A 42,813-nucleotide genomic window follows, 5' to 3' on the forward strand; every position below is an offset into this window, starting at 1 on the left:
CGGCCAGCCGGCGCGCGACAAACCGCAGTCGTTCGTCCATCACCGAACACTCCTTCCAGGGCATCGCTCCCCCCCTTTCAGAGGGAGGAGGTGTTACCCATGTGTCCGGTACAACCTGTTACCTATGTCTCGGGTCGGTCAGGGCTGGCGAAGGTGTCAGAAAAGCAGGCCCCCAGTTACCCCCCAACCTGCGACGGAGATCACGTCCTTGGCTGTTAACCGGAGGGTTGCAGGTTCGAGTCATGCCCGAGGAGCCAAGCAATGCTCCCAGCGTGTTGCGTCTAGCCTGCTACTCCCCTGCTACCAATGGCCAGAGAAAGCCCATATCAGATCGAACTGTCCGTCGAGACCCGCAAGACGCTGGAGGCCATTGCGGGGAAGTATTCGTCATCGTATCGTAATGTCGTGCGGGCAAAGGTCGTGCTCTACGCCGCACCGTTCCTTCGGCCGGAAATCTTAGCTTCAAGCGCAAGGCATCCTTCGTGCGCCGCGTCGTCCGAGACTACGTTGCCGCGCCCATCGACCGCCGTTTCCCTACCGCGCGGGCGGGATTCGAGTGTCACCCTGGGGCCGCTGCTCCCAGGCGCGGAGCCGGTCCTCCGCAACACCTGTCGCGGTAAGAACCGGCTGAATCGCCTCCTCAGTGAAACGGTCATTCCCGAACACGACAACAGCGCGGTAGTGGACCGCCGAGATCCCGATCCGTTGCGCGGCCTGCTCGACGCTCACACGTGAGCGGAGTTGCCGGTATTGAACAGGGTTTTGTGTTCGAGGGGAAGCCATGCATTGCGCTTCATTCTGTTCGGGGAAAAGCATCCTGCCGAACGAACAAAAACGAAAGGGAGGATACCGAAGCACCCTCCCCGACAATCGCGCAAATCAAAAAAAGAGTCTTCATGGCACTCAGTTCTTTCATGCCTTCCTCCATCGTTAGGAACGGCAATACTCTGACGCTGTTCCACTAGGCTAGTCCGCTTTCGGAAATGAATTGATCCACGGCTTCAGCCTTGGCCGCCTCCACGACAACGACACTAATATGCTCACGGCTCACAAACGGCCCCGCAACAAGATTGACGCCAAGCCGCTTCGCCAGCGCCGGGATTTCCGGTGCCCGCTTGAGCAACAGGTCTCGCGTTTTCGCGTTCGAGGTGGGGCATATCTCCGCGCCATGGGAGGCGAGCAAAACGAAATGCATTGAAACGACCTCTTCGCTCGACTTTGGTGCCACCCTCCATCCCACCCGACGCCTGATGTGACCTGCCGAAATGCAGTAGCCGTTTTTCGGTCGGTTGCCCGTGCCGCCACCATTACCACTGCTACCACCGTGATACTGAGCCTGGACATGAACGACAGGGCCGGTCGGGGACCGCACCGTGGGGGGCCGCATCCAGCGTTACAATCTGAGCGCCGAGCAGCGGCAGCGCGAGCCGCGCACCCCCGACGTCGGGGTGGTCAAGAAGGCGATGGACGCCATCGGGATCGACTACGCCAACCTCTTCCCGACCGCGCTCCTCAACATGGGAATCCTGCCCGAGGTGGATGTCCAGGTGGCCGTCAGCCGCGCCTACGCTCGGTGGATCACCGAGCGCGTGCTCCCCGAGGAGCCGCGGTTGCGCACGATGATTTCCCTGCCGTTCAACGACCCCGATGCCAGCGGGGAGATGGTCGAGGAGTTCGCCGATCGCCGCGGCGTCATTGGCTTCGTCGTCGGCAGCACCTTCCACCGGCCGGTCCATCACCGCAGTTACATGAAGGTCTATGCGGCGATCGAGGAGCGAGGCATGCCCCTTGCCTTCCACTCGACGTACAACTGGCAGGATCGCCTGACCGAGCAGTTCAACAAATTCCTCTCCGCGCACGGCGTCGGCCGCACACTCTACAACATCGTGCACCTCACCAACTTGGTGGTGAATGGCATTCCCGAGCGCTTCCCGCGCCTGAAGCTTGTCTGGATGGAGAGCGGCGTCGCCTGGATCCCATTCCTCATGCAGCGCCTGGACAATGAGTACATGATGCGTTCTTCAGAGGCTCCTCTCTTGAAGAAGCGGCCCAGCGAGTACATGTGCGAGTTCTATTACACCGTCCAGCCGATGGAGCGCTCCAATCTTGATCTGCTCGAGGCGACGTTCGCGGCCATCCACGCGGACACACAGGTCCTCTACGCATCAGACTATCCGCACTGGGACTTCGACCTGCCGAGCAGCATCTACGACCTTCCGTTTCTTTCGGAGGACGCCAAGCGCCGCATCCTCGGGGGGAACGCCATCAACCTGTACGGTCTGCCCTCGGCCACCACGAAAGTCGCGGTGGCAAGCTGACCCAACGGAGGGAGACGCCGCGCCTAGGGCTTCGTGCCGCCCACTTGGTTCTTGAGCACCTCTTGCGCGTGCTCTGACGCGGCGCCGGCGGCTCGCTGGGCCGCGCCGACGGCGGTTCCAGACGACGGTCCCTTCGCCAGCTGCGTCGCCTGCTTCAGGCTCAGCGAGACAACCAGCGCGAGCGCGATGAGGAGACCCAAAGCCCCGACGTAGCGCATCTGTATGCTCCCGGGTCGGAACGACCCCAACATGCGGTGGCCTTGTGCCCGGTCCCGCGTGGGATGTATGCCCCGGTCGGCGCGCGGCCAGACGGTTGGAGCGGCCTCTGCGGCCTCGTGCGCGCAGAGACCACGCTATACCGGTCCGCCGGCCTTCGGCGGCGATTCTTGGCCCGAGGAGCGGCTCGTGGAATCGCTTTGCGCGACCGGGGAAACGGTCACGCGGCGGTGGCCGGTGGACTCCTCGTGCATCCGCTTGGCGGCGTCGGCGTGCTCGCGATGCACCGCGTGCATGTTCCACTGACACTCCGGGCAGGTGGCCTGCCACCCTCGCAAGGTCATCGTGGTCCTCCCGTTTACGGGCGATTCCCGCTGCGCCAGCCCGGGTGGTGCCGGAAGAACCCCGTCGTGCCGATTCGATAAACCTGCTCTTCCTGGTACGCGGGGCACTGCTCCGCCTCCGCCGCCGAGATGCGCAGCGAAACCGCCCGTTCCGTGATGCGGGCGACCATGGCGGCGGACGCCATCCGGTGCGTGGTCCACAGGTGGTGCCGGAAGCCGACGCCGTCGAAGATATCACGATCGGGATCTCCCAGAACGTGCGTCACATGACCGATGGGCGTGCCGTCCGAAGCGAGCACCGCCATGCCAGACTCGATGAGGCGCCACGAAACCTCTTCCGTGCCGTTGTCGCGCTGCGAAGCGCCCTCCTGCGAATCTCGCACGGTCCGTCACCGCCCAACAGAGTGATTTCTGAGCTCCGCTGTACTCTTCGACTGCGCCCGGCGAATCCCCGGCGCCTCCTTCCGGCGGCCGGTTCCGCCGTCAGGCGGGCATTCTGCGCTCGATCGTCGAAAGGGACGTCGGCGACGATCCGCGGGAAGACGGTCGTGGAGATGCAGCCGTGCCGAAGCTCGCGGCCAATCTGACCATGATGTTTCAGGAAGTGAGTTTTCTCGACCGCTTCGCCGCGGCCGCGGAGGCGGGCTTCACCGGCGTCGAGTATCTCTTCCCCTACGATTTCCCGCCGTCCGAGATCGCCGGGCACCTCGCGCGGTACGGCCTGACGCCGGCGCTCTTCAACCTGCCGCCGGGCGACTGGGCCAAGGGCGAGCGCGGTACGGCGGCCTTGCCGGGCCGAGAGGATGAGTTCATGGCCGGGATGGAGCGTGCGCTCGAGCACGCGCTCGCGGCCGGGTGCACGCGGCTTCATGCCATGGCCGGGATCTGGCCCGCGGGGCGGGACCGGCGCGAAGGGACCGCGGTCTTCGTCGCGAACCTCCGGCGTGCCGCCGACCGCGCCGCGGCGCACGGCGTCAGCGTGCTGATCGAGCCGATCAACAGGCGCGACATGCCCGGCTACTTCCTCACCACGACCCGCGAGGCCGCGGCGATCCTGCGCGAGGTGGGCCGCGACAACGTGAAGCTGCAGCTCGACCTGTACCACTGCCAGATCATGGAGGGCGATCTCGCCGCGCACGTTCGCGATCTGGCCGGCGAGTACGCCCACGTGCAGATCGCCGGCGTTCCCGAGCGTCACGAGCCGGACCGTGGCGAGGTCAATTACTCCTATCTGCTCGAGCTGCTGGACGAGCTCGGCTACGACGGGTGGGTCGGCTGCGAATACCGGCCCGCCGGCGATACCCGCGCCGGCTTGGGATGGGCGCGACGCTGGGGTGTCGCGGCCTGACGCCGCGGACGGCGGCCCCGCGCGCGGACCATGGCGATGCTGCTCGGGGCGATTGCGGACGACCTCACGGGCGCGACGGACCTGGCGAACACGCTGACTCGGCGCGGCATGCGCACCGTTCAGCTGATCGGCCCGCCGGGTCACGCCGCGCCCGAGGCGGTCGATGCGGTGGTGATCGCCCTCAAGAGCCGCACGATCCCGGCGCCGGAGGCGGTCGCGCAGTCGCTCGCCGCGCTGGCGTGGCTGCGGGGCGGCGGCGCGGGACAGATCGTGTTCAAGTACTGCTCGACCTTCGATTCGACCGACCGCGGCAACATCGGTCCGGTGGCCGATGCGCTACTCGACGCGCTGGGCGCCGATTTTACCGTGTTCTGTCCCGCCTTTCCCGAAAACGGCCGGACGGTCTACCGCGGATACCTCTTCGTCGGAGACGTGCTGTTGTCCGAATCCGGGATGCGGGATCATCCGCTGACGCCGATGCGCGACGGGAACCTGGTGCGCGTGCTCGGCCGGCAGACGCCTCACAAGGTTGGGCTGGTACCCCTCGCCGCGGTGCGCCGCGGCGTGGACGCGGTGCGCGGCGAATTCGCGCGGCTGCGCCGTGACGGCCGCCGGCACGCCATCCTCGACGCGGTCGACGACGCCGATCTCCTGACCATCGGCGCGTCGGTGTCCGGTCTCGCTCTCGTGACCGGCGGGTCGGGCATCGCGCTCGGCCTGCCGGAGAACTTTCGCCGCGCCGGGCGGCTCGAGTCCGTGCAGCCGGCGGACCGGCTGCCCCGCGTGCGCGGAGCGGCGGCCGTGATCTCCGGCTCGTGCTCGACGGCGACGCTGGCGCAGGTGGCGGTTATGCGTGCGACGCATCCCGTCTTCGACGTGGACCCGATGGCGCTGGCCGCCGGCGAGCCGGTCGTCGCGCGTGCGCTTGACTGGGCGGGGCCGCGTCTCGGCGCGAAACCGCTGCTGGTCTCGGCGAGCGCCCCGCCCGACCGCGTGCGCGTCATTCAAGACTCTTTGGGCCGCGAGCGTGCGGGGCGCCTTGTCGAGGACGCGTTGGCCGGCATTGCCCGCGGGCTCGTCGAGCGCGGCGTTCGCCGCCTGGTCGTCGCCGGCGGCGAGACCTCCGGCGCCGTCGTGCAGGCGCTCGGCGTGACCGGGCTGCGGATCGGCTCGCAGATCGATCCCGGCGTGCCCTGGACGGCGAGTCTCGGCGAGCCGGCGATCGCGCTGGCGCTCAAGTCCGGCAATTTCGGCGGGGAGGATTTCTTCGTGAGGGCATTCGCATGTCTCGACTGAGCGAAGCGGCGGTGCGCGAGGAGATCTGCCGGCTCGGGGCGTCCCTGTTTGCGCGCGGTCTGAGCGTCGGGAGCGCCGGCAACATCAGCGTGCGGCTCGAGGACGGCTGGCTCATGACGCCGACGAACGTCTCGCTCGGGCGGCTCGATCCGGCGAGGCTCGCGAAGCTCGATGCGACCGGCACGCTCGTCGCCGGCGACCCGCCGACCAAGGAGAGCGTCCTTCATCGCGTCATGTACGAGGAGCGGCCGCAGGCCGGGGCGGTGGTGCATCTGCACTCGACCTACTCGGTCGCCGTCTCCGCGCTGGCGGACGTCGACCACGCAAACGTGCTGCCGCCGATCACCGCCTACTACGTGATGCGCGTCGGCCGGCTGCCGCTCGTGCCCTACTATCCGCCGGGGGACCGCGGTCTCGCCGAGGCCGTGCGGGGGCTGGCCGGCCGGCACCACGCGGTTCTCCTCGCCAATCACGGTCCGGTGGTGGCCGGCACCTCGCTGGACGCCGCCGCCAGCGCCATCGAGGAGCTCGAGGAGACGGCCAAGCTCTTTCTGATCCTGCGGGGCTCCAAGGTCCGTCTGCTCACCGAGGAGCAGGTGGCTGCCCTGAAGCCGATCTGACATCCGGACTCGCCGCGATGGACGATGACGAGATTCACGTCGCCACGGGAGCGTTCGGCTTCAGCGGGCGCGCCATCACCCGCCGGCTTCTCGCCACCGGCCGGCGCGTGCTCACGCTCACCGGCCATCCGGCCCGGCCGAACCCGTTCGGCGACCGGGTCCGGGTGGCGCCGTACCGGTTTGACGATCCGAACGAACTGGCCCGGACGCTGCGCGGAGCGGCCGTCCTGTACAATACCTACTGGGTCCGGTTTCCGCACCGGGGCACGACGTTCGACACGGCGGTCGAGAGCACCAGGGTGCTCGTTCAGGCCTGCCGGGCCGCGGACGTCCGCCGGATCGTCCACTTGAGCGTGACGAACGCCGCCGAAGACTCACCGCTCCCGTATTTTCGCGGCAAGGCCGTGGTGGAGCGGATCATCCGGGAGTCCGGCCTGTCCTACGCCATCCTTCGGCCGGCGCTCGTGTACGGCTCCGGCGACATCCTGGTCAACAACATCGCGTGGTTCCTGCGGCGCAGCCCGGTGTTCCCGGTCATGGGCAACGGCGGCTACCGGTTGCAGTGCGTGGACGTCGACGACCTGGCGGAGATCGCGGTCGAGGCCGGCGCGGGTTCGGAGAACGCCGTCGCCGACGTCGTGGGGCCCGAGACGCATACCTTCGACGGCGTGGTGCGGCTCATCGCCCGGGCGGTCGGGAGCCGCGCGCGTCTCCTCCACACCCCTCCCGGCGTCGTGCGGGCGCTGCTCGCGGCGGCCGGCGCCGTCGTCCGCGACGTCGTGCTCACCCGTGGTGAGATCGCGGGGTTGATGGCCGAATTGCTCGTCTCGGTCTGTCCGCCGATCGCGCGCGGGCGTTTCAGCGATTGGGTGGCGCGACACGGCGAAACGCTCGGCCGGACGTACGCCTCGGAGCTGGCCCGGCATTTTCGCTGACGTCTGGACGGCTCGTACCCACCACACTCGGCCCGGCGGCTACGGCGGCGGGCAGATGTAGCCGGGCCCGTTTTGGTTGGGAAAGCACCCGACCGACTGTGGAAGGATCAGGCGCGGCAGCCACAACACCACGTTCGGGAACAGAATGATCAACGTGATGACGAGAAAGAAGACGGCGTACAAGGGGACCGATTGGCGGAGGGCGCGGCTGAACGGAACGCCGGCCAGGGTCGAGGCCAGCAACAGGATCAGCCCGTAGGGCGGGGTGATCAGGCCGAACGCGAGGCTCACGATCACGAGCACGCCCATATGCACCGGGTTGATGTGCCCCAGCTGCGTCAGCGAGAGGATGATGGGCATGAAGATCGCGATCGCCGGCGCCCCGTCGAGGAAATCGCCGGCGATGGTGAGGACGAGCACCATCGCGTACATGATGACGATCCGGTTGCCGCCCGCGAGCGCTTCAATCCAGCCCCTGACGATCGTCGGACCGCCGAGATACGCAAGCAGCCATCCCACGGCCGAGGCGCTCGCGACCGCCGCCATCGGGAGGGAGTAGAGGACGGCCGCCTCCATGAAATCGCGAGGCAGGTGGCGGATGTGCCCCCGGTTCAGCAGCGGCAGGAGCACGACGAGGATGTACGTGACCGCGATCATGCCGGCCTCGGCGGGCGTGATGATGCCGAAGCCGACGCCGCCGACGATGATGATCGGGATCATCAGCGGCAGCAGCGCCGCGCGCGTTGCGCCGGCCATCTGGCCGAGCGTCGCCCGCTGCTTGCGGATGCCGGGCGGGCCGAAGACGTAACTGTAGACCATCAACCCGACCCCGACCATGAGCCCGGGGGTGGCTCCGCCGAGAAACAGGCCCGCGATCGACACGCTTCCGACCGCCCCGTAGATAATGGCCATGATGCTCGGCGGCACCATCGCCGCGATGGTCGAGGCGGCGGCGACCAGCGCGGCGGAGAAGGCGGGATTGTATCCCTCTCGTTCCATGTAGGGCATGACGACCGTGCTGATGGCGGCGACGTCGGCCGTCATCGAGCCCGAAATGCCGGCAAAGAGCATGCTCGAAACGCTGACCACATGCGCGAGGCCGCTGCGGAAGTGGCCGACGAGCGCCTGCGCGAAGCTGATCAGCCGCCAGGTGATGTTCGCGGACGTCATCATGTCGCCGGTCAGCAGAAAGAACGGAATCGCCAGGAACTCGAGCTGGTTGATGCCGTTGAACATCTGCCCGACGATCGAGGCGAGCGTGATCTTGGTGAACAGCGTCGTGGTCACCAGCGCCCCCGCGATGAGGGCGAACGCCACCGGCACCCCCTGGTAGCCGAGATAGATGAACGTCACGATCATCACGATCAGGGCGACGGCGTTGGTATCCATCCGGGGCGGCTTTTACGTCACCGGCAATCCGTGGGTCCCGGGCGACGTGTCGGCCGGCGACTCGTAGCCGCGGCGCCAGCCGTTGACCAGCTCCTCGATCGTGAAGAGCGCGGCCAGGGCGCCTCCCACCGGAATCGCGGCGTACAGCACGGCGATGGGCGTGACCGACGGCATCAGGAAACTTCCGAACCCGTTGAGATAGTTGCGATAGCCGAACACGATCATGCACACGGCGGTGCCGAGAATCACCAGCCGGTTGAGCGTCTCGACCAGCAGGCGTTTGCGGCCGCGCAGGGACTGTCCGAGCGCGGTCAGTCGGAAGTGCTGGTCCCGGCGGACCGCCACGCCCATGCCCAGGAACACGCCCCAGACGAAGAAGCCGATTTCGAACTCCCCCGCGTCGAGCCATGGGCGGTCGATCGTGCGGAAGCTGACGTCGGCCAGCTCGCAGAGGGTGAAGCCGAGCAGCAGCAGGGCGCAGACGACCATGAGGAATCGCTCCAGGACGTCGAGCGCCGGCCACTTGAGATGCCGGGACGCGCGGACGGTGATCCGCTGCTTGGGCGCCAGGACGACGCCCGCGGCGAGGGCCCCTTCCTCACCCGGGCTCCCGGCGTCAGCCGGGGCGTTCCCGCGCGCGGGGACGCCGGCCCGCCTCGGCACGTTACGTCACATTGCGCACGAGCTTCAGGAGCTGGACCGCGTACGGGCCCAGCTCCTGAGCCTGCGGATCCTGCAGCGGAGCCGCGAGCGTCACGAAGCTCTGCTTGTCGACCTTCTGGTTGAATTTCACCCCGAGCCCCTGCAGCGTCTTGACCGCGGCGGCGTCGTTCACGAGCGCCTGCCGCGCCGCCCGCGGCAGGGCATAGCCGGCCGCCGCCTCCACCCATTGCTGCTGCTGGGCGGAGAGACTGTCCCACGTCTTCTGGCTCATCCAGAGTTGGTTGTTGTTGGCCTCGTGCTGCGTCTTCGAGAGCACCGGGGCCGCTTCGTAGTGCTTGTTCTTGAGGTAGATGTCGTTCCCGTTTTCGGCGATCTGCACGAGTCCGGTCTGCAGCGACGTGTACACCTGTCCGAACGGCATGTGCACCGGCACCGCGCGGTAGGCGCTGAAGAACGCGTCTTCGGTCTTCGTCGCCTGCACCCGCACCTTCTTCCCCACCAGGTCGTGCGCGCCCGTGACGGCGAACTTGGCATACATGTTCCGGAAGCCCAGCGTCATCAGGCCGAGCGACCGCGCGCCCGTCGTATTGTCGAGAATCATCTTCTTGAAGTACGCGTTGATGCCGGGGTTCGTCACCGAATCGAGGAGATGTTTCTCGTCGCGAAAGATGAAATGAAGCGAAAACACGCCGGCCTGCGGCACGACGGTCGCGGTATTCGCGGTGGCGTTGATCGCGAAGTCGATGTCGCCCGTGCGGACTTTCTGCGCCATCTCCGGTTCCTGCCCGAGCGCCGCGTTGGGGAACTGCCGGATGGCGAGCGTGCCGCCGCTCAACTGCTGCAGATGTTCCTGGAACCGGTCGGCCATGAAGCCGTAGGCGGTTTCGTGAGGTTGATCGTAGCCAAAGGTGAACGTCCGCGCGGCGCCCGCGGCCTGGACCCGCCTCACGCCCCACGCCGCTCCGGCCAGGGCGATTGTTCCACGCACGAACGAGCGTCTCGTCAGCATGCGCGACCTCCGGTCGTGGCGTCTTGGCCTGACCGAACGCGGTGCTGGTCCCGCCAAGGGTCCCACTGTTTTGCACATGGGGGCCGGGTCTCCTTCCTACCCTGGAAGAACCGGGCGTCCGGCCGCCGGCACCCGCCCCAGGCTGCGCAGATAGAAGTAGTCGCCCCAGATGAGCGCGGAGTCGACGCCCTCCCGGTGCGGGCGCGAGTAGCAGCCGTGGAGCAGCACCCCGTCGATCTCCTCGGGGGCGCGGTTCTGGCAGTGCGCCGCCAGCGCCTCGAGAAGCGACGCGGCCTCGTCGCGGTAGCGCCGCGCGCGGGCGGGCGAGGGATGCACCGCCGAGAGTTCGAGCAGGCCGTCCGCCGCGATCGCCGCCGCCGAGCTGTCGCGCGGGGCGTCGGGGATCGCGGGATCGTCGAAGTCCCAATATGGAACGCGGTCGGCCGGCAGCCGCCGGGTGAAATAGTGGGCCGCCGCGTCCGCGGCGGCAAGGAATTGCCCGGCCCCGGTCTCACGATAAGCGATCGCGAATCCCGCGATGGCCCAGGCCTGACCCCGCGCCCAGGCGGACTCCGGCGCATGCCCCTGGAACGTCGTTTTCCGGGACACGGCGCCGGGCGTACGGCCGTAGACGACGAGGTGGTACGTGGACCCGTCCGGCCGGAAGAAGTGCCGCCGTGTAGTGGCCGCGTGCGCCGCCGCCGCCGCGGCATACCGGCCGTCACCGGTCTTCCGGGACGCCCACCACAGCAGCGGGAGGTTCATCATCGTGTCGATGGTGCTGGTCCCCACCCATTCGGGATCGCCCCGGGGTCCCCAGGCCTGAAGGTAGCCGCCGGTCTCTACGAATCTGCTGAGCAGGGTGCGGGCCGCCACGAGCGCCCGGGCGCTCAGGGCGCCGTCGTGGCCGAGCAGATCCCCGACCGCGTGGCTCGGATAGAACAGAAAGCCCAGGTCGTGGGTTCGATCGTCATGCTCGCGGCCGGCCAGACGCTCCGCCCACAGGCGGGCGGCGTCGGCGTACCGGGCATCTCCGCTCCATTGCGACGCGAGCCACAGGCATCCCACCCAGAAGCCCGCGGTCCAATTGCCGTGCCGCCATGTCGTGCCCGTCCATCGCGGCCCGTCGCTCCCGGCGAGGGTCTTCCAGCGTCCCTCCTCGGTGACGTGCGGGAACGAATCGCCGAGGCGCCGTGCGGTGTGATCGATGGCGCGCAGCGTGAGGGCGAGGCGCGCGTCGAGGCCCGGCGGCCCGCCGGCCGGCGTCATCGCGCGGCGGATGAGCCGCGGGTGGGCGGGCGCCGCGGCGCGGACGCGCCGGCGCCGATGAGCTTCAGGATGTGCGTGCCGGCGCAGACGAGGTCGTTCCGCTGGTTCTTGATCGTCACGTCGGCGAACATCCTGCCTTCCGTCTCGTCGACCCGTACCACCGTGTAGTCGACCGTGATGGTGTCCCCGATGCGCACGGGTTTGATAAACCGGATCCGATCGTAGCCGTAGGAGACGACGACCTGCGGGACCGCGGCCTGAACGCGCTGCGTCATGAGCGTCGAGGTCGTGGACATGAAGCCCACCAGCAGCGCGCCGTGGGCGATCCGGCCCGCGTACGGCGTCCCCCTCATATAGACTTCGTCCACATGGTTGGGATGCAGATCGCCGGTGATCCCGGCAAACAGGTACACGTCCGATTCGGCGATTGTCTTGCGGAACTGGACGCGTTGGCCGAGCATGCCGGTGAGGGGCTTCCGGGCCGGCGCCGTGCGGGGAGCGGCTCGCCGTGTCATCGGCGCGCAGGATTCTCCGCCGGCGCGGGCAATCCTGGGGCATGTTCCTCGCCGGCGTGAAGGTCATCAGCCTGACGCATTTTCTCCAGGGGCCGTCCGGCGTCCAGTTCCTGGCGGACCTCGGGGCGGACGTCGTGAAGGTGGAGCAGCCCGGCCGCGGCGCCTGGGAGCGCACCTGGTCGGGAGCCGGCGCGTACCTGAACGGCGAGAGCGTCTTCTACCTGCTCGCGCACCGGAACCAGCGCAGCCTGACGCTCGACCTCAAGTCGGACGCCGGCAAAGAGATCCTGTGGCGGCTGATCCGCGTCTCCGACGTGCTCGTGCAAAATTTCCGGCCCGGCGTGCTCGACCGGCACGGGTTCGGATACGACGAGCTCGCGCGCGCCAATCCACGGCTCGTCTACTGCGCCTGTTCCGGCTACGGTCCCGACGGCCCCTACCGCGAGCATCCCGGGCAGGATCTGCTGGTTCAAGGGGTCTCCGGCCTCGCGGCGATCACCGGCGCCGCCGACGATCCGCCCACCCCGGTGGGGACGGCGGTCGTCGACCAGCACGCGGCGGCGCTGCTGGCGCTGGGCGTGCTCGCGGCGCTGCACGGCCGCGCGCAGACGGGGAAGGGATGCCGCGTCGACGTCAACCTGCTATCGGCGGCGCTCGATCTGCAGATCGAACCGCTCACCTACTATCTCAACGGCGGCCGCCTGCAGCCGCGGAGCCGCGCCGGACTGTCCACGACCTTCCACGAGGCGCCGTACGGCGTCTACCGGACCCGCGACGGCTGGATCGTGGTCTCGCTCGCGCCGGTCAGCCGGCTGGCCGAGGTCACGGGCAGTGAGGCGCTGTCCGGGTTCCGGGACGACGAGCGCTTCGAGCGGCGCGAAGAAGTCTCCGCCGCACTCGGCCGGGTGCTCGCCGAGCGTCCGACCGACGAGTGGCTCGGCCTCTTCCGGCCGGCCGGCATCTGGGCCGCCCCGGTCGCGGATTACGAACAGGTCGTGAGCGATCCGCAGGTGCGCTGGAACGAATCGTTTCTCGAGTTCGACCATCCACGAGCCGGCCGCGTCCGCGTGCTCGCACATCCCATCCACTACGACGGCCGTCCGCTGCCTCTGCGGCGGCGGCCGCCGCTGCTCGGCGAGGACACCGACGAGATTCTGCGCGGCCTCGACTACACGCCCGCGGAGATCGCGCGGTTTCGAAGCGACAAGGTCGTGTGAGCGGTGCCGCGCGACGCGCTTTTGAAAGCGAGGTGATCGGGCCCGATGCTGGTCGGCCTCTCTCGCCCCGGCGACGGGGTTGCCGTGGTCGAACTGAACAACCCGCCGCTGAACCTCGTGACCCTCGATCTCACGCGGCAACTCGGCGAGGTCTTGGACGCCGTGGCCTCGGACGGCTCCGTCCGGGCCGTCATCGTCGCGGGCGCCGGCGGGCGGGCGTTCTGCGCCGGGTCGGACGTGCGAGAGTTCGCCCCGGTCAGGGACCGGGTGGTCGAGGCGAAACTCCGACGCGAGAACGCGGTCTGGACGCAACTGGAGGATCTGCCGCAGCCGACGATCGCCGCGATCGAGGGATGGGCGCTCGGCGGAGGACTGGAGCTTGCCCTGTGCTGCGATCTGCGGGTCATCGCGGAGGACGCGCGGGTGGGACTGCCCGAAGTCCATCTGGGCGTTTTCCCCGGAACCGGCGGTCCGCTCCGCCTGGCCCGGCTGATCGGCGAAAGCCGGGCAAAGAGTCTGCTCTACCTCGGCGACACGCTGGCCGCCGCGGACGCGCTCGCGCTCGGGATCGCCTATCAAACGGTCCCACGCGGGGAAGCGCGGACCGCAGCACTGGCCCTCGCCCGGCGGCTCGCGGACGCGCCGGCGCAGGCCGTCCAGGCCTGCAAGCGCGCCGTTCGCGCGGCGGGTGACATGGAGCGGGACGCGGCGCTCGAGTATGCGCTCGAGCTGAGCGGCCGCGTCTTCCGGTGCGAGGATGTGCTCGAAGGCGCTTCCGCCTTTCTCGAAAAGCGGCCGCCTCGGTTCCGGCACCGCTGAGGGAGCAGACTCATGGTCGAATCCCTGCCCGTCGTCCTCATCCCGGGCCTCCTGTGCTCGCCGCGCCTCTACGCCGAGCAGCTTCCCGCATTGTGGCGATTCGGTCCGGTGATGATCGCGGACCACACGCGCGATGACAGCGTGGCGGGGATCGCGCGCCGCGTTCTGGCGGCGGCGCCGCCTCGATTCGCCCTCGTCGGGCTGTCGATGGGCGGGTATACGGCCTTTGAAGTCATGCGCGCGTCGCCCGGCCGGGTTGCCCGGCTGGCCCTCCTCGACACGTCGGCGCGGGCGGACACGCCGGAACAAAGCGACCGCCGCCGCGCCCAGATCGCACTCGCCCAACGTGGAAGGTTTGGAGAGGTGCTCGATCCGCTGTTTCTCTCCTGGGCGCACCGTTCCCGGCGGAACGATCCCGCCCTGCGGCGCGTCGTGCAACTCATGGCGGAGGAGACGGGCCCCGAGGCGTTCGTCCGCCAGCAGACCGCCATCATGACCCGGCCCGACTCGCGGCCGGACCTCGCCGCGATTCGTTGCCCCACCCTGGTCCTCGTCGGCGACGGCGACGAGGCCACCCCGCCGGATCGGGCGGCTGAGATCGCCGACGGCATCGCGTCGGCGCGCTTGGTCTCCGTGCCCGAGTGTGGTCATCTGTCCGCGCTCGAACGGCCGTCGCACGTCACGCGGGCGCTCGTCGAGTGGCTGGAACGGTGACCCGGGCCATCCAGCGGATCCGCCTCGAGGGCGTGCTGCCCCCGCCGGTCAGCCACTACTGCGACGCGGTGCGGGCCGGGGACTTTCTGTCCATCTCGGGAATGGTCGCGATGGATCAGCACGGCCGGGTGGTCGGACCCGGCGATGCGGCCCGGCAGGCGGAGCAAATCTTCGAGCATATTTCTCGCGTGCTGGCGCACGCCGGCGCCGACTTCTCCCGCGTGACGAGCGTTCTCATCCACCTCGTCAACATGGACGACAGGGTCCGAATCAACCCGGTCCGGATGCGGTACTTCGGGGAGCACCGGCCGGCCAGCACGCTCGTACAAGTGACATCACTTATTCATCCCGACCTGCTCGTGGAGGTCACCTGCACCGCGTACATCGGGTCCTGAAAAGACGTAACTCAGCCCGGCTCTTGCGCCTGCGACAGAGGATTTCAGTTGAATCCTGCATAATGCATGTAATATGCAATCTCCATTGCGCGAAACTATCGACTTCAAGACGCGCGAGCAGGCGGCCTACGAGACCATCCGACGGGACATCATCCAAGGCCGGTGGGGTCCGGACGAGTCCCTGGTCATCAGCACGATTGCGGGGGAGCTCGGGGTCAGCCGGATCACCGTTTCGAACGCCATCAAGAGGCTCGCCGGCGAGGGGTTTGTCGGCATTGCCCCGCACAAGGAAGCCGTGGTGGCGCGCCTCGATCCCGAGGGCGTCCGCGAGATCTACCTCATGCGGGCGGAGCTCGAGGCGCTGGCCGGCAGGGAGGCCGCCCGTCGCATCACGCCGGAGGCGCTCGCGGGGGCGCACCGGCTGAACGCGGTCGTGCGCGAGCGGCGCGCCGGCCTCCCCGATGCGATCCAGGCGCTGCGCGCGGCGGATCGCGCGTTCCACCGATACGTTCGTAGTACCGCGGCCATGCCGCGTCTCGATGAGCTCCTGGAAAATCTCGCCGATCAGTGCGAATACTACCGGTCGCGACTGCTCGACCCGACCCGGCTGGCGGCGCCTGATCCGCAGGCCCACGAGGTGCTGCTGGACGCGTTGGCCGCGCACGACGGCGAGGCCGCGGCGCGTGTCATGCGGGATCACATTACGGCCGGCATGCGCACGGTGCTGGCCGCGCTGGAATACCGGCGGTGAGCCGGTCCGCGGTCGCGGCCGCCCTTGCACGGCTGCCTCGAAAAGCGCTCGTGCGGCTGCCGACCCCGTTGGAACGCGCCCCAAACCTCTCCCGCACCCTGGGGATCGACCTCTGGATCAAACGGGACGACCTGACCGGCCTGGCCCTCGGAGGCAACAAGGCGCGCAAACTCGAGTACCTGGTGGGTGACGCGCTCGCCGATGGGGCGACCTCGCTCATGACAACGGCGGCCGCGCAGTCGAACTTCTGCCGGGCAACGGCGGCGGCGGCGGCGCGCGCGGGGCTGCGGGCCCAGCTGCTGCTCAGGGGCACGGGGGCGGAACCCATTCAGGGCAATCTGCTGCTCGACCGCCTCCTCGGCGCCGACATCCGGTTCACGAGCGACATGGATCCGTACTCCGACGCGACGCGGCGCCGGCTCAGCGCCTGGGCCGATGAGGAGCGGGCGCGCGGACGCCGGCCGTATCCGATGTATTTGCACGGCGGCTCGCGCGCCGGCGCGCTGGGCACGGCCGCGTACGTGCGGGCGGCGATCGAGCTGGACGATCAGTTCGCCGCGGGCGGGATTCACCCCGCGCACGTCTACGTCGCGGCGGGGTCCGGCAGCACGCTGGCGGGACTGCTCGTCGGTGCCCGCCGGGCCGCCGAACGGCTCGCGCAGGCCCGGCTCGTGGGAGTGTGTGTCGGGGCGCTCTCGCCCGTGATCGGGCCGAAGATCCGCGAGTTTGCCCGCGCCGCCGCGGCGCTGCTCGACGCCACACCGCTCGGCGACGGCGTCGCGGCCGACGATGGCGTCACCCTCGACGACGGCCAACGCGGCGAGGCGTACGGCGTTCCCACGCCCGCGGCGCTCGACGCCATTCGCACCGCGGCGGCGGCCGACGCGGTGATCTTCAATCCGGTTTACACCGGCAAGGCGTTTGCCGCGCTGCTCGCCGACGTCGCCCGCGGCGCGGTCACGGCCGGCAGTACCGTCGTGTTCATCAACACCGGCGGCGATCCACTCGTGTTTACCCACGCGGACCGTCTGGCCGCGCATCCCACTCCCCGACCGATCCAGGAGGTGACGTGATGAGTGATGAGACCCTGGACGCCCGCGCGCGGCGGCTGACGCGGCGCCGGCTCCTCGGGACGGCGGCCACCGCGGCGGGAGGCGCCTGGGTGGGCGCCCGCGCCGGGGCGATCCCGGCGGCCTCGGCCGAGACGCGGCCCCCGGCCGGCGAGCTGCGTGTGTCGCTCCCCGCGCGCATCGTCGCGCTCGATCCGCTCGGCCCGCAGGCGGCGGAAGAATCCGTCCGCATCGTCGCCGCGCACATCTTCGACACCCTGGTCGTCGCGGACCCCCGGACGCGCGGGGTGCGGCCCGGGCTCGCGCTCAAATGGGAGACCCCCGACCCCCGCACGTGGGTGTTCACGCTGCGTCCCGGCGTCAAGTTTCACGACGGCGCGCCGCTCGGCGCGCGGGACGTCAAGGCCTCGCTGGAACGCCTGCTCCGGCTCAAGGGTCCGTACGGTCCGCTGTGGGCCGCGGTCGACACCGTCGACGCGGCGGGCGATCTGGCCGTCCGCATCCGGACGAAGACGCCGCTGGGCACGATGCTCGCCAACGCGTCCCTCCTGTCGATTCTGCCGGCGGGCAAGATGGACGCCGCCGGGTTCTTCAACCGTCCGGTCGGGTCCGGGCCGTTTGCGGTGACCGCGTACCGTCCCGACAGCGAGCTCGTGCTGGAAGCGAACCCGGGGTACTGGGGCGGCGCCCCCGGCGTTCGGACGCTGCGCTTCAAGGATATCCCGGAAATCGCCGCGCGCGTGACGGCCCTGATTACCGGGGAGATCGACCTCACGTACGGGCTGCCGCCGGACCAACTGGCGGCGCTGCGCGGCCACAACGATCTGCGCATCGTGGCCGAGCCCTCGTACCGGTACTACTTCATCTGGATGAACCTCAAGCGCGAACCGTTCACCGACGTGCGCGTCCGGCAGGCCATGATCTACGCGCTCGACATCGACACGATTCTCAACACGCTGCTGAAGGGGATCGCGCGGCGCATGACGGCGCCGATTCCCTCGACCGTGTTCGGATACGCGCCGCAGCGGCCGTACGCGTACGATCCGCAAAAGGCGAAGCAGCTGCTCGCCGCGGCCGGCCGCCCGAACGGGTTCGAGACTGCGATGATCTGGAACCCCGGCTCCGGGCCGCAGGACCGGGAGGTCGCCCAGGCGCTCTTCTCCTACTGGAGCGCGATCGGCATCCGGGTCAAAGACGCGCAGTCGGAGCGCGCGCAGTGGCTCGACCGCCTGCTCAAGCTCGACTGGGACCTCGACATGCAGACGAACGGCGTCAATACCGGCGACGCGGACTTCGTGTTGCGGCGGCTCTACACGTCGAGCGCGAACCGCATGGGGTACGCCAATCCGCAGGCCGACCGGGTGCTGCAGCTCGCGGCCGAGACGGTGGACCAGAACAAACGCAAGGTCTACTACGCGCAGGCGTGCGCGATGATCTGGGACGACGCGGTCGGCATCTACCCGTTCGAACTCATCCAGACGTACGTCGCGCGCGCGCGGGTAGTGGGCTTCACCCCGACGCCGAACTTCCCGACGTTCACGACGGTGACGGTCCGGTAGCCGCGCGTGGGCCCGTACATCCTGCGCCGGCTGGCGCTCTCGGCGTTCGTGCTCTGGGGCGCGCTCACGATCGTCTTCGTGGCCGTGCGCGTGGTGCCCGGCGATCCCGCCCAGATGATGGTGGGCGCGCAGGGGACCCGCGAGGACGTCGACGCGCTGCGGCACCGCCTGGGGTTGGACCGGCCGCTGGCGGCGCAGTATGCGCGCTACCTGGGTCAGGCCGCGCGCTTCAAGTTCGGCGACTCGCTCCGGCTCGAGGTGCCGGCCGCGGCGGCCGTCGGGCAGCGGCTCGGCGCGACGGCGCTGCTTGCGGGGTGCGCGATGCTCCTGGCCGGGGCGGTCAGCCTGCCGCTCGGGATCCTGGCGGCGATCCGGCGCCGGTCGGTGACCGATGCGCTCGTCTCGCTGGCCTCCCTGCTCGGGCAATCCGTGCCGAACTTCTGGCTCGGGATCATGTTCATTCTCGTGTTCGCGCGTGTGCTCCGGTGGCTGCCGAGCGCGGGGGTGGGGGGTCCGGCGCACCTCGTGCTGCCGGTCGTGACGCTGTCGCTGCTGCTCATTGGGGTGTTGACGCGCCTCGTCCGCAGCGGGCTGCTCGACGTGGTGCGCGAGGACTACATTCGGTCGGCGTACGCGAAGGGGCTCGGCACGCCGTTGGTGCTCGCGCGCCACGCGCTCCCGAACGCCCTGATTCCGGTCGTCACGGTCGCCGGACTCCAACTCGGCCAGCTCCTCGCCGGTGCCGTCATCGTGGAGACGGTCTTTGCCTGGCCCGGGGTCGGCCGGCTGCTGGTCGATGCCATCAGCAACCGGGATTACCCGGTCGTCCAGGTGGCCGTGCTGGTCATCACGGCCAGCTTCATCGTCGTGAACCTGCTGGTGGATCTAAGCTACGCGTACCTCGACCCGCGGGTGCGGTATCGATGACGGCGGGCACGCCGGCGGCGCCGAACGTGGCTGCGGCCCGGGGCCGGGAGTCCGCGCCGCCGTCCCAGACCCGCCGGGGCGCGCGGGCCCGCGCACATCTCGCCGGGTGGAGCGTGCCGCTGGTCGTCTTCGCCCTGATCGCCTCGACCGGTCCGTTGCTGCGCCCGTACGACCCGGTCACGGTGCGGTTGGGCGACCGGCTTCGCCCGCCCGGCGCGGTGCTGGGGGACGGGTCGCGCGCGTGGCTCGGCACCGACCAGGTGGGCAAGGATCTGCTCGCCCAGGTCCTGCAGGGGGCGCGCATCTCGATGCTCGTGGGAGCGGTCACCGTGCTGACCGCCGCGGCCGTCGGGCTCGCGGCCGGGGTCGCCGCCGGTGTGTCCGGCGGCGCGCTCGACGCCGCGCTGATGCGTCTTGCGGACCTGCAGCTCGCCTTCCCGTCCATCCTGCTGGCGATCCTGATCGCGGCCGTCCTCGGCCGCAGCGTCGCGAATGTGATCATCACGCTGGCGATCACCCGATGGGTCACGTTCGCCCGTGTGGCCCGGGCGTCGGCGCTGGTGACCAAAGAACGCGAGTTCGTCACCGCGGCCCGTGCCGTCGGCGCCGGCTCCGCCCGGCTCGTCACGAGGCACATCCTGCCGTTCGCGGTGACGCCCCTCGTCGTCGTGGCGACCGTCGAGTTGGGCCTCGTGATCCTGGCGGAGGCGTCGCTCAGTTTCCTCGGGCTCGGCACGCCGCCCGAGCACCCGTCGTGGGGTCTCGTGATCGCCAACGGACGGGACTATCTCAGCACGGCGTGGTGGATCTCCACGATTCCCGGACTGGCGCTGAGCCTCGTCGTGATTGCGATCGGCCAGTTTGGGGACCGGCTGCGCGACCACCTCGATCCCCGGCTGGCATTGGAATGAAGGCGCACTACGCGGGAGGAGGACGGCGATGACGGAATCGATCACCTACACCAAGACGGTGCCGGTGGCGGCCGCGACCGAGGTGCTCGTGGTGGGCAGCGGGCCGGCCGGACTCGGGGCGGCGATCGCGAGCGCTCGTACCGGCGCGCGGACGCTGCTCGTGGAACGGTATGGGTTCCTCGGGGGCAACCTGACCGCGGGGCTCGTCGGCCCGTGCATGACCTCGTACAGCCTCGACGGCAAGACGCAGCTCATCAAGGGGATTTTCGAGGAGATGGTGCTCCGGATGGAGCGGATCGGCGGCGCGATTCACCCGTCGAAGGTCGCGGCGGCGACGGAGTACTGCGGGTTCATCGAGTACGGGCACGACAAGGTGACGCCCTTTGATCCCGAAGCGGTGAAGCTGGTGGCGATGGAGATGTGCCTGGAGGCCGGCGTCGAGCTGCTGCTCCACACGTTCGTGGTCGACGCGGTCGTGAACGGGGGGGCCCTCTCCGGCGTCGTCGCGGCCAGCAAGTCGGGTCTCGAGGTCCTCCGCGCCGCGGTCACGGTGGACTGCTCCGCCGATGCCGACGTCGCCGCCCGCGCCGGCGTGCCGTTCGAAGTCGGCCGCGCCGAGGACGGGCTCACGCAGCCGATGACGCTGTTCTTCCGCGTCGCGAACGTGGACGACGCGCGCGTGAAGGCGTACGTCCGGGCGCACCCGGACGACTACCGGCCCTTTGCCTCGCTGGTGCAGCAGGCCCGGGACCGGGGTGAGTTCCCGATTCCCCGCCGCGGCGTCGGCTTGTACAAGACGCTCGAGCCGGGTGTCTGGCGGATCAACACCACGCGGGTCCAGCGGCTCGTCGGGACCGACGCGCGGGATCTCACCCGCGCGGAGGTCGAGGGGCGCCGCCAGGTGAAGGCGTTGATGGCGTTTTTCCGGAAGTGGCTGCCCGGTTTCGAGCGGTGCGAGCTTCTGGACACCGCGACGCACATCGGCGTGCGCGAAACCCGCCGGATCCTGGGAGATTACACGCTGACGCTGGATGATCTGGCGCGGGGGCGTGAATTCGACGATGTCATCGCGCGGGCCGGCTATCCCGTCGACATTCATAGTCCGACGGGGGACGGCGGCGGCGTGACGGGCGAGCTTGCGACCGCGAACATCTACCAGATCCCCTTCCGCTCGCTTCTGCCGCGCGGGATCGAGCAGCTGTTGGTGGCCGGGCGGTCGTTGTCGGCGACGCATGAGGCGCTGGCCGCCGTGCGGGTCATGCCCCCGGCGATGGCGATGGGGCAGGCGGCCGGCACCGCCGCGGCGATGGCGGTGAGAAGCGGGACGCCCCCGCGGCGGATCCCGGTGCGCGATCTGCAGGCGCGGCTGGTGCGGGACGGCGTGTACCTGGGCGACCGCGTCGCCGCCGTGATCGACGCGCGGGCCTGAGAGAAAACGAAAAAATCTTCCCCCGGCGGCAGGAAGTGCTCCAGGATCGTCGAACCGCCGCACCCTAGTGCGGAGACAGTGAAGCAGCCGCCGGCGGCCGTCGGGCCGCCGGCCACACACCAGTGGGGGGAGAGCCGCACACGCTCCAGCTCGTGCGTCGCCGCCATCCTCGTCGCGTTCAATGGTTCGGCTGGCTGGCCGTCGGCGTGCTCGTGCCGATGCTGGCCGTGCCCGGCTTGGCGGGTGCCCCGCCTCTCTGGCCGGCCGTCCGCGCCTCGCAAGGCGCGTCGGTTCCGGTCGCCCCCGGTGTGGTCTACAGCCATTATGTGCTTCGGACCGCGGCCGGGCCGCTCAGCATCCATCATCTCCGTCTCGACCTCGGCACCCCGTCGGTGCGCCTCGGCACGGCGCTGGCCAACAATCAGCTCATCAGCGGCGACGAAACCGTCTCGTCCATGATGACGCACTGGAGCGGGGTCGTCGCCGGGGTCAACGGGGATTTCTTCGATATCGGCGACTCGGGGATGCCGCTCAACGTCATGGTCAAGGATGGGCGGCTGCTTCGGAGTCCGTCCGGATGGACGGCGCTGGCGATCGGCAAGGACGGACGCGCCCGCATCGCGCACTTCCGGTGGTCGGCGTCGATCCTCCTTCCGGAGACGCGGCAGTCCTATTGGGTCGCCGGGTTCAACACCGGGATCATCCGGAACGGGCTGACCGTGCTGTCCAACGTGCGCGGGTACGGCGCGCCGCCCCCGAGCCCGTGGACGCACCAGACCGTGGTCGAGCTCGCCCCCGAGGACGACTCCCAGGACGCGTCGTCGTTCCCCCTGCAATCCGCACCCTCACCGGACGGCGCGTCGGCCCGGTATGCCGTGAAGCAGGTGTGGCCCCAGCAGGCCTACTACGCGCCCTTCCCCAAAGGTGAGATCCTCCTGGTCGGTCACGGCGGCGCGGCGGACTGGCTCCTGCGCAGCGTTCGGGCCGGCATGACGATCGACGTCAATCTCGGGACCGCGCCCGATTGGCGCGACCTCGCCACGGTGGTCGGGGGCGGGCCGCTCCTGGTCGACCAGGGCTACCCCGTCGACGATCCCTACAACCCGGTCCCCCACGAGCGGGACAAGCGCAATCCGGTGTCCGCGGTCGGGATCACGCGGGACGGCAGAACGATGCTGCTGGTGGCCGTCGACGGCCGCCAGCCCCGCGTGAGCATCGGCCTCACGCAGCCGCAGCTCGCCGCCTACATGCGGTGGTTGGGCGCGTACGAGGCGATGGAGTTCGACAGCGGCGGTTCGGTCACGATGGCCGTGCAATTCCCGGGCCGCCGCGGGCCGGTCGTCGTCAACTCCCCGTCGGACGGGCACGAGCGTCCGGTCGCCAACGCGCTCCTGGTCTTCAGCCTGCGCGTCGCGAGGCGGCGCTGACCCGGCGCTACGCCTTGCGCCATTTCATCGTCATTCGGCCACCTCCGCGGCAGCGCCCGGTCGTCGACCCCTCCACTATCTCTATAATGGAGGTATCCAAGTACAAGGGGGGGTCGCCGACAATGCCCGCGGTTCGACGCGCCGACGTAACGTGGACGGGAGACCTGCTCTCGGGATCCGGTGTGGTGACGGCCGGCTCGAGCGGAGCGTTCAAGGAGCTGGCCGTAAGTTGGGCGTCCCGCACCGAGGCACCCGGAGGCCGGACGAGTCCGGAGGAGCTGCTCGCGGCCGCTCACGCCAGCTGCTTTGCGATGGCCCTCTCGTTCGGCCTGGCCAATGCAAAGACACCGCCCAGCCGGCTGCAGGTCAGCGCCGCCGTAACCTTCGATCGCGTGGACGGCGGCTTTCGAGTCGTGTCCAGCGCCCTCACCGTGCGCGGATCGGTCCCCGGTCTCGATCAGGACGGCTTTCGCAAGGCGGCGGAAGCGGCGAAGGACGGCTGCCCGATCTCCCTGGCGCTCAAAGGGAACGTCCAGTTGAGCGTCGCGGCGACGCTCGAGACGTAGCCGGACCCACGACACGGAGAGGAGGCGCGAACGTGCCGTTGCTGAGAGACCAGGACCGCCTGGCGCTCACCGACATCTTTGCGAAGCAACTCTCGACACCGGTCACCGTCGATCTGTTTACGCAGCGGGCCTCGCCGCTCGTGCTGCCCGGGCACGACTGCCAGACCTGCCGCGAGACCGAGGAGCTGCTGGGGGAGGTGGCCGGTCTCTCCGGCCACATCACGCTCCAGACCCACGATTTCGTCGTCGAGGAAGAGGCGGCCCGGCAGGCCGGCGTGGACCGGATCCCCGCGCTCGTGTTCCGGGGCAAGAACAAAGGCACCCTGCGGTACTTCGGCACGCCGGCCGGGTACGAGTTCGGCGTGCTCATCGCGGACCTGCTCGAGGTCGCCACCGGCACCACGCAGCTCGCGGCGGCCACCCGCGAGCAGGCGGCCGCCCTGCCGTCTCCCGTCCACATCAAGGTCCTGGTCACGCCGACCTGACCCCACTGCCCGCGTGCGGCCAGGTTGGCCCACCAACTCGCGATCGAGAGCCCGCAGGTGACCGCCGATGTCATCGAGGTGGCCGAGTTTCCGGACGTGGCGCAACGCTACCAGGTGTACGGCGTGCCCAAGACGATCGTCAACGAGCAGGTCAGCATCGAAGGCGCCGTGCCGGAGACGCGGTTCCTGCGCCTGGTGCTCGACGCGGTGGGCGCGGGCGGCGCCGGCGGCTGAGACCCGCGCCGCGGTCACGTTAGCCCCGCCCGGCCTCGGGGGCTCCGACCACCAGCACGGCCGTGCCCCGGATCTCGCCGCGGCGGACGGCGTCAAGAGCCTCGTTCGCGGCAGTCAGCGGAAACGGGTGAACCTCCGTGCGCACCGGCACGCGGGGGGCGAGCGCCAGGAATTCCTGCGCGTCCTTCCGCGTGAGGTTGGCCACGGATCGCACGACCCGCTCTTCCCACAGGATGTCGTAGGGAAACGCGGGGATGTCGCTCATGTGAATGCCGGCCGCGACGACCACGCCCCCCTTGGCGAGCGCGCGCAGCGCCGCGGGGATGAGCGCCCCGATGGGCGCGAAGATGATCGCCGCGCCGAGCGGCGCCGGCGGCGGCTCGAGCGAACCGCCGGCCCATTCCGCGCCGAGCGTGCGGGCGAACTGCTGGTCCGCCGCGTCCCCCGGCCTCGTGAACGCGAAGACGCGCCGGCCCTGCCACCGCGCCACCTGGATGATCATATGCGCCGCGGAGCCAAACCCGTACAGGCCGAGGGGCGTCGCGTCGCCGGTCATCCGGAGCGCCCGATAGCCGATGAGCCCTCCGCACAAAAGCGGGGCGGCCTCGAGGTCCGGGTAACCGTCCGGGAGGGGAAAGCAAAACCGGTGGTCGGCGACGGTGTACTCCGCGTACCCGCCGTCGATCTGATAGCCGGTGAACCGCGCGTTGTCGCAGAGATTCTCGCGGTCCGTGCGGCAGTACTCGCAGCGCCCGTCGGTGTAGCCGAGCCACGGCACGCCGACACGGTCGCCCGGGGAGAACCGGACCGCGTCTGCGCCGGCCCGCACCACCGTCCCGACGATTTGGTGGCCGAGCACCAGCGGGAGTTTCGGGTTGGGAAGCTCGCCGTCGGCCACGTGGATGTCGGTCCGGCAGACGGCGCAGGTATGGACGCGGATCAGCACGTGGGCGGGGCCCGGCTCCGGCACCGGCAGGTCGACGGCCCGGAGCGGGGTCTTGGCCGCCGCCAGAATCATGGTGCGCATCGGGCGTCCTCCCTCGCGCAGACATCGGCAAACGAAGAGAGCAGCCGGTTGTCCGGCTGCTCTCCCGCAATGATGTGGCGTCCAGAAACGCCGCCGGTTTGTTTAACCGATGACGCGGACGTTGCTCGCCTGGGGACCCTTTTGCCCCTGGGTCGCCTCGTACTCGACCTTTTGGCCTTCGTTGAGGGTTTTGTAGCCGTCCCCCTGGATCGCGCTGAAGTGCACGAACAGATCCTTGCCCCCGGTCTCCGGGGTGATGAATCCATACCCCTTCTCGCCATTGAACCACTTCACCGTCCCGGTTGCCATCCTGCACCTGCCTTCGAAATCGTGCTACCAACCGACTTTTGCAGTCTGCTGATGCTTCCTGAGTATGCCAAACCCTGCCCTCGCGCGCAAGAACCACGTATGCCGGACGCAGCCCGCGCACCTGGCGCACAACCGTTCGAGCGCGCTCGGCCGCCTACGTCCCTGGGCTCAGCGGCTCGTGGTCCGGCTCTTGAGGGGTCGGCCCAGGGTCCGTGCCGGGTGCGGGTACGGCCTCGTCCGGTTGCGGGACCGGACTGCCGGGGCGGGATTGTCTGCGGGCCAATTTCGCCTCGCGCTTTGCCTTTTGTTTCAGTTCACGTGCGCGTTTCGCCGCGTTGTAATTTGGACGCTTCAAACACCACACTCCTATAGACGCCGGTTATTGAAAGTATACCACCGGTCGGGGACCTCCACAGCCTCTCCACACGTCCTCCATCGTCGATCCATGACGCGGCCGCATGCTGAGGCTTGAGACAACGAACGGGAGGGTGGAGACATGAGGATCGTCGTTGGAATACTCCTGGTGCTGGCGCTCGCGGCCGGCATCTCGGGCGCGTACCACTTCGGCTTTGCACAGGGCGTCGCGCAGAGCGGGCATCTGCCGGCGCCGGCGCCGGGCGCGCCGTACCCGATGTACCCGTACGGCTACTACGGGTATGGGTGGCACTTCGGCTTCTTTGGCTTCTTGTGGCCCCTGTTGTGGATCTTCCTGATCGTGCTTCTGTTCCGCGGGCTGTTCCGGGGCGGGCGCGGCTATTGGGGCGGCGGGCCGTGGGGTGGCGGACCGTCGGGCGGAGGGGCCCCCCGCTGGCTCGAAGAATGGCATCGCCGGGCGCACGAGTCGCCGAGCCGGACCGGCCAGACCGGCACGGCGTGAGTCCGATGCAGGCGGGCGCCTGAGCCTGCGGCGCAGCCACAGCGCGCGGCGCCCGCCTGCGCGCTCCCGCGGACGATGCGAACCATTCTCGTAGTCGACGACGAGCCCAAGATCGTCAAGATCGCGCAGGACTACCTGGAGCGCGGAGGGTTTCGTGTCCTCACGGCCGGCGACGGTCGTGAGGTGCTGCCGGCCGTGCGCCGCGAGAAGCCGGCGCTCGTCGTCCTTGATTTGAAGCTCCCGGAGCTGGACGGGTTCGACGTGATGCGCGCGCTGCGCAAGGAGTCCGACGTCCCGGTCATCATGCTGACCGCCCGCGCCGACGAGGCGGACCGGCTCATCGGACTCGAGTTGGGCGCCGACGACTACGTCGTGAAGCCGTTCAGTCCGAGAGAATTGGTGGCCCGCGTGCGCGCGGTGCTGCGGCGGTGGGAGGGCGCGCGGGCCGGCACCGAGGTCGTCCGCGCGGGCGAGCTCGTCCTCGACGTGCGGCGCATGCAGGCGAGCGTCGGGGACCGGGTGCTGCCCTTCACGCCGACCGAGTTCCAGCTCGTGGCCCTGCTCGCGCGCGAGCCCGGCCGGGTGTTTACCCGCGGCCAGCTGCTCGAGGCCGTGCGCGGGATCGCGGTGGAATCGTACGAGCGGGCGATCGACTCGCACGTCAAGAACATCCGCCGCAAGATGGAGCCGGATCCCCACCGGCCGCGCTACGTCCTCACGGTCCCCGGCATCGGGTACAAGTTCGCCGACGCATGACACCGAACTGTCCCGGCCCTCCGGTTCCCTGGCGGCGCGGCGCGCACGGGGGAAGCCGGCCGCCCTGGTGGCCCGAGGACGAGCCGTGGCCCCCGCGCGGGCGTCCGGCCACCGAAGCGTGGCGGCGCATGCGGGGGCGCTTTCTGCGGCGCGCGGTCGTGTTCTTCGCCGCCGTCGTCGTGCTCACGTCCGTCCTGTCGTCGTTCGTGGAGTGGGGGACGCGGGGGTGGCTCCACGCCGCGGGCCGCGGCGCCCCCGGCGGGTGGGCCCCGGGGATCCACGCCCTCGTGACCGCGGCCGTGCTCTTCGTGCTCGTGATGGCGTTCGCCGGCCCGCGGGGCTGGCGCCGCCTGACCGGCCCGCTCGACGACGTCATGGCCGCGCTCGGGCGCGCCGCCGACGGCGATTTCTCGGCCCGCGTGCCGGACCGCGGCTCGCTCGAAGGACGGACGCTCGCCCGCTCATTCAACGCGATGGCCGAGCGTCTGCAGCGCCAGGAAGAGCAGCGCCGCAATCTCCTGACCGACATCTCCCATGAGCTGCGCACGCCGCTGGCGGTGTTGCAGGGGACGCTCGAGGGCATGCTCGACGGGGTCTACCCGCGCGACAACGAGCATCTGTCGGTGGGCCTGGAAGAGACGCAGATGCTCGCCCGGCTGATCGAGGACCTCCGGACGCTCGCGACCGCCGAGAGCGCCGGCCTGCGGCTCACCAAGGCGCCCACCGACCTCGGCGCGCTCGCGAACGACGTGGTCGCCGCATTTGGCAGCGAGGCCGCGGCGGCCGGCGTGACCGTCTCGCTCGAGGCCCCGCCGGCGCTCCCGTCCGTGGATGTGGACGCGGAGCGGATCCGCCAGGTCCTGACGAATCTGATCGGCAACGCGCTGCGCTACACGCCGCGCGGCGGCGCCGTGCGCGTCCGGTGCGACGTGGCCGGCGCCGACCACGTGGGCCTCACGGTAGAGGACACCGGGACCGGGATCCCGCCGGAGGATCTGCCTCACGTCTTCGACCGCTTCTACAAGTCGAAGGACTCTCGCGGCACCGGCCTCGGGCTGGCCATCGCGAAGAGCCTCGTGCAGGCGCACGGGGGCGACATCGACGTGCGGAGTGAGCCCGGCCGGGGAACGTCGTTCCGCATCGTCCTGCCCCGCCAAGCGGCGGCCTGAGCGCGGCCGGCCTCCGCGCCGCTTCGGTAGCGCCGAGGGGCCCTCCCGGTCCGCCGAGAAGTGAACCCGCGCATGACCGCACGCCCGTCCGTTCGCCAGCCGATCCCGGGCGCCGACGTCATCGTCGCCGGCGGGGGGAACGCCGCGCTCTGCGCCGCGATCGAGGCGGCCGGATCCGGCGCGCGGGTGCTCCTGCTCGAGCGGGCTCCGGAGCCCCTTCGCGGGGGCAATAGCCGCCACACCCGCAACATCCGGTATCTGCACGACGCGCGCACGGCCTTCGTCACGGGCCCGTACCCGCGCGATGAATTCCTCGATGACCTCCTCCGGGTCGGCGGCGGACAGGCGAACCGCGCGCTCGCGGAGATGACGATCCGGGAGTCCCGCGGGCTGCCGGACTGGATGGAGCGCCAGGGCGTGCGCTGGCAGCAGCCCCTGCGGGGCACGCTCCACCTGTCCCGGACCAACGTGTTCTTCCTCGGCGGCGGCAAGGCGCTCGTCAACACGTACTATGACCGCGCGCTGCGCCTCGGCGTCCGGGTCTGCTACGACGCGGCGGCGACCGGGATCGAGGACCGGGGGCCGGCCGGCTGCGCCGTCGCCGCGACGATCGGCGGGGTGCGCCGGACGGTGCCCTGCCGCGCCGCCGTCGTCGCCGCGGGCGGATTCGAAGCCAACATCGAGTGGCTCGCCCGTTATTGGGGCGAGGCCGCCCGGCGGTTCAAAGTTCGCGGCACGCCGTACAACGACGGCACGATGCTGGCGGCGCTGCTGGACCGCGGCGCGCAGCCGGTCGGGGATCCCCGGGGCTTCCACGCGCTCGCCGTGGACGCGCGCTGCCCGCAGTTCGACGGCGGCATCGTGACGCGGGTCGATTCCCTGCCGTTCGGGATCGTGGTGAACCGCGAGGGCCGGCGATTCTACGATGAGGGGGAGGACATCTGGCCGAAGCGGTACGCGATCTGGGGACGCCTCGTCGCCGAGCAGCCGGATCAAATCGCGTACTCCATCTTCGACGCCAAGGCGTGGGGCCGCTTCATCCCGCCGGCCTACCCGCCGTACCGCGCGGAGTCGCTGGCGGCGCTCGCGGCGCAGCTGGACGTGAACCGCGCGCAGTTCCTCGCGACCGCGGAGGCGTTCAACCGCGGCGCGCCGCCGGGCGGCCGCGCCGACATGCGCGCGCTCGACGGCGCGGCGACCTCCGGGGTGGCGCCGCCCAAGACCAACTGGGCGGCGCCGCTCGACACGCCGCCCTTCTACGCGTTCCCGGTGCGGCCCGGGATCACGTTCACCTATCTCGGCGTGACGGTGGATGCGCAGGGCCGGGTGCTGACGGCGTCGGGCGCGCCGATGCCGCATGTGTACGCGGCGGGCGAGTGCATGTCCGGCAACATCCTCCTGCGCGGCTACCTCGGCGGGTTCGGACTGACGATCGGCACGGTGTTCGGGCGCCTCGCCGGCCGCGAGGCCGCATCACACGCCATGGGCCGGAACGCCGGCGGCGGGACGCGCGCCGCGGCCGCGGCGGATCATGTACGCGCCTGAGTTTCTGCGCGAGGCGCAGCGCCAACTCACCGTCTGCAACGCCTGCCGGTACTGCGAGGGGTACTGCGCGGTCTTTCCCGCGCTCGAACTGCGGAGCGAGATCGCCTCGGGGGACCTGACCTACCTGGCGAATCTCTGTCACGACTGCCGGGACTGCTACACCGCGTGCATGTTCACGCCGCCCCACGAGTTCGCGCTCAACATTCCCAAGGTGCTCGCGGAGGCCCGCGTGCGCACGTACGAGCACTACTCCCGGCCGCGCGCGGCGGGCCTCTTCCGGCGCAGCCCCGGCGGCACGGTGGCGATCGCGCTGGCCGGCGTCGCCGGGGTGTGGCTCGCGATCGTCGCGTTCGTCGGGTCCGGGACGCTTTGGGCGGCCCACCGGGGGCCGGGGGCGTTCTACGCCGTGGCGCCGTGGCCGGGCATCGTCGTCCCGGCGCTCGCGGTCGCGGTCTACGGGGTGATCGTGGCGCTGGCCGGCGCGTGGGAGTTTGCCCGCGACATCCGCGGCGCGCCGGCCGCGGGCCCGTCCGCGGACGGGGGAGGCCGGCCGCGTCGCCCCCCGCCGCTCGACACCATCCGGCGGGCCGCGCTCGACGCCGTCACGCTGCGGTTCCTCAAGGGGGGCGGCGCGGGCTGTTACTATCCGCGGGAGCGGGGCTCGTCGCGGCGCCGGATCCTGCACCACCTGGTCGCCGGCGGGTTTCTCGCCGCGTTCATCTCGACGACGCTGGCCGCGATCGAGCAGGACATCCTCGGCCGGATGCCGCCGTTTCCCCTCTGGAGCCTGCCGGTGCTCTTCGGGACCGCCGGCGGCGTGCTCCTGATCGCCGGTACGACCGGCCTCGTCCTGCTGAAGGTCCGGAGCGATCCCGCACCCGCGTCGTCCGTGATGACGGGGATGGACTACGCGTTTCTGGTGCTGCTCGATCTCGTCGCGATCACGGGGATGCTGCTGTTGATCCTTCGCGGGACGCGGCTCATGCCGCCCCTGCTGGTCGTGCACCTCGGCCTCCTGGTTGCCTTCTTCGTCACCGCGCCGTACGGCAAGTTCATCCATTTCATCTACCGGTACCTCGCGCTGGCGCGGCACGCCGCGGAGGAGCGGTGGGACCTGTGGGGAGGGCAACCCGATGAAGCTCCACGATGAATGGGTCACGTATGATTCCGGCGGCGCCGCGGTGCAGGCATACCAGGCGTGGCCCGACCACGGCGGCGACCCGCTGCCGGCGATCGTCGTGATCATGGAAATCTGGGGCGTCGACGGGCACGTCCAGGATCTGGTGCGCCGCTTCGCGACGGCCGGTTATCTCGCGTGCGCGCCCGAGTTATACTCGCACGGCGGCCGGCCCCCCGACGCCCTGTCCCAGGAGCGGATCGGCGCGGTCAAGGCGTTCATGGACACAGTACCCCCGGCCGTCTGGCACACTCCCGCCGACCGCGACGCGGCCGCAGCGAAACTCCCGGCGCCGCAGCGCGCGGGCCTCCAGGAGACGATGGGACAGCTCTTCAGGCCCGACCGGCCCTTCGACCGCTACGTCGGCGACCTTCGGGCGGCGGTCCGGCATGTGCAAGGTCACCCGCGGACCCGGGGCGCCCGCGTCGGGTCGACCGGGTACTGTATGGGCGGGGCGCTGTCCGGGCGGCTGGCGTGCGCGGAGCCGGCGCTCGCCGCGGCGGTGATCTATTACGGGGCCGCGCCGCCGGCCGATCAGATTCCGAACATTCGCTGTCCGGTGCTCGGCTTCTACGGCGGGGACGATCCGCGGATCACCGACGGCGTGCCGGCGCTCGCCGAGGCGATGACGGGGGCCGGCAAGTCCTTCGAGTACCACGTGTATCCGGGCGCGCCGCATGCGTTCTTCAACGACGACCGGCGCTCGTACCGTCTCGGCCCGGCGCGCGACGCGTGGGCTCGCACGCTGGGTTTCTTGGCCCGGCACCTGGCGGCCGCGTGATGCCGCGCCTCGCCGCGGAGGCATAGCCGTACCGGACGATCACGCCGCCGGCCACGCCGTCCCGCTGGCGCCGTTTACGGCCCCGGCGGTGATGCGGCCGGCGCTCGCCGAAATTTTCTGGGCGTTTCTGCTCGTCGGCTGCACGGCCTTCGGCGGCGCCATGTTCTGGGCGCAGCGGATGCTGGTCCGCCGCCGGCGCTGGCTGCGACCGGAAGAGTTTGCCGATCTGCTCGGGCTGTGCCAGTTTCTCCCGGGCCCCAACGTCATCAACCTCGCGACCGTGCTCGGCGAGGGATACCGCGGGCTCCCCGGCGCCGTGGCCGCCCTCGCGGGGCTGCTGCTGCTCCCGATGCTGATCGTCGCCGCGATCGCATCACTGTACGCCCGGTATGGCGCGCTCGGGCTCGTGCACGGCGTCTTCGCCGGCATCGCCGCCTCGGCGGCGGGCCTGGCGTTGGCGCTCGCGGGACACGTCGCGCGGCCGGTGGTCACACAGCGTCCCGCCACGTCGCTGCCCATCATCGCCGCGGCCTTCGTCGCGGTCGGCCTGCTGCGCTGGCCCGTGGCGTGGACGCTCCTGGCACTCGCGCCGGTGAGCATCGCGCTCGTCTGGCGGCGGCCGGCATGACCGCGGACGCCACCCTGGGCGCGCTCGCGCGCGTGTTTGCGGGAGTCTCGCTGCTCGCCTTCGGCGGCATCAACACGGTCCTGCCGGAGATCCATCGTGAGGCCGTCGAGCTCTCGCGCTGGATCACGGACCGGCAGTTCGCCGACCTGTATGCGCTCAGCCAGGCGGAGCCCGGGCCCAACTCGTTCATCGCGACGCTGATCGGGTTCCAGGCGGCCGGGATCGCCGGCGCCGTCGTGTCGACGATGGCGATCTGTCTGCCCCCGGCGGCGCTGGCCTATCTCGTCGCGCGGGTATGGGGCCGGATTCGCGGCACGGCGTGGCGGGCGGCGATCCAGGCGGGGCTCACGCCGGTCATGGTCGGGCTCATCGCCGCGACCGCGCTCATTCTCATCCGCGCCGCGGACCGCAGCGCCGCGGCGTTCGCCGTGACCGCGGCCACCGCCGTCCTGGCCTACACGACGAACATCAACCCGTTGTGGGCCTTCGCCGTCGCGGGACTCCTGGGCGCGGCCGGCGTGTTCTGACAGGACAAACCCGCGTTCCCTTCGTAGTGGCCGGAGAGCCCCATTGCCGGAGGACCGATGCACTTCGAGCTGAGTGAGGAGCAACGGCAGATCGTCGACGCCGTCCGGAGCCTGTGCCGGCAGTTTCCCGACGCGTACTGGCGCGACCTCGACCGGACGGGCGGCTATCCCGAGGCGTTTGTCAAAGCGCTCTCCGGCGGCGGCTGGCTCGCCGCGCTGATTCCCGAGGCCTACGGGGGCACCGGGCTCGGCGTCACCGAAGCGTCGCTCATCCTCGAAGAGATCAACCGGTCGGGCGGCAACTCCGGCGCCTGCCACGCCCAGATGTACATCATGGGCACGCTCCTGCGGCACGGCAGCGAGGCGCAGAAGCAGCGGTGGCTCCCCCGGATCGCCTCGGGCGAGCTGCGCCTGCAGGCGTTCGGCGTGACCGAGCCGGCCGCCGGCTCCGAGACGACCCGCATTCAGACGACCGCGGTGCGCCGCGGCGACCGCTACGTCGTCAACGGGCAGAAGGTGTTCATCTCGAGGACCGAGCACTCCGACCTGATGCTCCTGCTCGCCCGCACGACGCCCTACGAGGAGCTCGCCGACAAGACGCGGGGCCTCTCGGTCTTCATGGTCGATCTCAAGGAGGCCGTCGAGCGCGGCGCGATCCAGATCAAGCCCATCCGGCTGATGCTCAACCACCATTCGACCGAGCTGTTCATCACCGATCTCGACGTCCCCGCCGACAACCTGATCGGCGAGGAGGGGCTCGGCTTCCGCTACATCATCGACGGCTGGAACGCGGAACGGATCCTGATCGCCGCCGAATCGATCGGCGACGGGCGCTGGTTCGTGGAGCGCGCGGCGCGCTACGCGAGCGAGCGCGTCGTCTTCGGCCGGGCGATCGGCGCGAATCAGGGCGTGCAGTTCCCGATCGCCCGCGCCCACGCGCACCTGGAGGCGGCCAGCCTGGTGCGGTTCCAGGCGGCGTGGCTGTTCGACCGGCAGCGGCGGTGCGGCGCCGAGGCCAACACGGCCAAGCTGCTGGCCGCGGACGCGGCGTGGGAGGCGGCCAACGCCTGCCTCGACACGCACGGCGGCTTCGGGTTCGCCGCGGATTACGACGTCGAGCGCAAGTTCCGCGAGACGCGGCTCTACACGGTGGCCCCGGTGGCGAACAACCTCGTGCTGGCCTATCTCGGCCAGCACGTGCTGGGGATGCCGAAGTCGTACTGAGACGTCGCACCGCGCGAGGGATCCGATGGGGCGCTCCGCCGCGGAAGGCCGGTATTTCGAGGACTTCGAAGTCGGCGACGTGTACGAGCATCCGTGGGGCCGCACCGTGACCGACGCGGACAACGTCTGGTTCACCAACCTGACGATGAACACGAACCCGGTCCACTTCGACTACGCCTACGCCGCCAAGACGGAGTTCGGCCGGCCGCTCGTCAACAGCGCGTTTACGCTCGCCCTCGTGACGGGGCAGTCGGTGGTCGACATCAGCGAGAACGCGTTCGCCAACCTGGGCTGGGACAAGGTCACGCTGCCGGCGCCGGTGTTCGTGGGCGACACGCTCTACGCGGAGACCGAGGTCCTCGAGACGCGCCCGTCGCGGTCGCGGCCGAACGTCGGCATCGTCAGGGTCCGCAGCCGCGGCTACAAGCAGGACGGCACGGTGGTCATCGAGTTCGAGCGGACCCTCATGGTGTACCGGCGCGGGATGTCCCCCCGGCGCGATCGGCCGCGGCCCGCGGTCAAGAAATGACGCCGGACGCACCGGGGCGCGCGGCGGGCCGCGGGCCGGAAGCGGCGGAGCACACGGCGGAGCGCGGGCCGGCGGCGGCGTAGCGCGATGGCGGGGGTGCTTCACGGGATTCGTGTCCTCGACCTGACCCGCAACATCGCCGGACCGTACTGCGCGATGATCCTCGGCGACCTCGGCGCCGAGGTGGTGAAGGTCGAGCGGCCCGGCGGCGGCGACGACACGCGCGCGTGGCTCCCGCCGGCGTGGAACGGCATCAGCACCACGTTCCTCGCGTTCAACCGGAACAAGCAGAGCGTCGCCGTGGACCTGGACCGGGACGAGGGCCGTGACGTCGTCCTCCGGCTGGCGCGCCGCAGCGACGTGCTCCTCGAGAGTTTTCGCCGCGGCAGCCTGGCGCGGCGGGGGCTCGACTACGGCCGCGTGAGCGCCGAAAATCCGCGGATCGTGTACTGCACGATCACCGGCTTCGGCACCGTCGGCCCGCAGCGCGACCGCCCGGGCTACGATCCGGTGCTCCAGGCGTACTCGGGCATCATGAGCCTGACCGGCGAGCCGGGCGGGCGGCCGCTCCGGACCGGACCCTCCATCGTCGACAACGGCACGGGCATGTGGGCCGCGCTCGGCGTCGTCTGCGCGCTGCTCGCGCGGGAGCGCACGGGCCGCGGCGGGCACGTGGAGACGAGCCTGCTCGAGACCGGCGTGACGTGGATCGGCTACCATCTGCTCGGGTATCTCGCCACCGGCCGGGTGCCGCCGGCGGTCGGCACGGCCGCCGCGATGATCGCGCCGTATGAGGGGTTTGCGACCCGCGACGGATACTTACAATTGGCGGCCGGGAACGACCGGATCTGGCTGCGGCTCTGCGAGGTCCTGAACCTGCCGGGCCTGCCCGGCGACCCGCGCTTCCGCTCGAACGCGGACCGCGTCGCCCACCGCGACGAGCTGCACGAGATTCTCGAGGCGCGCTTCCGCACGGAGAGCGCCGCGCACTGGGAAGACGTGCTGCTCGAGCACGGCGTCCCGTGCAGCCGGGTCCGGACGCTGGCGGACGTCGCGTCGGATCCCCAGGTGGCGGCCCTCGGCCTCCTGGCCTCCGTCCCGCACCCGGAGATCCCCGGATTTGCGATGGTCGACCTGCCGGTGGCGATCGACGGCCGCCGCGCCGCGGACCAGGTGGCGCCTCCCGCGGTGGGACAGCACACGGACGAGGTGCTCGGCGATCTGGGGTATTCCGCGCAGGAGGTCGCCGCGCTGCGCGCGCGCGGCGCCGTGGGGTGATCGGGGCCGACCGCGGCGGGCGGAGGGGTTCGCGTCCCGCGATGGAACCTTCGGTGAGTGCGGACCGTGGTAGGCGCGGTGGGGATCCACGAGGGGGGTTGTCGATGAAACGATTCCGGTCAGCGGCTCGGCCCGGGCTCGTCGGGATACTGTGTCTCGGGATGGTGGGGGCTCTGGCCGCCGGCTTCGGGCCTTCGGCGGGCGGCGCGTCGCCGCTCGTGGTCGGCGTGCTGTCGCCGTTCACCGGCGCGGACGCCGTGCTCGGCGCGGCGCACTTTGCCGCCTGCTTCCCCGCCGCCCGTCAGATCAACGCGGCCGGCGGCATTCTCGGCCGCCAGGTGATCTGCAAGCAGTTCGATACCCGCGGCGAGCCCGCCGACGCGGTCCCCGCGGCCCGGCAGATGGTCGCCAGCACGCCGAATCTATTCATGGCGATCGGGGTGTCGTCGGATGAGGCCTCGAGCGTCATGCCGATTCTCGATCAAAACCACGTACCGACGTTCAGCCAGACGGGGCAGTCGGAGTTCAACCAGAGCAAGTTCACGTACTTCTACCGCCTGGTGCCGGCCGACGAGTACGACGCCTACGCGATGGTCGGGATCGCCGTCTATCTGAAGCACTACAAGCGGATCGCGCTTGTCTTCGGCAACGACATCGGCTCGCAGACCTTCGTGGCCCCCGCCATCCAGGCAATCAAGAAAGTGGGCGCCACGGTCGTGATCAATCAGGCCATCGCCCTCAACCAGTCCTCCTACCGCACCGAGGTGACGAAACTGCTCGCGGCCAAGCCGGACGTGATCCTGACCGAGGCGCTCGGCCCCGCCGACGCCATCTACCTCTCCGAGGTCAAACAGCTCAACAACGGCATGATTCCGGTCATCGGGTCGTCCGCCACGATCGATCCGGTCTGGTTCAAAGCGGTTTCCCAGGCCATCGGCACCGCCGACCTGGTCAAGTACTTCCTCGCCAACGACACGCCGTCCACGTTCAGCGGGCCGGGGTACAATGCGTTCAAGACCAACCTGCTGGCGTCGGCCTCCCAGTACCCGGCCGCGCCCAAGTATGCCAAGCGCGGCTCCACCATCCACCTGTACGACGGGATCGTCATGACGGCGCTTGCGGCGACCGCCGCCAAGAGCACCAGCCGGACCGTCTTCCAGCCGTGGATCGTCAAGATCGGCGACGGGACGCCGGGGGCGCAGGTTGCCGCGACCTACGCGGAGGGCGTGCAGGCGCTCAAGAAGGGGCTCGCCATTCGGTACGATGGCGCGGGCGGGCCGACGCACTTCGACAAGTGGCACAACTCCAACAACGGCTTTGTCGTGGTCCGCTACAACGAGAAAGGCGATGAAGTCCAGGTAGGCACCCTCACGAACGCGCAGATCACCACGCTCAGTACGCCATGACCGGGAGCGCGCGCGGCGACGGCGGCCGGCGCGGTCCCGGGTAGGCCGGCGGGTCCCGGGTCCGGGGACCCGCCGCGGCACGGGGGAGACGCGACCCGTTGAGCATCTACGCGGCTGCCTTCGGCTTCGGCCTGGTGAGCACCGCGGTGATCGCGATCGCCGCGGTGGGGTTCACCATGCAGTTTGGGATTACGAACCTGATCAACCTCGCCTTCGGCGAGGTCATGATCTCGTCGGCGTTCGTCGCGTACGGACTGAACCAGGCCGGGGTCAACATCTGGCTCGGTCTGGTGGTGGCGGTGGTCTTCGGCGCGGCCCTCTCGCTCGTCCTGAACCGGTCGCTCTACGCGCCGTTCCAGCGCCGCGGCACCTCCCATATCGGGATGGTGATCGTGACCCTCGCGGCCGGGCTGATGGTGAGCAACGTGCTCCTCGCCGCCGTCGGCCCCGACAACGTGTCGTACGCGGCGGCCGACGCGGTGGCCGTCAGGGCGGGCGGGCTGATTCTGACCCGGGTCCAGGTGGTGGTCATCCTCATCGCCGTGGCAGCCATGGCCGCGGTGCACGCCCTGCTGACGTTCACGCGCCTGGGCAAGGCGATGCGCGCCACGGCGGCCAACGCGACGCTGGCCCGCAATTGCGGCATTCCCACCGCGCGGATCATCGATCTCGTCTGGATCATCACCGGCGCGCTGTGCGGGCTGGCGGGCACGGTGGCCGCGATCAACTCCGGGTCGTTCGGCGTGAGTGACGGCGCCACGTACCTGATCGTGATCCTGGCGGCCGCCGTCCTGGGCGGCGCCGGACAGCCCTACGGGGCCATGTTGGGGGCGGTGGTGATCGGCGAGATGACCGAGCTGAGCGCGGCCGCGCTCTCGCCGCAGTACAAGGAGGTCGTGGCCTTCACCGTGCTGGTGGCGGTGATGATCCTGCGCCCGCAGGGCCTGCTCTCGAAAATCGGCGCGCTCGGGTCCGCGGGCTGATGGACGCCGGCCAGCTCTACTACGCCACGACGCTGCTCGTGTACGCCGGCGTGGACGTCATAGCGTGTCTCGGCCTGAATCTTCAGTTCGGCGTCTCGGGCCTGGTGAACTTCGGGTTCATCATCTTCCAGGCCGCCGGCGCCTATACCGCCGCGGTGATGTCGATGCCGCCCGCGGCGGGCACGTTCCAGCAGTACGTCGGCGGCTGGGGGCTGGCGTTTCCGCTGCCGTGGCTGGGCGCCGCCGTCGTCGGGGGGCTCCTCGCGATCCCCATCGGTCTCGTGGTGCTGCGCCGGCTGCGCAGTGACTACCAGGCCATCGCCCTGCTCGTCATCTCGGTCATCGCCAATACCGTGATCACCAACGCCCGGCCGTTCCTGAACGGCGCCGCGGGGCTGGCCCTCGTGCCGCCCCCGCTGACGGGCCTGATCGACACGAAGACGATCGGGTATCAGTGGCTCTATGTCACGCTCACCGTGCTGGGATGCGCCGCGGCCTACGTCGTCGCGGAGCGGATCGTCAATTCCCCCTACGGCCGGACGCTGCGGGCGATGCGCGAGCGCGAGTTGGCGGCGGCGTCGCTCGGCAAGAATCTCGTGCTCCTCAAGATGGTGATGTTCGTCGTCGGCGGGGTGCTCGCCGGGTTGAGCGGCGCGATCCTCGTCGGGTACATCGGGGTGTGGGCGCCGGCTACCTGGCTCTATCCGGAGACGATCGTCCTGTTTGCCGCCCTGATCGTCGGCGGGCGGGGCAACAACCTCGGCGCGCTGCTGGGCGCGCTCCTGGTGCCGGTCGCGTTCGAGGAAGCCACGCGGTTCATCCCGCAGATCGGTCCCCCGGGGTTCATCCCCGCCATGCAGCGCGTGGCCATCGGACTGTTGATCGTGGGGTTCCTGTGGTTCCGCCCGAGCGGCACGCTGCCGGAGCGGCGGCGGGTCTTCCCGCGGCGGCTGCTGCCGGACGATCACCCGGCGGGACCTTCCCCAGCCCCGCGGCCCGCGGCGGCCTCGTCCGGCGGCCGCGTCGCTGCCGATCCCTCGCTGCCGCTGCTGCGCGCGGAGAATATCGCGCGGCACTTCGAGGGCCTGCGGGCGGTGGACGGCGTATCCCTGGACTTGTATCCGGGGCGGCTCACGGGGCTCATCGGCCCGAACGGCGCGGGCAAGTCCACGCTGCTGGCGGTCCTGGCCGGCACGCTGCCGGCGTCTGGCGGACGCGTCCTCCTGGACGGCCAGGACGTTACGCATCTGCCCGCCTTCCGGCGCGCGCAGCGGGGGTTGGTCCGCACCTTCCAGCTGTCGTCGGAATTCGCCCAACTCACCGTCCTGGAGAACCTGCTCGTCGCCGTGCCCGGGCACCCGGGCGACACGCTCCTCGGCGCGCTGCGCGGCCGGCCGTTCTGGTGGCCCGCCGAGGCCCGGCTGGTCGAGCAGGCGCGGGCGCTGCTCGAGCGATTCCGGATGGGCGCCGCGGAGTCGCAGTACGGGGGCAGCCTGAGCGGAGGGCAGCGGCGCCTGGTCGAGATCATGCGGGCGTTGATGCTCCGGCCCCGGGTGCTCCTGCTCGACGAGCCCATGGCCGGGGTGCACCCCTCCGTCGTCGATGAGATCGCGTCGGCCCTCGAGGGGCTCCGCGACGAGGGGCTCGCCATCCTGATGGTCGAGCACGAGCTCTCGATGGTCGATCGCCTGTGCGACCCGGTGATCGTCATGGCCCAGGGCCGCGTCATCGGCCGGGGATCCATGACCGCGCTTCGCGGGCAGCGCGAGGTAGTCGAGGCCTACATTGCCGGCTGACCCGCGGCGCCCCGCGCCGTATTTCGTCGCCGACGGCGTGACCGCGGGCTACGGCCCGGTGCCCGTGATTCGCGGGGTCAGCCTGAGCGTGGGGGCGGGGGAGATCGTGGCCGTGATCGGCCCGAACGGGGCCGGGAAGAGCACGCTGCTCAAGGCGATGGTCGGCATCCTGCGCGTCACGCAGGGCGGCGTGCGGCTCGGCTCCGAGGACGTGACCAACGCCGCCCCGGAGGCCCTCGCCCGGCTCGGCGTCGGCTACGTCCCGCAGATCGGGGATATCTTCGAGCCGCTGACCGTGCACGAGAATCTCGAGATGGGCGGCTTCTTGCTCGCCCCGGCCGCCGTCACGCGGCGGATCGGCGAGGTCTGCGCCGTGTTCCCGCGGCTCGGCGGGATGCTCCGGCGGCGGGCCGACAAGCTGAGCGGCGGCGAGCGGAAAATGCTCGCGATCGCGCGCGTATTGATGCTGGACCCCCGCGTCCTCATCCTCGATGAGCCCACCGCGAACCTGTCGCCCCAGCTGGCCGACGCGCTGCTGCGGGAGCGCATCCGCGGGCTGGCCGAAGCCGGCAAGGCCGTGCTGCTCGTCGAGCAGCGGGCGAGGGCGGCGATGCAGATCGCCGACTGGACGATGGTCCTCGTCTCAGGTGCCAACCGGCTGGAGGGCCGGTCCGGGGACCTGCTGGGCCGGCCGGATTTCGAGGCGCTGTTCCTCGGCGCGGCAGGCGCCGTGTCATCGGAAGCCTCACGCGTGCGCTAGCGCCGATCCCCGTCCTTCACGCCGCGCCGGCACGTCGAATTCGCGAGGGAACCTGAGATGTGCAGAAACATCAAGACGCTCTTCAACTACCGTCCACCCGCGACGGCCGAGGAGATTCGCGCCGCGTCGCTCCAGTTCGTCAGAAAGATCAGCGGGTTTGCGAAGCCGTCGAAGGCCAACGAAGGCGCCTTCCTGGCGGCGGTGGATGACATCGCCGGCATCGCGGGCCGTCTGCTCGGGTCGCTCGACACCAACGCGCCGCCGAAGAATCGAGCAGACGAGGCCGCCAAGGCGAAAGCGCGGGCCGCGGCGCGATTCGGCGCCGCGGCTAGCCCAAGTACAGCGCCTCCAGCCCGACGAGCCGCTCCGTGATCAGTACGACGGCCACCGCCATCGCGATGCTGATGGTGCCGGCGACCGCGAGCGTGGGGTCGAACGAGAACCGCAGATAATCGAACAGTTCGATCGGCAGCGGCACCCGCCGGATGCCGTGCAGCAGCAGCGAGATGTTGAATTCGTCGTAACTCGTCACAAACGCAAAGATCGCCCCCGAGATCACCGCGCCCTTGATGAGGGGCAGCGTCACCCGGCGGAACGTGGCGAGCGGCCCCGCGCCGAGGTTGCGCGCCGCCTCCTCGAGGGTCCGGTCGAACCGGACGAGCACGGCGCTTACGATCAGCACCACGTAGGGGATGCAGATCAGCGTGTGGCCGACGACGAGCTGCGCGAGGCCGCCCCCTTTGCCCCACCCGATCGCATAGAAGTAGATGAGGAGCGCGATCCCGGTCAGGATGCCCGGGACGGCGATCGGCGCGATCATGAGAAGACGCATCGCCGTCCGGAACCGGCCGGAGAAGCGGACCAGCCACAGGCTCGCCATCGTCCCGATCGCCGTCGCGACGACGGTGACGATCGCCGCCAGCTCGAGGCTGAACTTGAACGAGCGCACGAGCGTGCGGTTGTGCGCGAACGCCGCGAACCAGCGGAGCGACAGCCCCTCGGGCGGGAAGCGGAGATAGGCGCCGGAGTTGAGGGCCGCGATCACGACGATCACGACGGGGGCGAGCAGAAAGACGTAGAGCAGCACCGTGATGCCGGTCAGCCACAGCCGTTCGCCGCGCCGGACCATGCGTCAGGCCGCCGGGTGCGCCGCCCGGCCGAGCGCGCGCAGGTAGGTCCACAGGACGGCGATTGTGATCACGAAGAACACGATCGCGAACGCGCTGCCGCCGGGCCAGTTGAAGAGCTCGGTGATCGTCCGGATCACGAGGATCGGCACGGTCAGCACCTTGAAGCCGCCGAGGAGCGACGGGATCACGTAGGAGCTGATGGTCAGCACGAAGACCAGGATCGTCCCCGCGGCGACGCCCGGCAGGCTCAAGGGGAAGGTGACCCGCCAGAAGGTCCGCCAGAACCCCGCGCCGAGCGAGCGCGCGGCGAGCTCGATCTCCGGATCGACGCTCCGGATCGGTCCGGTGATCGCCAGCACCATGAAGGGAATGAAGACGTGCACGAGCCCGATCGTCACCCCGAGGTCGTTGTACATGAGCGGCAGCGGGCGCAGGCCGAGTCCTTGGAGCGTCTGGTTGATCAGTCCCGTGTCCTGCAGCAGGAT

The 42,813-nt window shown here is 70.1% G+C and carries 47 protein-coding genes and 1 pseudogene; 35 read left to right on the forward strand and 13 right to left on the reverse strand.

Annotation, left to right across the window (positions count from 1 at the left end; translation table 11 throughout):
• Positions 1-961: 961 nt before the first annotated feature.
• Positions 962-1,228 (reverse strand): hypothetical protein, encoded by a 267-nt coding sequence (locus VGZ23_15900; GenBank protein HEV2359076.1) that lies wholly within the window; start codon positions 1,226-1,228, stop codon positions 962-964.
• A gap of 145 nt (positions 1,229-1,373) precedes the next feature.
• Between VGZ23_15900 and VGZ23_15905 the strand changes: the two genes are divergently transcribed.
• A complete protein-coding gene (locus VGZ23_15905; protein ID HEV2359077.1) occupies positions 1,374-2,318 on the forward strand; it encodes an amidohydrolase family protein in 945 nt (314 codons plus the stop codon).
• Positions 2,319-2,341: 23 nt separating this feature from the next.
• Here VGZ23_15905 and VGZ23_15910 read toward each other — a convergent pair whose 3' ends face one another.
• From VGZ23_15910 to VGZ23_15920, 3 genes are all read right to left on the reverse strand, one after another.
• Positions 2,342-2,536 (reverse strand): hypothetical protein, encoded by a 195-nt coding sequence (locus VGZ23_15910; protein ID HEV2359078.1) that lies wholly within the window; start codon positions 2,534-2,536, stop codon positions 2,342-2,344.
• A gap of 135 nt (positions 2,537-2,671) precedes the next feature.
• Entirely contained in the window at positions 2,672-2,878 is a 207-nt protein-coding gene (locus VGZ23_15915) for a hypothetical protein (GenBank protein ID HEV2359079.1), read from the reverse strand.
• A gap of 14 nt (positions 2,879-2,892) precedes the next feature.
• Positions 2,893-3,261 carry a hypothetical protein gene (locus VGZ23_15920; GenBank protein ID HEV2359080.1) on the reverse strand — a complete coding sequence of 123 codons (369 nt, stop codon included), beginning with the start codon at positions 3,259-3,261 and terminating at the stop codon, positions 2,893-2,895.
• A 179-nt stretch (positions 3,262-3,440) separates the two neighbouring features.
• On the opposite strand from VGZ23_15920, the gene otnI reads away from it, so the two are divergent.
• From otnI to VGZ23_15940, 4 genes are read left to right on the forward strand one after another with little or no spacing between them, the layout of a single operon-like run.
• On the forward strand, positions 3,441-4,226 hold the full coding sequence (otnI, locus tag VGZ23_15925; GenBank protein ID HEV2359081.1) for a 2-oxo-tetronate isomerase: 786 nt from the start codon (positions 3,441-3,443) through the stop codon (positions 4,224-4,226).
• A 30-nt stretch (positions 4,227-4,256) separates the two neighbouring features.
• A complete protein-coding gene (gene otnK, locus VGZ23_15930; GenBank protein HEV2359082.1) occupies positions 4,257-5,522 on the forward strand; it encodes a 3-oxo-tetronate kinase in 1,266 nt (421 codons plus the stop codon).
• A complete protein-coding gene (gene otnC, locus VGZ23_15935; protein ID HEV2359083.1) occupies positions 5,510-6,142 on the forward strand; it encodes a 3-oxo-tetronate 4-phosphate decarboxylase in 633 nt (210 codons plus the stop codon). Before otnK ends, otnC begins: the two co-directional genes overlap by 13 nt.
• A 17-nt stretch (positions 6,143-6,159) precedes the next feature.
• Positions 6,160-7,077, forward strand: coding sequence for an NAD(P)H-binding protein (locus VGZ23_15940; protein HEV2359084.1), 918 nt, complete (start codon positions 6,160-6,162; stop codon positions 7,075-7,077).
• A 39-nt stretch (positions 7,078-7,116) separates the two neighbouring features.
• Here the strand turns inward: VGZ23_15940 and VGZ23_15945 are convergent, their stop codons facing one another.
• The 5 genes from VGZ23_15945 to VGZ23_15965 form a co-directional block, all read right to left on the reverse strand.
• Entirely contained in the window at positions 7,117-8,466 is a 1,350-nt protein-coding gene (locus VGZ23_15945) for a TRAP transporter large permease (protein HEV2359085.1), read from the reverse strand.
• Between the two features lie 12 nt (positions 8,467-8,478).
• Positions 8,479-9,129: a TRAP transporter small permease subunit gene (locus tag VGZ23_15950; protein HEV2359086.1), complete on the reverse strand. Its 651-nt coding sequence runs from the start codon at positions 9,127-9,129 to the stop codon at positions 8,479-8,481.
• A 1-nt stretch (position 9,130) separates the two neighbouring features.
• Positions 9,131-10,138 (reverse strand): TRAP transporter substrate-binding protein, encoded by a 1,008-nt coding sequence (locus tag VGZ23_15955; protein ID HEV2359087.1) that lies wholly within the window; start codon positions 10,136-10,138, stop codon positions 9,131-9,133.
• A 96-nt stretch (positions 10,139-10,234) separates the two neighbouring features.
• Complete coding sequence (locus VGZ23_15960) at positions 10,235-11,407, reverse strand: glycoside hydrolase family 88 protein (GenBank protein HEV2359088.1); 1,173 nt, start codon at positions 11,405-11,407, stop codon at positions 10,235-10,237.
• Entirely contained in the window at positions 11,404-11,922 is a 519-nt protein-coding gene (locus VGZ23_15965) for a MaoC/PaaZ C-terminal domain-containing protein (protein HEV2359089.1), read from the reverse strand. The genes VGZ23_15960 and VGZ23_15965 overlap by 4 nt, the downstream gene beginning before the upstream one ends.
• Between VGZ23_15965 and VGZ23_15970 the strand changes: the two genes are divergently transcribed.
• The 14 genes and pseudogenes from VGZ23_15970 (at position 11,916) to VGZ23_16035 (ending at position 24,426) form a co-directional block, all read left to right on the forward strand.
• The gene (locus tag VGZ23_15970) at positions 11,916-13,139 is read left to right on the forward strand and encodes a CoA transferase (GenBank protein HEV2359090.1); all 1,224 of its coding nucleotides are present in this window, start codon (positions 11,916-11,918) and stop codon (positions 13,137-13,139) included. The two genes, VGZ23_15965 and VGZ23_15970, sit on opposite strands and share 7 nt — an antisense overlap.
• Positions 13,140-13,184: 45 nt before the next feature.
• On the forward strand, positions 13,185-13,958 hold the full coding sequence (locus VGZ23_15975) for an enoyl-CoA hydratase/isomerase family protein (protein HEV2359091.1): 774 nt from the start codon (positions 13,185-13,187) through the stop codon (positions 13,956-13,958).
• 12 nt (positions 13,959-13,970) lie between these two features.
• Positions 13,971-14,672, forward strand: a complete 702-nt coding sequence (locus tag VGZ23_15980; protein ID HEV2359092.1) for an alpha/beta fold hydrolase — start codon at positions 13,971-13,973, stop codon at positions 14,670-14,672.
• Positions 14,669-15,067: a RidA family protein gene (locus VGZ23_15985; GenBank protein HEV2359093.1), complete on the forward strand. Its 399-nt coding sequence runs from the start codon at positions 14,669-14,671 to the stop codon at positions 15,065-15,067. Before VGZ23_15980 ends, VGZ23_15985 begins: the two co-directional genes overlap by 4 nt.
• 73 nt (positions 15,068-15,140) lie before the next feature.
• On the forward strand, positions 15,141-15,818 hold the full coding sequence (locus VGZ23_15990) for a GntR family transcriptional regulator (protein ID HEV2359094.1): 678 nt from the start codon (positions 15,141-15,143) through the stop codon (positions 15,816-15,818).
• Positions 15,815-16,891, forward strand: coding sequence for a pyridoxal-phosphate dependent enzyme (locus VGZ23_15995; GenBank protein ID HEV2359095.1), 1,077 nt, complete (start codon positions 15,815-15,817; stop codon positions 16,889-16,891). Before VGZ23_15990 ends, VGZ23_15995 begins: the two co-directional genes overlap by 4 nt.
• Complete coding sequence (locus VGZ23_16000; GenBank protein HEV2359096.1) at positions 16,891-18,447, forward strand: ABC transporter substrate-binding protein; 1,557 nt, start codon at positions 16,891-16,893, stop codon at positions 18,445-18,447. Before VGZ23_15995 ends, VGZ23_16000 begins: the two co-directional genes overlap by 1 nt.
• Before the next feature lie 6 nt (positions 18,448-18,453).
• On the forward strand, positions 18,454-19,374 hold the full coding sequence (locus tag VGZ23_16005; GenBank protein HEV2359097.1) for an ABC transporter permease: 921 nt from the start codon (positions 18,454-18,456) through the stop codon (positions 19,372-19,374).
• On the forward strand, positions 19,371-20,285 hold the full coding sequence (locus VGZ23_16010) for an ABC transporter permease (GenBank protein ID HEV2359098.1): 915 nt from the start codon (positions 19,371-19,373) through the stop codon (positions 20,283-20,285). Before VGZ23_16005 ends, VGZ23_16010 begins: the two co-directional genes overlap by 4 nt.
• A 28-nt stretch (positions 20,286-20,313) precedes the next feature.
• On the forward strand, positions 20,314-21,714 hold the full coding sequence (locus VGZ23_16015; GenBank protein ID HEV2359099.1) for an FAD-dependent oxidoreductase: 1,401 nt from the start codon (positions 20,314-20,316) through the stop codon (positions 21,712-21,714).
• Between the two features lie 122 nt (positions 21,715-21,836).
• Entirely contained in the window at positions 21,837-23,141 is a 1,305-nt protein-coding gene (locus VGZ23_16020; GenBank protein ID HEV2359100.1) for a phosphodiester glycosidase family protein, read from the forward strand.
• Between the two features lie 122 nt (positions 23,142-23,263).
• Entirely contained in the window at positions 23,264-23,707 is a 444-nt protein-coding gene (locus VGZ23_16025) for an OsmC family peroxiredoxin (protein HEV2359101.1), read from the forward strand.
• A 32-nt stretch (positions 23,708-23,739) separates the two neighbouring features.
• Positions 23,740-24,192 carry a hypothetical protein gene (locus VGZ23_16030; GenBank protein HEV2359102.1) on the forward strand — a complete coding sequence of 151 codons (453 nt, stop codon included), beginning with the start codon at positions 23,740-23,742 and terminating at the stop codon, positions 24,190-24,192.
• Between the two features lie 12 nt (positions 24,193-24,204).
• Positions 24,205-24,426: pseudogene (locus VGZ23_16035) on the forward strand (thioredoxin family protein).
• Between the two features lie 19 nt (positions 24,427-24,445).
• On the opposite strand, the gene VGZ23_16040 reads toward VGZ23_16035, so the two are convergent.
• On the reverse strand, positions 24,446-25,453 hold the full coding sequence (locus tag VGZ23_16040; GenBank protein HEV2359103.1) for a zinc-dependent alcohol dehydrogenase family protein: 1,008 nt from the start codon (positions 25,451-25,453) through the stop codon (positions 24,446-24,448).
• A 102-nt stretch (positions 25,454-25,555) separates the two neighbouring features.
• Complete coding sequence (locus tag VGZ23_16045) at positions 25,556-25,762, reverse strand: cold-shock protein (GenBank protein HEV2359104.1); 207 nt, start codon at positions 25,760-25,762, stop codon at positions 25,556-25,558.
• Positions 25,763-26,258: 496 nt separating this feature from the next.
• Between VGZ23_16045 and VGZ23_16050 the strand changes: the two genes are divergently transcribed.
• The 16 genes from VGZ23_16050 (at position 26,259) to VGZ23_16125 (ending at position 41,570) form a co-directional block, all read left to right on the forward strand.
• A complete protein-coding gene (locus VGZ23_16050) occupies positions 26,259-26,639 on the forward strand; it encodes a hypothetical protein (protein ID HEV2359105.1) in 381 nt (126 codons plus the stop codon).
• 75 nt (positions 26,640-26,714) lie between these two features.
• The gene (locus VGZ23_16055; GenBank protein ID HEV2359106.1) at positions 26,715-27,395 is read left to right on the forward strand and encodes a response regulator transcription factor; all 681 of its coding nucleotides are present in this window, start codon (positions 26,715-26,717) and stop codon (positions 27,393-27,395) included.
• 128 nt (positions 27,396-27,523) lie between these two features.
• The gene (locus VGZ23_16060; GenBank protein ID HEV2359107.1) at positions 27,524-28,564 is read left to right on the forward strand and encodes a HAMP domain-containing sensor histidine kinase; all 1,041 of its coding nucleotides are present in this window, start codon (positions 27,524-27,526) and stop codon (positions 28,562-28,564) included.
• Between the two features lie 72 nt (positions 28,565-28,636).
• Positions 28,637-30,109, forward strand: coding sequence for an FAD-dependent tricarballylate dehydrogenase TcuA (gene tcuA, locus VGZ23_16065; protein ID HEV2359108.1), 1,473 nt, complete (start codon positions 28,637-28,639; stop codon positions 30,107-30,109).
• Positions 30,096-31,259, forward strand: coding sequence for a tricarballylate utilization 4Fe-4S protein TcuB (tcuB, locus tag VGZ23_16070; protein HEV2359109.1), 1,164 nt, complete (start codon positions 30,096-30,098; stop codon positions 31,257-31,259). The genes tcuA and tcuB overlap by 14 nt, the downstream gene beginning before the upstream one ends.
• Entirely contained in the window at positions 31,243-32,067 is an 825-nt protein-coding gene (locus VGZ23_16075; protein ID HEV2359110.1) for a dienelactone hydrolase family protein, read from the forward strand. Before tcuB ends, VGZ23_16075 begins: the two co-directional genes overlap by 17 nt.
• Positions 32,068-32,158: 91 nt before the next feature.
• Positions 32,159-32,695, forward strand: a complete 537-nt coding sequence (locus tag VGZ23_16080; GenBank protein ID HEV2359111.1) for a chromate transporter — start codon at positions 32,159-32,161, stop codon at positions 32,693-32,695.
• Positions 32,692-33,222: a chromate transporter gene (locus VGZ23_16085; GenBank protein HEV2359112.1), complete on the forward strand. Its 531-nt coding sequence runs from the start codon at positions 32,692-32,694 to the stop codon at positions 33,220-33,222. The genes VGZ23_16080 and VGZ23_16085 overlap by 4 nt, the downstream gene beginning before the upstream one ends.
• Positions 33,223-33,279: 57 nt before the next feature.
• A complete protein-coding gene (locus tag VGZ23_16090) occupies positions 33,280-34,446 on the forward strand; it encodes an acyl-CoA dehydrogenase family protein (protein ID HEV2359113.1) in 1,167 nt (388 codons plus the stop codon).
• A gap of 25 nt (positions 34,447-34,471) precedes the next feature.
• Complete coding sequence (locus VGZ23_16095) at positions 34,472-34,975, forward strand: MaoC family dehydratase (GenBank protein HEV2359114.1); 504 nt, start codon at positions 34,472-34,474, stop codon at positions 34,973-34,975.
• A gap of 87 nt (positions 34,976-35,062) precedes the next feature.
• Entirely contained in the window at positions 35,063-36,253 is a 1,191-nt protein-coding gene (locus tag VGZ23_16100; GenBank protein ID HEV2359115.1) for a CoA transferase, read from the forward strand.
• 104 nt (positions 36,254-36,357) lie between these two features.
• The gene (locus VGZ23_16105) at positions 36,358-37,659 is read left to right on the forward strand and encodes an ABC transporter substrate-binding protein (protein ID HEV2359116.1); all 1,302 of its coding nucleotides are present in this window, start codon (positions 36,358-36,360) and stop codon (positions 37,657-37,659) included.
• Positions 37,660-37,757: 98 nt separating this feature from the next.
• Positions 37,758-38,642, forward strand: coding sequence for a branched-chain amino acid ABC transporter permease (locus tag VGZ23_16110; GenBank protein ID HEV2359117.1), 885 nt, complete (start codon positions 37,758-37,760; stop codon positions 38,640-38,642).
• A complete protein-coding gene (locus tag VGZ23_16115; GenBank protein ID HEV2359118.1) occupies positions 38,642-40,438 on the forward strand; it encodes a branched-chain amino acid ABC transporter ATP-binding protein/permease in 1,797 nt (598 codons plus the stop codon). The genes VGZ23_16110 and VGZ23_16115 overlap by 1 nt, the downstream gene beginning before the upstream one ends.
• On the forward strand, positions 40,428-41,198 hold the full coding sequence (locus VGZ23_16120; GenBank protein HEV2359119.1) for an ABC transporter ATP-binding protein: 771 nt from the start codon (positions 40,428-40,430) through the stop codon (positions 41,196-41,198). Before VGZ23_16115 ends, VGZ23_16120 begins: the two co-directional genes overlap by 11 nt.
• Before the next feature lie 57 nt (positions 41,199-41,255).
• A complete protein-coding gene (locus tag VGZ23_16125; protein ID HEV2359120.1) occupies positions 41,256-41,570 on the forward strand; it encodes a DUF2277 domain-containing protein in 315 nt (104 codons plus the stop codon).
• On the opposite strand, the gene VGZ23_16130 is transcribed toward VGZ23_16125, so the two are convergent.
• A complete protein-coding gene (locus tag VGZ23_16130; GenBank protein ID HEV2359121.1) occupies positions 41,527-42,327 on the reverse strand; it encodes an ABC transporter permease in 801 nt (266 codons plus the stop codon). The two genes, VGZ23_16125 and VGZ23_16130, sit on opposite strands and share 44 nt — an antisense overlap.
• 3 nt (positions 42,328-42,330) lie before the next feature.
• On the reverse strand, positions 42,331-42,813 hold a 483-nt coding region (locus tag VGZ23_16135; GenBank protein HEV2359122.1), incomplete at its 5' end, for an ABC transporter permease.

This window comes from bacterium (genome assembly GCA_035945995.1).
In the GTDB taxonomy this organism is placed as follows: domain Bacteria; phylum Sysuimicrobiota; class Sysuimicrobiia; order Sysuimicrobiales; family Segetimicrobiaceae; genus DASSJF01.

Coding starts and splice junctions, on each gene's coding strand:
- tcuB (HEV2359109.1), top strand. CDS start 30,096: ATGTACGCGCCTGAGTTTCTGCGCGAGGCGCAGCGCCAACTCACCGTC.
- VGZ23_16090 (HEV2359113.1), top strand. CDS start 33,280: ATGCACTTCGAGCTGAGTGAGGAGCAACGGCAGATCGTCGACGCCGTC.
- VGZ23_16095 (HEV2359114.1), top strand. CDS start 34,472: ATGGGGCGCTCCGCCGCGGAAGGCCGGTATTTCGAGGACTTCGAAGTC.
- VGZ23_15945 (HEV2359085.1), bottom strand. CDS start 8,466: ATGGATACCAACGCCGTCGCCCTGATCGTGATGATCGTGACGTTCATC.
- VGZ23_15965 (HEV2359089.1), bottom strand. CDS start 11,922: ATGACACGGCGAGCCGCTCCCCGCACGGCGCCGGCCCGGAAGCCCCTC.
- VGZ23_15990 (HEV2359094.1), top strand. CDS start 15,141: ATGCAATCTCCATTGCGCGAAACTATCGACTTCAAGACGCGCGAGCAG.
- VGZ23_15955 (HEV2359087.1), bottom strand. CDS start 10,138: ATGCTGACGAGACGCTCGTTCGTGCGTGGAACAATCGCCCTGGCCGGA.
- VGZ23_16130 (HEV2359121.1), bottom strand. CDS start 42,327: ATGGTCCGGCGCGGCGAACGGCTGTGGCTGACCGGCATCACGGTGCTG.
- VGZ23_16085 (HEV2359112.1), top strand. CDS start 32,692: ATGACCGCGGACGCCACCCTGGGCGCGCTCGCGCGCGTGTTTGCGGGA.
- VGZ23_16080 (HEV2359111.1), top strand. CDS start 32,159: ATGCGGCCGGCGCTCGCCGAAATTTTCTGGGCGTTTCTGCTCGTCGGC.
- VGZ23_16115 (HEV2359118.1), top strand. CDS start 38,642: ATGGACGCCGGCCAGCTCTACTACGCCACGACGCTGCTCGTGTACGCC.
- VGZ23_16100 (HEV2359115.1), top strand. CDS start 35,063: ATGGCGGGGGTGCTTCACGGGATTCGTGTCCTCGACCTGACCCGCAAC.
- VGZ23_16055 (HEV2359106.1), top strand. CDS start 26,715: ATGCGAACCATTCTCGTAGTCGACGACGAGCCCAAGATCGTCAAGATC.
- VGZ23_16000 (HEV2359096.1), top strand. CDS start 16,891: ATGAGTGATGAGACCCTGGACGCCCGCGCGCGGCGGCTGACGCGGCGC.
- VGZ23_16125 (HEV2359120.1), top strand. CDS start 41,256: ATGTGCAGAAACATCAAGACGCTCTTCAACTACCGTCCACCCGCGACG.
- VGZ23_15910 (HEV2359078.1), bottom strand. CDS start 2,536: ATGCGCTACGTCGGGGCTTTGGGTCTCCTCATCGCGCTCGCGCTGGTT.
- VGZ23_16075 (HEV2359110.1), top strand. CDS start 31,243: ATGAAGCTCCACGATGAATGGGTCACGTATGATTCCGGCGGCGCCGCG.
- otnK (HEV2359082.1), top strand. CDS start 4,257: ATGGCGATGCTGCTCGGGGCGATTGCGGACGACCTCACGGGCGCGACG.
- VGZ23_16060 (HEV2359107.1), top strand. CDS start 27,524: ATGCGGGGGCGCTTTCTGCGGCGCGCGGTCGTGTTCTTCGCCGCCGTC.
- VGZ23_16105 (HEV2359116.1), top strand. CDS start 36,358: ATGAAACGATTCCGGTCAGCGGCTCGGCCCGGGCTCGTCGGGATACTG.
- otnC (HEV2359083.1), top strand. CDS start 5,510: ATGTCTCGACTGAGCGAAGCGGCGGTGCGCGAGGAGATCTGCCGGCTC.
- VGZ23_16015 (HEV2359099.1), top strand. CDS start 20,314: ATGACGGAATCGATCACCTACACCAAGACGGTGCCGGTGGCGGCCGCG.
- VGZ23_16010 (HEV2359098.1), top strand. CDS start 19,371: ATGACGGCGGGCACGCCGGCGGCGCCGAACGTGGCTGCGGCCCGGGGC.
- VGZ23_15980 (HEV2359092.1), top strand. CDS start 13,971: ATGGTCGAATCCCTGCCCGTCGTCCTCATCCCGGGCCTCCTGTGCTCG.
- VGZ23_15975 (HEV2359091.1), top strand. CDS start 13,185: ATGCTGGTCGGCCTCTCTCGCCCCGGCGACGGGGTTGCCGTGGTCGAA.
- VGZ23_16040 (HEV2359103.1), bottom strand. CDS start 25,453: ATGCGCACCATGATTCTGGCGGCGGCCAAGACCCCGCTCCGGGCCGTC.
- VGZ23_16045 (HEV2359104.1), bottom strand. CDS start 25,762: ATGGCAACCGGGACGGTGAAGTGGTTCAATGGCGAGAAGGGGTATGGA.
- VGZ23_16025 (HEV2359101.1), top strand. CDS start 23,264: ATGCCCGCGGTTCGACGCGCCGACGTAACGTGGACGGGAGACCTGCTC.
- VGZ23_16050 (HEV2359105.1), top strand. CDS start 26,259: ATGAGGATCGTCGTTGGAATACTCCTGGTGCTGGCGCTCGCGGCCGGC.
- VGZ23_15915 (HEV2359079.1), bottom strand. CDS start 2,878: ATGACCTTGCGAGGGTGGCAGGCCACCTGCCCGGAGTGTCAGTGGAAC.
- VGZ23_15940 (HEV2359084.1), top strand. CDS start 6,160: ATGGACGATGACGAGATTCACGTCGCCACGGGAGCGTTCGGCTTCAGC.
- tcuA (HEV2359108.1), top strand. CDS start 28,637: ATGACCGCACGCCCGTCCGTTCGCCAGCCGATCCCGGGCGCCGACGTC.
- VGZ23_15960 (HEV2359088.1), bottom strand. CDS start 11,407: ATGACGCCGGCCGGCGGGCCGCCGGGCCTCGACGCGCGCCTCGCCCTC.